The organism is Salipiger bermudensis (assembly GCF_020171625.1).
GTDB lineage: Bacteria > Pseudomonadota > Alphaproteobacteria > Rhodobacterales > Rhodobacteraceae > Salipiger > Salipiger bermudensis_B.
Genome location: NZ_JAIUZY010000001.1, coordinates 671857 through 728111 on the forward strand (window position 1 = coordinate 671857; position 56255 = coordinate 728111).

The 56255-nt window shown below is 67.4% G+C and carries 52 protein-coding genes and 1 pseudogene (2 of these 53 only partly in view); 23 read left to right on the forward strand and 30 right to left on the reverse strand.

Going from position 1 to position 56255, the window contains the following annotated elements:
- From LCM15_RS03215 to LCM15_RS03240, 6 genes are all read left to right on the forward strand, one after another.
- On the forward strand, nt 1-550 hold the 3' portion of the coding sequence (locus LCM15_RS03215; RefSeq protein WP_224852929.1) for a hypothetical protein. It extends 143 nt beyond the left edge of the window; only the last 550 of its 693 coding nucleotides appear in the window; its start codon lies beyond the left edge, outside the window; its stop codon occupies nt 548-550.
- Nucleotides 550-723 (forward strand): hypothetical protein, encoded by a 174-nt coding sequence (locus LCM15_RS03220; RefSeq protein ID WP_224852931.1) that lies wholly within the window; start codon nt 550-552, stop codon nt 721-723. The genes LCM15_RS03215 and LCM15_RS03220 overlap by 1 nt, the downstream gene beginning before the upstream one ends.
- A complete protein-coding gene (locus tag LCM15_RS03225) occupies nt 723-1175 on the forward strand; it encodes a hypothetical protein (protein ID WP_224852933.1) in 453 nt (150 codons plus the stop codon). Before LCM15_RS03220 ends, LCM15_RS03225 begins: the two co-directional genes overlap by 1 nt.
- Nucleotides 1172-1573 (forward strand): hypothetical protein, encoded by a 402-nt coding sequence (locus tag LCM15_RS03230; protein ID WP_224852935.1) that lies wholly within the window; start codon nt 1172-1174, stop codon nt 1571-1573. The genes LCM15_RS03225 and LCM15_RS03230 overlap by 4 nt, the downstream gene beginning before the upstream one ends.
- Before the next feature lie 499 nt (nt 1574-2072).
- Entirely contained in the window at nt 2073-2243 is a 171-nt protein-coding gene (locus LCM15_RS03235; RefSeq protein WP_224852937.1) for a hypothetical protein, read from the forward strand.
- Nucleotides 2240-3247, forward strand: a complete 1008-nt coding sequence (locus LCM15_RS03240) for a tyrosine-type recombinase/integrase (protein ID WP_224852939.1) — start codon at nt 2240-2242, stop codon at nt 3245-3247. Before LCM15_RS03235 ends, LCM15_RS03240 begins: the two co-directional genes overlap by 4 nt.
- Before the next feature lie 54 nt (nt 3248-3301).
- Here LCM15_RS03240 and LCM15_RS03245 read toward each other — a convergent pair.
- Together LCM15_RS03245 and LCM15_RS03250 are read right to left on the reverse strand one after the other, a co-directional pair.
- Nucleotides 3302-3838 (reverse strand): annotated as a pseudogene (locus LCM15_RS03245) (response regulator transcription factor); the annotation flags it as partial.
- 125 nt (nt 3839-3963) lie between these two features.
- Complete coding sequence (locus tag LCM15_RS03250; protein ID WP_224852941.1) at nt 3964-4263, reverse strand: DUF1153 domain-containing protein; 300 nt, start codon at nt 4261-4263, stop codon at nt 3964-3966.
- A 143-nt stretch (nt 4264-4406) separates the two neighbouring features.
- On the opposite strand from LCM15_RS03250, the gene mnmA reads away from it, so the two are divergent.
- Entirely contained in the window at nt 4407-5549 is a 1143-nt protein-coding gene (gene mnmA / locus LCM15_RS03255) for a tRNA 2-thiouridine(34) synthase MnmA (protein WP_224852943.1), read from the forward strand.
- 340 nt (nt 5550-5889) lie between these two features.
- On the opposite strand, the gene LCM15_RS03260 is transcribed toward mnmA, so the two are convergent.
- The 4 genes from LCM15_RS03260 to LCM15_RS03275 all read right to left on the reverse strand — a co-directional run bounded on the left by LCM15_RS03260 (nt 5890) and on the right by LCM15_RS03275 (nt 10545).
- Complete coding sequence (locus LCM15_RS03260) at nt 5890-6765, reverse strand: ABC transporter permease (RefSeq protein WP_224852945.1); 876 nt, start codon at nt 6763-6765, stop codon at nt 5890-5892.
- Nucleotides 6762-8210: an ABC transporter permease gene (locus LCM15_RS03265; protein WP_224852947.1), complete on the reverse strand. Its 1449-nt coding sequence runs from the start codon at nt 8208-8210 to the stop codon at nt 6762-6764. Before LCM15_RS03265 ends, LCM15_RS03260 begins: the two co-directional genes overlap by 4 nt.
- A complete protein-coding gene (locus tag LCM15_RS03270; protein WP_224852949.1) occupies nt 8207-9310 on the reverse strand; it encodes an ABC transporter ATP-binding protein in 1104 nt (367 codons plus the stop codon). The genes LCM15_RS03265 and LCM15_RS03270 overlap by 4 nt, the downstream gene beginning before the upstream one ends.
- Nucleotides 9311-9420: 110 nt before the next feature.
- Nucleotides 9421-10545 carry an extracellular solute-binding protein gene (locus tag LCM15_RS03275; RefSeq protein ID WP_224852951.1) on the reverse strand — a complete coding sequence of 375 codons (1125 nt, stop codon included), beginning with the start codon at nt 10543-10545 and terminating at the stop codon, nt 9421-9423.
- 262 nt (nt 10546-10807) lie between these two features.
- On the opposite strand from LCM15_RS03275, the gene LCM15_RS03280 reads away from it, so the two are divergent.
- Together LCM15_RS03280 and typA are read left to right on the forward strand one after the other, a co-directional pair.
- Nucleotides 10808-11137 carry a DMT family transporter gene (locus LCM15_RS03280; protein WP_224852953.1) on the forward strand — a complete coding sequence of 110 codons (330 nt, stop codon included), beginning with the start codon at nt 10808-10810 and terminating at the stop codon, nt 11135-11137.
- Between the two features lie 521 nt (nt 11138-11658).
- Nucleotides 11659-13476 (forward strand): translational GTPase TypA, encoded by a 1818-nt coding sequence (typA, locus tag LCM15_RS03285; RefSeq protein WP_224852955.1) that lies wholly within the window; start codon nt 11659-11661, stop codon nt 13474-13476.
- A gap of 551 nt (nt 13477-14027) precedes the next feature.
- Here the strand turns inward: typA and LCM15_RS03290 are convergent.
- Both LCM15_RS03290 and LCM15_RS03295 read right to left on the reverse strand, forming a co-directional pair.
- Nucleotides 14028-14693 carry an alpha/beta hydrolase gene (locus tag LCM15_RS03290; protein ID WP_224852957.1) on the reverse strand — a complete coding sequence of 222 codons (666 nt, stop codon included), beginning with the start codon at nt 14691-14693 and terminating at the stop codon, nt 14028-14030.
- Nucleotides 14690-15319: a DNA-3-methyladenine glycosylase family protein gene (locus LCM15_RS03295; protein ID WP_224852959.1), complete on the reverse strand. Its 630-nt coding sequence runs from the start codon at nt 15317-15319 to the stop codon at nt 14690-14692. Before LCM15_RS03295 ends, LCM15_RS03290 begins: the two co-directional genes overlap by 4 nt.
- 179 nt (nt 15320-15498) lie before the next feature.
- Between LCM15_RS03295 and LCM15_RS03300 the strand changes: the two genes are divergently transcribed.
- Nucleotides 15499-16713 carry an MFS transporter gene (locus LCM15_RS03300; protein ID WP_224852961.1) on the forward strand — a complete coding sequence of 405 codons (1215 nt, stop codon included), beginning with the start codon at nt 15499-15501 and terminating at the stop codon, nt 16711-16713.
- Nucleotides 16714-16724: 11 nt separating this feature from the next.
- On the opposite strand, the gene LCM15_RS03305 is transcribed toward LCM15_RS03300, so the two are convergent.
- The 8 genes from LCM15_RS03305 to LCM15_RS03340 form a co-directional block, all read right to left on the reverse strand.
- Complete coding sequence (locus LCM15_RS03305; RefSeq protein ID WP_224852963.1) at nt 16725-17501, reverse strand: squalene/phytoene synthase family protein; 777 nt, start codon at nt 17499-17501, stop codon at nt 16725-16727.
- 38 nt (nt 17502-17539) lie between these two features.
- The gene (locus tag LCM15_RS03310; protein ID WP_224852965.1) at nt 17540-18256 is read right to left on the reverse strand and encodes a class I SAM-dependent methyltransferase; all 717 of its coding nucleotides are present in this window, start codon (nt 18254-18256) and stop codon (nt 17540-17542) included.
- Entirely contained in the window at nt 18240-19877 is a 1638-nt protein-coding gene (gene cimA, locus LCM15_RS03315; protein ID WP_224852967.1) for a citramalate synthase, read from the reverse strand. The genes LCM15_RS03310 and cimA overlap by 17 nt, the downstream gene beginning before the upstream one ends.
- Nucleotides 19878-19992: 115 nt before the next feature.
- Entirely contained in the window at nt 19993-21372 is a 1380-nt protein-coding gene (gene cysS, locus LCM15_RS03320; protein ID WP_224852969.1) for a cysteine--tRNA ligase, read from the reverse strand.
- Nucleotides 21373-21580: 208 nt separating this feature from the next.
- Nucleotides 21581-21961: a VOC family protein gene (locus tag LCM15_RS03325; RefSeq protein ID WP_224852971.1), complete on the reverse strand. Its 381-nt coding sequence runs from the start codon at nt 21959-21961 to the stop codon at nt 21581-21583.
- Nucleotides 21962-22590: 629 nt separating this feature from the next.
- Nucleotides 22591-23751: an endolytic transglycosylase MltG gene (gene mltG, locus LCM15_RS03330; protein WP_224852973.1), complete on the reverse strand. Its 1161-nt coding sequence runs from the start codon at nt 23749-23751 to the stop codon at nt 22591-22593.
- Between the two features lies 1 nt (nt 23752).
- Nucleotides 23753-25009 carry a beta-ketoacyl-ACP synthase II gene (gene fabF / locus LCM15_RS03335; RefSeq protein WP_224852975.1) on the reverse strand — a complete coding sequence of 419 codons (1257 nt, stop codon included), beginning with the start codon at nt 25007-25009 and terminating at the stop codon, nt 23753-23755.
- Nucleotides 25010-25091: 82 nt separating this feature from the next.
- Nucleotides 25092-25892: a glycosyl transferase gene (locus LCM15_RS03340; RefSeq protein ID WP_224852977.1), complete on the reverse strand. Its 801-nt coding sequence runs from the start codon at nt 25890-25892 to the stop codon at nt 25092-25094.
- A gap of 605 nt (nt 25893-26497) precedes the next feature.
- Between LCM15_RS03340 and LCM15_RS03345 the strand changes: the two genes are divergently transcribed.
- Nucleotides 26498-26704, forward strand: coding sequence for a cold-shock protein (locus tag LCM15_RS03345; RefSeq protein WP_224852979.1), 207 nt, complete (start codon nt 26498-26500; stop codon nt 26702-26704).
- Nucleotides 26705-26839: 135 nt separating this feature from the next.
- Here the strand turns inward: LCM15_RS03345 and LCM15_RS03350 are convergent, their stop codons facing one another.
- The 5 genes from LCM15_RS03350 to LCM15_RS03370 all read right to left on the reverse strand — a co-directional run bounded on the left by LCM15_RS03350 (nt 26840) and on the right by LCM15_RS03370 (nt 33636).
- Entirely contained in the window at nt 26840-28006 is a 1167-nt protein-coding gene (locus tag LCM15_RS03350; protein WP_224852981.1) for a M20 aminoacylase family protein, read from the reverse strand.
- A 208-nt stretch (nt 28007-28214) separates the two neighbouring features.
- Nucleotides 28215-29564 (reverse strand): NAD(P)/FAD-dependent oxidoreductase, encoded by a 1350-nt coding sequence (locus tag LCM15_RS03355; protein ID WP_224852983.1) that lies wholly within the window; start codon nt 29562-29564, stop codon nt 28215-28217.
- Nucleotides 29561-30727, reverse strand: a complete 1167-nt coding sequence (gene argE / locus LCM15_RS03360; protein WP_224852985.1) for an acetylornithine deacetylase — start codon at nt 30725-30727, stop codon at nt 29561-29563. Before argE ends, LCM15_RS03355 begins: the two co-directional genes overlap by 4 nt.
- A 214-nt stretch (nt 30728-30941) precedes the next feature.
- Nucleotides 30942-31736: an aldolase gene (locus tag LCM15_RS03365; protein ID WP_224852987.1), complete on the reverse strand. Its 795-nt coding sequence runs from the start codon at nt 31734-31736 to the stop codon at nt 30942-30944.
- A 79-nt stretch (nt 31737-31815) separates the two neighbouring features.
- Nucleotides 31816-33636: an ABC transporter ATP-binding protein gene (locus LCM15_RS03370; RefSeq protein ID WP_224852989.1), complete on the reverse strand. Its 1821-nt coding sequence runs from the start codon at nt 33634-33636 to the stop codon at nt 31816-31818.
- A 245-nt stretch (nt 33637-33881) separates the two neighbouring features.
- Between LCM15_RS03370 and LCM15_RS03375 the strand changes: the two genes are divergently transcribed.
- The 3 genes from LCM15_RS03375 to LCM15_RS03385 all read left to right on the forward strand — a co-directional run bounded on the left by LCM15_RS03375 (nt 33882) and on the right by LCM15_RS03385 (nt 37901).
- Complete coding sequence (locus LCM15_RS03375) at nt 33882-35588, forward strand: peptide ABC transporter substrate-binding protein (protein ID WP_224852991.1); 1707 nt, start codon at nt 33882-33884, stop codon at nt 35586-35588.
- Nucleotides 35589-35866: 278 nt separating this feature from the next.
- Nucleotides 35867-36904, forward strand: coding sequence for an ABC transporter permease (locus tag LCM15_RS03380; RefSeq protein WP_224852993.1), 1038 nt, complete (start codon nt 35867-35869; stop codon nt 36902-36904).
- On the forward strand, nt 36897-37901 hold the full coding sequence (locus tag LCM15_RS03385) for an ABC transporter permease (RefSeq protein WP_224852995.1): 1005 nt from the start codon (nt 36897-36899) through the stop codon (nt 37899-37901). Before LCM15_RS03380 ends, LCM15_RS03385 begins: the two co-directional genes overlap by 8 nt.
- A gap of 281 nt (nt 37902-38182) precedes the next feature.
- Here the strand turns inward: LCM15_RS03385 and LCM15_RS03390 are convergent, their stop codons facing one another.
- Entirely contained in the window at nt 38183-38881 is a 699-nt protein-coding gene (locus tag LCM15_RS03390; protein ID WP_224852997.1) for an anti-sigma factor domain-containing protein, read from the reverse strand.
- Nucleotides 38878-39435, reverse strand: coding sequence for a sigma-70 family RNA polymerase sigma factor (locus tag LCM15_RS03395; RefSeq protein WP_224852999.1), 558 nt, complete (start codon nt 39433-39435; stop codon nt 38878-38880). The genes LCM15_RS03390 and LCM15_RS03395 overlap by 4 nt, the downstream gene beginning before the upstream one ends.
- 158 nt (nt 39436-39593) lie before the next feature.
- Here LCM15_RS03395 and cobS point away from each other — a divergent pair, with 158 nt between their 5' ends.
- The 6 genes from cobS (at nt 39594) to LCM15_RS03425 (ending at nt 45969) form a co-directional block, all read left to right on the forward strand.
- Nucleotides 39594-40577 (forward strand): cobaltochelatase subunit CobS, encoded by a 984-nt coding sequence (gene cobS, locus LCM15_RS03400; protein ID WP_224853000.1) that lies wholly within the window; start codon nt 39594-39596, stop codon nt 40575-40577.
- Nucleotides 40578-40761: 184 nt separating this feature from the next.
- Nucleotides 40762-41169, forward strand: a complete 408-nt coding sequence (locus tag LCM15_RS03405) for a hypothetical protein (RefSeq protein ID WP_224853002.1) — start codon at nt 40762-40764, stop codon at nt 41167-41169.
- Between the two features lie 53 nt (nt 41170-41222).
- Nucleotides 41223-43100 carry a cobaltochelatase subunit CobT gene (gene cobT / locus LCM15_RS03410; RefSeq protein ID WP_224853004.1) on the forward strand — a complete coding sequence of 626 codons (1878 nt, stop codon included), beginning with the start codon at nt 41223-41225 and terminating at the stop codon, nt 43098-43100.
- A gap of 82 nt (nt 43101-43182) precedes the next feature.
- Nucleotides 43183-43506, forward strand: a complete 324-nt coding sequence (locus LCM15_RS03415) for an SH3 domain-containing protein (protein ID WP_224853006.1) — start codon at nt 43183-43185, stop codon at nt 43504-43506.
- Nucleotides 43507-43789: 283 nt separating this feature from the next.
- Nucleotides 43790-45565, forward strand: coding sequence for an aminopeptidase P family protein (locus tag LCM15_RS03420; protein ID WP_224853008.1), 1776 nt, complete (start codon nt 43790-43792; stop codon nt 45563-45565).
- A gap of 59 nt (nt 45566-45624) precedes the next feature.
- Nucleotides 45625-45969 (forward strand): DUF427 domain-containing protein, encoded by a 345-nt coding sequence (locus tag LCM15_RS03425; protein ID WP_224853010.1) that lies wholly within the window; start codon nt 45625-45627, stop codon nt 45967-45969.
- Between the two features lie 313 nt (nt 45970-46282).
- Here LCM15_RS03425 and LCM15_RS03430 read toward each other — a convergent pair whose 3' ends face one another.
- Together LCM15_RS03430 and LCM15_RS03435 are read right to left on the reverse strand one after the other, a co-directional pair.
- A complete protein-coding gene (locus LCM15_RS03430; protein WP_224853012.1) occupies nt 46283-46834 on the reverse strand; it encodes a CHAP domain-containing protein in 552 nt (183 codons plus the stop codon).
- Nucleotides 46835-47044: 210 nt separating this feature from the next.
- Nucleotides 47045-48721: a chloride channel protein gene (locus LCM15_RS03435; protein WP_224853014.1), complete on the reverse strand. Its 1677-nt coding sequence runs from the start codon at nt 48719-48721 to the stop codon at nt 47045-47047.
- 92 nt (nt 48722-48813) lie between these two features.
- Between LCM15_RS03435 and LCM15_RS03440 the strand changes: the two genes are divergently transcribed.
- The 3 genes from LCM15_RS03440 (at nt 48814) to LCM15_RS03450 (ending at nt 52519) form a co-directional block, all read left to right on the forward strand.
- On the forward strand, nt 48814-50187 hold the full coding sequence (locus LCM15_RS03440) for an FAD-binding oxidoreductase (protein ID WP_224853016.1): 1374 nt from the start codon (nt 48814-48816) through the stop codon (nt 50185-50187).
- Nucleotides 50188-50338: 151 nt separating this feature from the next.
- The gene (locus LCM15_RS03445; RefSeq protein ID WP_224853018.1) at nt 50339-51613 is read left to right on the forward strand and encodes an NAD(P)/FAD-dependent oxidoreductase; all 1275 of its coding nucleotides are present in this window, start codon (nt 50339-50341) and stop codon (nt 51611-51613) included.
- Nucleotides 51614-51619: 6 nt separating this feature from the next.
- Nucleotides 51620-52519, forward strand: a complete 900-nt coding sequence (locus LCM15_RS03450; RefSeq protein ID WP_224853019.1) for a LysR family transcriptional regulator — start codon at nt 51620-51622, stop codon at nt 52517-52519.
- A 7-nt stretch (nt 52520-52526) separates the two neighbouring features.
- Here the strand turns inward: LCM15_RS03450 and LCM15_RS03455 are convergent, their stop codons facing one another.
- From LCM15_RS03455 to trpB, 5 genes are all read right to left on the reverse strand, one after another.
- Entirely contained in the window at nt 52527-53807 is a 1281-nt protein-coding gene (locus LCM15_RS03455; protein WP_224853022.1) for a TRAP transporter large permease, read from the reverse strand.
- 4 nt (nt 53808-53811) lie between these two features.
- On the reverse strand, nt 53812-54321 hold the full coding sequence (locus tag LCM15_RS03460) for a TRAP transporter small permease (protein WP_224853024.1): 510 nt from the start codon (nt 54319-54321) through the stop codon (nt 53812-53814).
- The gene (locus tag LCM15_RS03465) at nt 54321-55331 is read right to left on the reverse strand and encodes a TRAP transporter substrate-binding protein (protein ID WP_224853025.1); all 1011 of its coding nucleotides are present in this window, start codon (nt 55329-55331) and stop codon (nt 54321-54323) included. Before LCM15_RS03465 ends, LCM15_RS03460 begins: the two co-directional genes overlap by 1 nt.
- Nucleotides 55332-55507: 176 nt before the next feature.
- Nucleotides 55508-55726: a hypothetical protein gene (locus tag LCM15_RS03470; RefSeq protein ID WP_224853027.1), complete on the reverse strand. Its 219-nt coding sequence runs from the start codon at nt 55724-55726 to the stop codon at nt 55508-55510.
- A gap of 76 nt (nt 55727-55802) precedes the next feature.
- A protein-coding gene (gene trpB, locus LCM15_RS03475) for a tryptophan synthase subunit beta (RefSeq protein WP_224853029.1) crosses the window boundary here: on the reverse strand, nt 55803-56255 show its 3' portion. 774 nt of this gene lie beyond the right edge of the window; only the last 453 of its 1227 coding nucleotides appear in the window; its start codon lies off the right edge, out of view — the gene reads right to left on this strand; its stop codon occupies nt 55803-55805.

Consider the following 56255-nt stretch of genomic DNA (forward strand, 5'->3'; position numbering starts at 1 on the left):
CGTTGACGATCTGGCGAAGCATATCAAGGCCGCAGAGAAGGCAGTGAAGACGGCAGAGGAAAGCGCCGCCAAGCCGCTCTATGACGCATGGAAGGCCGAGAAGGCCCGCTATGCGCCGACGCTGGACGACCTCGGGCGGCTCAAGAAAGGGCTCGCCTCCATCGTCAACGAATTCAAGCGCAAGCTCGCTGCCGAAAAGGCGGAGGCAGAGCACAAGGCGCGTGCGGAAGCTGAAAAGGCCCGTCGCGAGGCGGAGGCCAAGGCCAGAGCCGCGCAGGAAGCCGATATCGAGGCGCAGCGCGAAGCAGCCGCAGCGCAGGCAGAGGCTGAGCGGATGCAGGCCGAATCCGCGAAGGCCAGCAAGGGGCAAGTGAAGGGCCTTCGCACCGTCACCCGCTACGCGATCGATGATCACCGGGCAGCACTGCATGATATCGCCACGAATGACCGGGGCGCGATGACCGCCTTCATCGAGGAGTACGTGCGCCGCAACCACAAGGCCCGCGCCATCAATGGCGTGCGCGTGTGGCAGGAAAAAGAGGCGTTCTGATGACCCCCGCCACCATCTTCGAGACCTATCAAGAGCGCGTCTCTGCGGACAGGTCTCCGCAAGGGCCGGATCGTGACGCTATCGCCGAGGATCTGGCAGCCGAGAACGGCCTGACGAAAGCCGAGGTCGATGAGATCATCACCGGCTACCTGATCGGTGCGGGGGCGGGCTGATGCCGACGAAGGTTCTCCGCGATCCGGGGCACGTCGATGCGCTGGCTATCCTCCTAAAGGCTCGCAAGCTGCCGATCACGGTGACATGGGCGCAGGGCACTTCCCGCAGCTCATCGCAGAACCGGCTGGCGCAGCGGTGGTTCACCGATATCGCCTTGCAGCTTGGCGACCAGACCCACGAGGAGGTGCGCGCCGAATGCAAGCTCACCATCGGCGTGCCGATCCTCAGGGCCGAGAATGAGGCTTTCCGCCTCTCCTATGACCGGACGATGAAGCACCTGCCTTACGAGGAAAAGCTCGCAGCGGTGAAAGCCTTCGATCTTCCGGTGACGCGCCTGATGACCGTCAAGCAGATGACCGACTTCATGGATCAGATGCAGCGGCACTGGATCATGATGGGCGTGCGGCTGACCGATCCCGAGGCGCTCAAGTACGAGCAGGAATTCACATGACCCTCGCCCGCCGATCCCTGCTCAAGGCCAAGGCCCGCATCAAGCCCGTGTCGGACAAGCGCCGCAAGCACCGGGCCAGCGCCTCGGGTCAGGCTGACCTCGAATACATGCGCCGCGTCCGGGCTCTGCCCTGCTGCGCCTGCGGCAAGCACGGCCCGAGCGATGCGCACCACTGCCGCGACCTGCCCGACTTCAACGAGCGCGGCCTGTACGACCGCCTCCCCGGCGCCGGGTCCAAGTCCGGCGACCGCGACACCATCCCGCTCTGCGGTGGCCCCCACGGCTGTCACAGCCTGTTTCACGGCGACCGCGCTGAATTCCACCGGCTGCACGGCAAGGATTACGGCTTCATCGCCCCTACCCGCGCCACCCTGTCCAACATGGAGATTGATTTCTGATGCAGACCCCCGTTCTCACGCACTCCGCCACGCTGGCGAATATGACAGACCGCGAAATCCGCATCGGCCTGGACTTGGCCGGCGGTCGCACCAGCCTGCCCGACACCCTTCCCCCGATGGGCCCCGAGGTGGCCGCTTGGGCTATGGAGCGGAGGGCGGAAGGATGACCGCGCACTCCTTCCCGCCTCTCACCCCTCCCGACGAAACGCAGGAACCCGGCTCCCGGATCTGGGCGGAGTACCACGCCAACGAGGGTCTGCCGCCGGCTTCTGGTTCGCTCTCGGCGTTCTCGTGATCCTCGGAGTCGGCGTCGTCGGCACCGTCTGGGCGCTGTCCATGAGCGTCACCGAGTGGGGTCCGGCGCTGATCATGTCTGCGGGGTGGAGCGGGTGACACAGCAGCTTCCCAAATGGACCAACAAAGGCTGCCTGATGCCCATGTCAGCGCCCCAGAGATGGGGCGTTGCGATGGACACCAGACCGAGCGCGGAGACTCTCGCATGACCACACACGCCGCACATCCACTCAAAGGAGCAGAACTTCGCAAGGCGGTAGCTGAGTGGGCTGGCCTTGGTTGTGCAGTCAAGATCGGCTCGGATGGCACGATCGAAGTGATCCCGCCCACGCGCGATAGCGCCGAGCCAGATCTCGTGAACTGGAGCCGCAAATGAAACGTAACCTTCCCGCCTACGTCTATGCCCGGGGAAAGCGCGGCTATCTCTACTTCATCCGCTCCGGCGTCTGCCAGCGCATCCACAGCGAGCCGGGAACACCGGAATTTGCGGCCGATTACGCGCTGTTGATGAGGGGCCGACCTGTCACGCCCAAGCGCAACATTGGCAAGCTCATCGAGCTTTTCATGTGCTCTCCGAAATGGGCCAGCTATGCCCACAACACGCGGCGAGGATATGAACGTCACCTCACCTACCTGCGCGACACGGCGGGGAATATCGATCCGGCCAAGCTGCGCACCGTCCACGTCTACGAGATGCGGGACGCGCTGGCCGATAAGCCGACCGACGCCAACCGGAAGATCGACACGCTTGTAGCGCTGCTGAACTACGGGATTCAGATCGGATGGTTCGACCGAAACCCGGCGCACGGCGTCGAGCGCCTGAAGGCGACGGGACGGAAGCGAAAGCCGTGGCCGGTCGATCTAATCGAAGCATTCCGGGCCGAGGCGGATGGCCGAACGCTGCTCATTTTTGAAATGCTGCTCGGCACCGGCCAGCGCATCAATGACGTGCTGTCTCTTCGCTGGTCCGACCTAGACGGCGACGGCTTCACCCTCACGCAAGGCAAGACCAAGACCGAACTCTACATCCCTCTGACAGACCGCCTGCGCTCCGTGCTGGCGTCTCAGAAGCGGCGCGGCCTGTTCATCATCTGTCACGAGGACGGCACCAAGATCAGCTACCAGCTTGCCCACAAGGACGTGATGGCTGTGCGGAAGAAGATTGGCGCGGATGAGTACGACATTCACGCGCTGCGCTACGCCGCGGCGTCCGAGATCGCCGCGATCCCCGGCATGACCCGCGACCACATCCAAGCAATCACCGGCCACGCCGATGCCGCCATGATCCGCCGCTATGCCGGTGCTGCCGTACAGAAGATCCGGGCAACAGAGGCGCAGAAGGCTCGCACGGACAGAACGAATACGAAACGAGAACGTTGAAACGGTTTCTGAAACGCTGAGACGCACATAATGTTTTCAGCACCTTACAGACCGATATAGATGCTTGAGAAACATCTCCTTGGTGAGGGTGGTGCCCTTGCGCAGCGAGAGCAGCTCGAGCATCTGGTACTCCTTGCCGGTGAGATGCACCGACTTGCCGTCAACCTCGACGGTCTTGGCGTCGAGATTGACCGAGATCTTCCCGGTGCGGATCACCGACTGCGAATGCCCCTTCGAGCGGCGAATGATGGCATGGATCCGCGCCACCAGTTCGTCACGGTGGAACGGCTTGGTGAGGTAATCGTCGGCGCCGAAGCCGAACCCCTTGATCTTGCTCTCGGTATCGTCGGCCCCCGACAGGATCAGGATCGGCGTGCTGATCCGCGCCATGCGCAGCTGTCGCAGCACCTCGTGCCCATTGATGTCGGGCAGATTGAGATCGAGCAGGATCAGGTCGTAATCATAGAGCTTGGCCAGATCGATCCCCTCTTCTCCGAGATCGGTGGCGTAGACGTTCAGATTGGCATGGGTCAGCATCAGCTCGATGCTTTTCGAGGTGGTCGGATCATCTTCCACAAGGAGGATTCGCATAGAAAGTTCTCCGCTTGTTCTGTCCTGTCGGTCCGACCCTGAGGCAAATAAGTTAACGCTTCTTTACTGTAGACATCCGGATTTTCATTTCAATCTTCGGTTGGCCGTGCGGCGGAACGCGCCGGTCAGACATCGGACGGGTCCGCCCCGGGCGCGCGAAAACGCTGGACCAGCGTTGCCTTCAGCGCCTCCTCGCCATGATTGCTGACTGCGCGCACCCATTCCCCAAGCTCCTCGACGCTGAGACCGTAGCGCTCCATCGCCTGATTTTCGGAGAGCAGACCGTAGGTTACCGCCTTGACCACCGCGGCCTTGCGCGAGGCCACCCAGCGGCACGTCTCGGCCGGGGGCAGATCGGCGCGGGTCATGATCGTGCCGTCCGGGAGCGTCACCGCGCGCGGGCCTTTGATTTTCTTGAGGTACATCCCGTTTCCGTTCCGCTCTGTTCTGTCCCGTTTTTTCCGGCTGGAGGCCATTTGAGCGCGGTGGATTTAACGCGGCCTAAAAACCGCCCCTTGAGAGTACGAAGCATTTTCCTATATTCGCGACCTGTTCCCAGGAGACCGCCATGCCCCTCGACGCCCCGATCCTCAATTCGCTCGGCCTGCCCAAGCCGCCGTCCGAGACGCGCGTCGTTGTCGCCATGTCCGGCGGCGTGGATAGCTCGGTCGTCGCCGCGATGCTGGCCGAGGAAGGCTACGACGTCGTCGGCGTCACGCTGCAGCTCTACGATCACGGCGCCGCGCTGGCCAAGAAAGGCGCCTGCTGCGCCGGCGTCGACATCCACGATGCCCGCCGCGTCGCCGAGCAGATGGGCTTTCCGCATTACGTGCTCGATTACGAGAACATCTTCCGCGACGCGGTCATCGACGAGTTCGCCGAGAGCTATCTCGGCGGCGCGACGCCAGTGCCCTGCATCCGCTGCAACGAGCGGGTGAAGTTCAAGGATCTGCTGGAAACCGCCAAGGATCTCGACGCCGATTGCATGGCGACCGGGCATTACATCCAGCGCATGGTCGGCGATCATGGCGCCGAGTTGCACTCGGCAGCCGATGCCAACCGCGACCAGAGCTATTTCCTGTTCTCGACCACGCCCGAACAGCTCGACTACCTGCGCTTTCCGCTGGGCCACCTCAAGAGCAAGGCCGAGACCCGCGCGCTGGCGGCGAAGTACGGGCTGAGCGTGGCCGACAAGCCCGACAGCCAGGACATCTGCTTCGTGCCCGACGGCAACTATGCCAGCGTGATCGAGAAGCTGCGCCCGGGCGCTGCCGAGCCGGGCGAGATCGTGCACACAGATGGCCGGGTGATGGGCACGCATCGCGGCGTGATCCACTACACCATCGGCCAGCGCCGGGGCCTCGGGATCGGCGGCCTCGCGGAGCCGCTCTACGTGGTCAAGCTCGACGTCGACAGGAAACAGGTGATCGTCGGGCCGAAAGAGATGCTTGCGACCCGTAAGGTACCGGTGCGCGAGATCAACTGGCTGGGCGATGCCCCCTTCACCTCGCGCGAGGAATGGCATCTCTCGGTCAAGGTGCGCTCCACGCGCCCGCCGCGCGAGGCCATCGTGCGGCCGATCTCCGAGACCGAGGCCGAGGTCGAACTGGTGGTCGCCGAGGAAGGCGTCTCGCCGGGTCAGGCCTGCGTGTTCTACGATCCCGACAGCAGCCGGATCTTCGGCGGCGGCTGGATCTGGCGCGGTTACTGAGGGCTTGGGGGACGGCTGCATTCGCCTCCCTGCTGACCTGACCGATGATCGAGACATTTTCATGTGCCACACGCGTGGGGCGCCGCCGCGCCATCGACGGCCCTCGGGATGGCGATCCGACAGACGAGCCTCTCGATTTATCCGTGCCAAGTTCGAAAGACCTCAACACGCGGCACAGACGTTAGCAAATCGCCAGCCCGTCCGGGCGGGTCATCCCGGAGGCTTGCTTTCAGCATGACCGATGGCGCGGCGGCTTCGCCTTGTTTCCGCGCATGGGACTTCGCGCACGGATCGCCGCGTGGGGTCCAACTCACCGTCACGAGCGTGAACGGCCCGCCCGCTACCGCCCCTGCTCCCGCCGGCTGAGGAACGTATGCAGCAACGCCCCCGCCACGGTCAGCGCGATGATCACCGTGCCCACCGCGTTGATCACCGGCGGATGGCCGTTGGGGTTGCGCGCCATGGCGCCGATCTCGGTGGCGAAGGTGCAGGCGCCGCCCTTGGCGAACATCGTGGTGTTGTAGTTCTCCATGCTCGCCATCAGCGCGATCACCGCCGCCGAGGCCAGCGCGGGGGCGAGATAGGGCAGCGTCAGGCGGCGGAAGACGCGGAACGGCGTGGCGCCGAGATCCAGCGCCGCCTCTTCGAGTTCGACCGGCTGGCGCTGCAGCCGCGCCATCAGGATCAGCATCGGGTAGCCGGCGATAAAAGTGGTCTGCGCCATCACGATGGTGAAGAGCCCGGCATCCACACCCAGACGGCTCCAGAACACCAGCGCCGAGAGGCCCAGCACGATGCCCGGCGCCAGCATGGGCGACAGCAGCACCCACCAGAGCGCGCTGTTGGCGCGCGAGCGCCAGCGGGTCAGCAGCACCGCGCCCGCCAGCCCCAGAAGCAGCGACAGCGGCACCACCATGGCGGCGACGTAGAGCGAATTGCCGAAGCAGCTCACGAAGCGGTCGCGGTCGAGCGACCGCAGCACCGGATCGGCCCGCAGCGTCTCCTCGGGCATCCAGAAAAACGTGTACCACTTGGTCGTGAAGCCCTGCCACTCGGTCACCGAAGGCGGCGAGGTGTCGTTGAAGGACGACAGGATCATCAGCAGCAGCGGCAGGAACATGAACACGAGAAAGGCCCATGTGTAGGCGCTGAGGAGACCATCGGCGGTCAGCAGCCGCAGGCGGCGGCGCGGCGGGGTGTGGGAAAGATCGGTCATTGCACCCTCGCGAAATCCTTGAGCCGCGTCCGCATCAGCCACATGAAGAGCGCCACCAGCAGGAAGCATACAATCGTGTATGCAAAGCTGTATGCAGCGCCCACGTTGGCATTGGGGCTCTCGAAGAACTTGTTGTAGATCGTCTGGCTGAACCACTCGGCCTGCAACCCGCGGCTGATGATGCGCGGCACCGAGAAGGCGCCCGCGGCAAGCATGAATGTGGCGATGGTGCCGACCGCAATGCCCGGCTTGGAATGCGGGATGATGATGCGCAGGTGCACCCGCCACGGGCTCGCCCCGAGATCGCGCGCCGCCTCGATCTGGTTGCGGTCGAGCGTGCTCATGACGTTGTAGATCGGGAACACCATGAACAGCACGTAGGTGTAGACGATGACGAGGAACACGGTGCCCGGGAAGCGCTTGAACTGGATCGGCACGTCGATCACCCCCAGCCAGTGCAGCAGCCCGTTGATCAGCCCCGAATTGTCGATGATCGTGGTCCAGGCATAGATCCGCATCAGCTCGACGATGGCGTAGGGGATGATGAGTCCGAGAAACAGCCAGACCGCCTGCTTCGGCCGGCTGGCCAGCGCCACCTTGTAGGCGATGGGATAGCATAGCAGCAGCGCCAGCGCCGTGGCGATCACCGCCTGCAGCAACGTCCGCGTCAGCGTCACGAGGCCGATGCGGCTGTAGGTCTCGCCATCGCGCTCGAAGCGCAGGCCGGTGAGGCTCATGAGTTTGTTCGAGATCTTGGCGTTCTCGACGGCGCGCTGCGCATCGGATTGCGGGATCAGACGGGCCTCGAACAACGTGGCGAAGTTCGACAGCGTGTAAGGTGAGGCGCCGGCCTCGGCCTCGCGGATGCGCAGCGAGGCCTCGCGGGCCAGCGTTTCGATCTCTTCGGCAGAGGCGATCTGGTCCGCGATCGGGTCGGTGTCGGAGACGCCGAGCCACGGCAGGTCGTAGACCTCGTCAAGCCAGCTTGCGCCGCCGCTTAGCGGCTTGTGGGTGGTCGCGCGGTCGCATTGCAGAATGTAGGGGCGCGTTGGCGCGGCGCTCTCGGCGCCGCCTGCCCCGCCTGTCATCGACGGGATCGCAAGCCCGCCGGAGGGTGCGGGGTCCGGCGCGCGGCCGGTCATCGAGGGAATGGCCATGCCGCCCGAGGAGGGCGCGCCGCCCGACATCGACGGGACCGCGAGTCCACCGGACGGCGCCGCCGGGGCCTCGTCGGTCACGTAGGTCTGCAGCACCGAGATGCAGGTGCGCGCATCCCGCGCCAGCCCCTGCGCCACCGAGCTGTCGAGCGCGCGCGACGGCGCGGTCAGAGCGCGCTCCACCATCGTCAGCTGCGGCAGCACGATCAGCATCAGCCCCCAGACCGCGGCGGCGAGAAAGAACACCAGCGTCAGGCCCCGGCCATAGCCCTGCAGCAGCCCGCTCATTGCGCCGCCAGCTCCTGCCCGGTGCGGGCCAGCGCGCCGCGCGGCAGGATCACCGCCTGCGCGGCGGCGAAGCCGAGCGGCATCGGCGCCGCGTCGTGCAGCTCGGGCGCGTGGCCGTCATTGGTCACGTGCACGGCGATCTCGGTGCCCCTGGCATCGAAGAAGAGGTTGAGAAAGGCCCCCTCGAGATCGCGCCGCACCAGATGCGCCTCGAACCGGTTCTCGTCACCCCCGATCCGCATTGCCTCGGGGCGCACGAAGAGCATCGCCTCGGAGCCGGGCTCCAGTTGGTCGGGGTTGCGGGCGCGGAAGCGGCCCAGCGGCGTCTCGATCTGCGCCATGCCCGCCTCGACATCGGCAATCCGGCCTTCGAAGCGGTTGGTCTCGCCGACAAAGCTCGCGGCAAAGGCGGTGCGGGGATGGGAATAGATCTCGTCCCCGGTGCCGACCTGCTCGATCACACCGTTGTTCATCACGGCGATGCGGTCGGACATGGTCAGCGCCTCGCCCTGATCGTGGGTGATGTAGATGAAGGTGACGCCGGTCTTCTTCTGGATCGCGCGCAGCTCGGCGCGCATGTGCTGGCGCAGCTTGAGGTCGAGCGCCGAGAGCGGCTCGTCGAGCAGCAGCACCGCCGGCTCCACCGCGAGGGCGCGGGCGATGGCGACGCGCTGGCGCTGGCCGCCCGAGAGCTCGGAGGGCAGCTTGTCGCCCTGATCGCCAAGCGCCACCAGATCGAGCAGCTCCTGCGCCTTTTCGCGGCGCGCCTTCTTGCCGATGCCACGGGCCTCGAGCCCGAAGGCCACGTTCTCCCAGACCGGCATCAGCGGGAACAGCGCGAGGTTCTGGAAGATCAGCGCCGTGGGCCGCGCGTTGGGGCCGCTGCCGGCCATGTCCTCGCCGCCGATCAGTACCCGTCCGGCGCTTGGCTCGATAAAACCCGAGACCGCGCGCAGGATCGTCGTCTTGCCGCAGCCGGAGGGTCCGAGGATCGAGAAGAACTCGCCCGCCTCGACCACAAGGTCGGTGGGTTCGACGGCGGTGAAGCCGTTGGGATAGGTGATAGAGACGCTGTCGAGCGTCACGTCCTTGCCGCGCATGGCCTGCTCCGTGGGGTCTTTCGCCGGGCGCCTCGAACGGCACCCCGATGCGTGCGAAGAGCGGGCCGCGCGGCCCGCCCTTGCTTGTCGGACTGGATCACGAAGGCCGGTCAGGCGTTGGTGATGATCTCGACATACTCGTTGCGGATCGGGTCGAAGAACGGCGTCGAGGCCTGCCACCACCACATGTTGCCCAGCACCTCGTCGGTGTAGACCTCGTTGAACTGGCGCTTGAATTCCTCGCTGGCATAATCCGCCGCGCCGATCACCGCAGAGTTGTAGCCGGTGTTGTTGGCGAACATGCCGCCGACTTCCGGCTGCAGCATGAAGTTCATGAAGGCCACCGCCTGCTCCGGGTTGGGCGCATTGCGCAACATGCCCATGGTGTCCATCCAGGTGATGATGCCTTCCTTGGGTGCGCGGTAGACGTAATCGGGGTTCTCGCGGTTGAGCAGCAGGCCGGTGGTGTCCCAGGTCTGGCCGATGACGCAGCCGGCATCCTTGAAGGCGGCGGTCGCCTCGGTTGCGTTGTTCCAGAACGCGCCAAAGTTCTCCTTATTGGAGAGGATCCACTCGGTCACGGCCTTCCAGACGCGGTGCGCGTCCTCCTCCGATTTGTAGACGTCGAGCATCCGGTTCGAGGGCACCTCGCCGGTGGCATCGAGGTAGAGACCGGCGCCGACGATCACCGACTTCTGGCGGAAGGCGGCAGCGCCCTTCGCGGCCTCCTGCAGGAACAGGTCGCCATAGGACAGATCGGCATCCGAGATCGGCAGCGCGGCGCGGTTGAGGGTGATGCCCTCGGTGCCCCAATCATGCGGCAGCAGGATCTGCTTGCCATTGTGCGACGCGCCAAGCGCCACGCTGTCGCGCATGAAGGTGGGATAGATCGCATCGACGTTCACGTCTGCGGGCACCGGCGCGAAATAGCTCTCGCCGTTTTCGTCGAGATAGTTCACCGCGGTGTCGATCGTGGGGAAGACCACGTCGAAATCGCCGCCATTGGAGGCACGCACGATCGATTGCGCCTCGTCGTTGGAACCGAAGGTGGTGATCTCGAGCGCGATGCCGGTGTCGGCCTCGAACTTCTCGGCGATGTCGGGGGTGATGTATTCCTGCCAGACCAGCACCTTGACGGTGCCCGACTGCGCCAGAGCGTCATGCGCGCGCAGCACGACCGGCGCGGCCACCGCGGTGGCGGTCATCTTCATCGCGGAACGACGGGTGATCTTCATATCTCTATCCCTTTTATTGGCATCTCGGGCGCTTCGCCTTCGGTGGATCGCCGGGTTACCCGGTTCGTTGTCATAGCTGTGCCGAAGTTGTAACAAGTGGATGACAGCTGGCAATGGGCTGTTCCGCCTGAAGCTGATCTTTACCCGACGTCGCTCCGGCTTCAATCCCCGACTGCACCGCCGCGATCCGGCCGCCTCCGACAGGTCTGGCCCTCGGTCGCAATCCGGTCCAAGAGGGAGACGTCATCCCCGGAGTGTTGCCATGACCTATGTGATCCTTGCCTTTGCCGTGCTGGCGGAAACCATCGGGACCGCCGCGTTGCAGGCCAGCCAGCAGTTCACCCGGCCCCTGCCCTCGGTGCTGGTGGTGATCTCCTACGCGCTGGCGTTCTGGCTGTTGTCGATCGTGCTGCGCAGTTTCCCGGTGGGGATCGCCTACGCGCTGTGGTCGGGGCTCGGCATCGTGTTCATCGCGATCATCGGCCTGGTGGTCTTCGGGCAGCGCCTCGACTGGCCGGCGATCATCGGCATCGCGCTGATCCTTGCGGGGATCGTGGTGATCAACCTGTTCTCCGCGACGACGGGGCACTGAGGGGGCGACGCGCCTCCGGCTTGGTACGGCGGAACGAGGCCTCGGGTGGTCGATCCCCGATGGCCTGCGATGTTGCCCGACGACGCAGCGATCGTGCCCTCACTCCGAAAAACGCCTTCAGCACCCTCAAGCGGCTTTTCGGAGGCGTCGCCGCGCCGTCGCCGGCCAGCGGGGTGACAATCCGAGAGACGAACCTCGTGTCGTACGCCCGCCAAATCCGAAACTCCTCGACACCTGGTGCCCGGCCCGACCAAATCGCCCGCCGGAGACACGCTGTCAGCAGGACGATGGCGCAGCGGCCTGCGGCCTTGAGCCCGCGCTCAGGGCCTGTTCGCTCCTCCGCCCTGGCGGCCCCGGGACGCAACGTTCACCAGCCAACCCGACCGTCCGCGCCCCCTGCCCGGACACGTATCGATAGGAAACGCATCGCCAGTATATGAAGGCGCAGCGGGCAAGCGGCTTGCCTTTTGCAGGGTTCCCCGTTAGGGGGCGCGCAACCCTCCCCTTTAAAGGCTCTCCTTATGGACCTGCGCAATATCGCAATCATCGCTCACGTGGACCACGGCAAGACCACGCTTGTCGACGAATTGCTGAAACAATCCGGCGCATTCCGCGAAAACCAGGCCGTCGCCGAGCGCGCGATGGACAGCAACGACCTCGAGCGCGAGCGCGGCATCACGATCTTTGCCAAGCCGACCTCGGTCGAGTGGAAGAACACCCGCATCAACATCGTCGACACCCCGGGCCACGCCGATTTCGGCGGCGAGGTGGAGCGCATCCTGAGCATGGTCGACGGTGTCGTCCTGCTGGTCGATGCCGCCGAAGGCCCGATGCCGCAGACCAAGTTCGTGACCTCCAAGGCGCTGGCGCTCGGCCTGCGTCCGATCGTGGTGCTCAACAAGGTCGACAAGCCCGACGCCGAGCCCGACCGCGCGCTCGACGAGTGCTTCGACCTCTTCGCCTCGCTCGATGCCGACGAAGACCAGCTCGACTTCCCGCACATGTACGCCTCGGGCCGCAACGGCTGGGCCGACAGCGAGCTCGACGGCCCGCGCAAGGATCTCTCGGCGCTGTTCAGCCTGATCGTCAACCACGTGCCCGCGCCGAAGCAGATCAAGCATTACGACGACGACTTCCGGATGCTGGCCACCACGCTGGGCTCCGACCCGTTCGTCGGCCGCCTGCTGACCGGTCGGATCGAGACCGGCCGCGTCAAGGTGGGCCAGACGGTGCAGGCGATCAGCCGCATCGGCCAGAAGATCGAGCAGTTCCGCGTCACCCGCGTGCAGGCCTTCCGCGGCCTGGCGCAGGCCGACATCGAAGAGGGCCTCGCGGGCGATATCGTCAGCCTCGCCGGCATGTCGAAGGCCACCGTGGCCGACACGATCTGCGCGCTGGCGGTGGACGAGCCGCTCGACGCCCAGCCGATCGACCCGCCGACCATCACCGTGACCTTCGGCATCAACGACAGCCCGCTCGCCGGGCGTGACGGCAAGAAGGTGCAGTCGCGCGTAATCCGCGAGCGCCTGATGAAGGAAGCCGAGGGCAACGTGGCGATCAAGATCGCCGACACCCCCGGCGGCGAGGCGTTCGAGGTCTCGGGCCGCGGCGAACTGCAGATGGGCGTCCTGATCGAGAACATGCGCCGCGAGGGCTTCGAGCTCAGCATCTCGCGCCCGCAGGTCATCATGAAGGAAGAGGACGGCCAGCTCATGGAGCCGGTCGAGGAAGCCACCATCGACGTCGACGACGAGTATTCGGGCGCGGTGATCGAGAAGCTGACCGGCAACCGCAAGGGCGAGTTGGTCGAGATGCGCCCCGCCGGCGCCGGCAAGACGCGGATCATCGCGCATGTGCCCTCGCGCGGCCTGATCGGCTATCACGGCGAGTTCCTGACCGACACCCGCGGCACCGGCGTCCTGAACCGCGTGTTCCACGGCTGGACCCCGCACAAGGGCTCGATCCCGGGCCGTCGTGCCGGCGTGCTGATCTCGATGGAGAACGGCGAGGCGGTGGCCTACGCGCTGTGGAACCTCGAGGACCGCGGCAAGATGTTCCTCGGGGCGCAGGCGCCGGTCTATCAGGGCATGATCATCGGCGAGCATTCCCGCGACAACGACCTCGAGGTGAACCCGCTCAAGGGCAAGAAGCTCACCAACGTGCGCGCCTCGGGCACGGATGAGGCGGTGCGCCTGACCACCCCGGTGACGCTGAGCCTCGAAGAGGCGATCGCCTATATCAACGACGACGAACTGGTCGAGGTGACGCCGAGCGCCATCCGCCTGCGCAAGCGCTTCCTCGATCCGCACGAGCGCAAGCGCATGTCGAAGGGCCAATAAGCCTCCGGCATCTTTCCGGGACACAAACGTCGGGGCGGGCCATCGCGGCCCGCCCCTTTTCTTTCGCAAGCCGAAGCAGCTAAGCCTTGGCGCTCATGTCCCGTACTCCCTGAGGGTCAGGCCTTACGCGACTCCGGCTCCGGCCCGCCTCCATAAGCGCGTGGAAACGTCCACCCAGACCAGCACGCCGAGATCTCCAAGGCCACGCCTTCCACCCATGCCAACACCGGGACGCCACAAGCCTGCTGCACGCGCAGATGCCGCGCCAAACCCGCAGCCCGCTCCACGCCGACCACCCCAACCGGCACGCCGATGTCGACACCCATCCCGCCAATGCAGACACCGTTTCGCCGCGTATCCGCTGCAACCCACCATGACACACAAGGCACCGCACCCTCAGCCCCCGCGATACCGCACTACGGCAACCGCCTCGCGCCACGCCCTGCTCTTCTCTGGTTTCAAAATACCTCGGGGAGCGCGAGGGGCAGCGCCCCTCGCATCGGGCGACGGCCCGAAGGGCCGGCGCAATCCCTCAGGTCACAGGCGCGGCTTCAGAACCCGCACTTGTCGCGCAGAAAGGCCAGCGCCACCGATAGCCCGTCCGGCGCGATGCCGTGGGCAGTCCCCTTCTGGACATGGGCGAAGACCTCTTTCCACCCGGCACCCTGCAGCGCCTCGGCGGCAGCGGGCAGCGACTCGGGCGGCACCACGTCGTCCTGATCCCCATGCACCAGCAGCACCGGCGGGCGCGAGACCACCTCGTCCTCGAGCAGCTCGGGCTGCAGCAGCCGGCCCGAGAAGGCCACGACGCCCGCGACCTCGTCCTCGCGGCGCGGCGCCACGTGCAGCGCCATCATGGTGCCCTGCGAAAACCCGAACAGCGCCACCTGCTCCGGCAGCAGATCCTCGTCGACCATCAGCGCGTCGAGAAAGGCGTCGAGATCGGCAACCGCGCGGCTCATGCCCTGCATCGCCTCCTCCTCGGAGGAGGCGTCGATCCACGGGATCGGGAACCACTGGAAGCCCATCGGCGCGCCGGCACAGGCCTCGGGGGCGTCGGGCGCCACGAAGAGCGTGTCGGGCAGATGCTCGGCCAGCGGATCGGCCAGCCCCAGAAGGTCGGCCCCGTTGGCGCCGTAGCCGTGCAGGAACACCACGCAGGAGCGTGTCTCGCCCGAGACGGGCTCCTTGCGGCCGGTTTGCAGAACGCGCGTCATACGATCCCCTCTCGCTGTTTTGCCACATGGTAGTAGGCCCAGAGCGCCCGCGCCGCAACCGATCTCCACGGGCTCCAGGCCTCGGCCATGCGGCGCAGTTCCCGCTCCTTCGGACGCGCCTCGAGCCCGAACAGCAGCCGGGCCGCCTCCTGCAGCGCGAGATCGCCCGGCGCGAAGACATCCGCGCGCCCGAGCGAGAACATCGCGTAGATCTCCGCGGTCCAGATGCCGATGCCCTTCACCGCCACCAGCGTGCTCACCACCTCGTCGGTGGGCGCGCTCCGAAGGGCCTCGAAATCGATCCCCGCCTCGGCCAGCGCGCGCGCGTAGCCCGCCTTCTGCCGCGACAGGCCGAGCGCCCGCAGCCCGGCCTCGTCGGTGGCGCGGATCGCGTCGGGCGTGGTCATGCCCGCCGCCTCGAGCCGGGCCCAGATCGCCCGCGCCGAGGCGACGCTGACCTGCTGGCTGACGATGGCCGAAAGGAGCTGCGCGAAGCCGTCCGGGCGGCGCCGCAGCGGCAGCGGCCCGGTCAGCGCCACGGCCTCGGCAAAGCGCGGCTCGACAGCGCAGAGCCAGTCGACCCCCTCGGCCACGCAGGCCTCCGTCTCGATGATGCGTCCGACCATGTCGTCCTCCCTGTGGTTTGGCCTGCGATCCGACCGGTAATCAGTGCGGACGCCGGCCCTCTGCTTTGCGCTGACTCTAGGCCCGCGGTCCTGCGGCCCTGGTCCGCGCGACACAGCGCCAACCTGCCACACCGCCTGCCTCTTGCCCTACCAGCCATCTCCGCCTACCGCTATGGCCCATGGAGACCACGCAAGATAGCCGCGCCAAGCGCAACGTGATCGTGCTGGTGATGGCGCAGGCCATCCTGGGCGCGCAGATGCCGATGATTTTCACCATCGGCGGGCTGGCCGGCCAGTCGCTGGCCCTCAATGCCTGCTTCGCCACCCTGCCGATCTCGCTGATCGTGCTCGGCTCGATGTGCGCCGCCACCCCGGTCTCGGCCTTCATGCAGCGCTTCGGACGGCGCGCGGGCTTCGCGCTCGGCGCCCTTGGCGGCGCGCTCGGCGGCGCGGTGGGCGCCTACGGCCTCTACATCGCCTCCTTCCCGGTGTTCCTCGCCGGCAGCTTCCTCACCGGCATCTACATGTCGGCGCAGGGCTTCTACCGGTTTGCCGCCGCCGACACCGCCTCCGAGGCGTTCCGCCCCAAGGCGATCTCCTACGTCATGGCGGGCGGCCTGCTGGCGGCGGTGCTGGGCCCGCAGCTGGTCAAGTGGACCGCGGATGCCTTCGTGATCCCGTTCCTCGGCACCTATGCCGCGGTCATCGCGCTCAACCTCTTGGGCGCGCTGGTGTTCCTGTTCCTCGACATCCCGAAGCCCCCCGTTCCGTCCGAAGACGCCCCCAAGGGCCGCAGCCGGCGCGAGCTTCTGGCCACCCCGCGCATCGCCGTCGCGGTGATCTGCGCCGCCGTCAGCTACGCGCTGATGAACCTCGTGATGACCTCGACACCGCTGGCCGTGGTCGGCTGCGGCTTCGAGACCGCAGATGCCGCCAATATCGTCACCGCCCACGTTCTGGCGATGTATGTGCCGTCCTTCTTCACCGGCCACATGATCGCGCGCTTCGGCGTCGAGAAGATCGTGGCGCTCGGCCTCGTGATCCTCGCCGGCGCCGGCGGCGTGGCGCTCACAGGGGTGGAGCTCGAGCGGTTCTTCGTGGCGCTGGTGCTGCTGGGCGTGGGCTGGAATTTCGGCTTCATCGGCGCCACCACCATGCTCGCCGCCGCCCACGCGCCGCATGAGCGCGGACGGATGCAGGGGCTGAACGACCTGCTGGTCTTCGGCGCGGTCACCAGCGCCTCGCTGGCCTCGGGCGGGCTGATGAATTGTTCCGGCGGCAGCGCGCAGGAGGGCTGGACCGCGGTCAACATGGCGATGGCGCCGTTCCTGATGCTGGCGGGCGGCGCGCTGATCTGGCTGATCCTCAGCCCGCGCGCGCAACCGGCCGAGTAACGCGCGCCGGCTCAGACCCGCCCGGTCAGCGCCGCGCGCATGAGGCCGGTGCGTCGGCGGAACTCCGACAGCTGGAGCGTGCCCTCGGCCACCCGCTGCGGCTCCTGTGCGGCCTGCTTCAGCAGCGGCCCGGCCTGCCAGCCCGCGAGCAGCGCAGCCCGCGCGGGCCGGTCGACCTCGCCAAGCCGCGTCCGGGCGCGCTCCAGCCGCTCGAGACCGCCCTGCGCCAGCGCGACGACCGCCTCAGGGCGCCCGTCGACCAGCGGCACCCGCCCCTTCGCTTCGAGCTCCGGCACGGCGCGCAGGAACTGCGCCAGCCCCGCCGCGTAGCCCAGATCGAGCGCCACCGCCTCGGGCATCGCCCCGAGCGCGCGCCCCGCCGCCAGCACCAGCTCGCCCGAGGTCTCCTCGAGATAGCGGGTGAAATGGGCCTCATCCTCGAAGGCATCGCGGTAGATATCCCAGCGCCGCGCCCCCACCAGCCGGTCGAGCCGCGCAGCACTCTCGGGGTCCAGCACCCGGGCCAGCGGCGTCACCACCTCGTGGCGCCGCACCGTGCCGGCCTTGCGGATTTCCTCGAGCGCGTCGCGCCACCACTGCAGGCGCATCTCCGCGATCATGCTCTCCTGCGTGACCCACGGCGCGCGCGCCACCTCGAGATTGAAGGCATAGAGCGGGAACAGCACGGCCCGCGCCCCGACCGGTGCCGCCATCGCGGCGGCGAAGCGGTCGGGGTCGCCGCGCTCGACGAGCCGGGCGCAGGCGGTGAGATCGTCATCGAAGTCCATGCCGCTCACCTAGGCCGCACGGGCCGGAAAGGAAAGGCTCAGTCGGGCCGCGCCAGCACCAGCTCGTAGGCGATGCGCTCCGGCGCCTGCCGCCAGAGCGCGACCTCCTGCGCGCAGGCGTCGAGCACCGCCGTCATCGCCGGGGTGGCGTCGTCGCGCAGGGCCGCGATCTCGCGCGTCAGCCCCTCGTAATAGGCCTGCCACGGCGCGCCGATGAGCAGCCGCGTGTCGAGCACCTCGAAGCCGGCCTCGGCCACCTGAGCCCGCAGCCCCTCACGATCGGGAAGCGCCGGTTCGGCGATCCAGAAGTCCCGCACCGCCTGCGGCTCGTCATCCCCGAGGAACACGCCCTGCGAGAAGGCCACGACCCCGCCCGGAGCCAGCGCGCCGCGCCAGGCCTGCAGCCCCTCGGTCACGCCGAGGAAATAGATCGCGCCCGCCGACCAGATCAGGTCGTACGGCCCCTCGAGCTCGGCCATGTCGCCCACCTGCAGGCTGGCATTGGGCAGATCCCCCAGCCGCGCCTGCCCGGCCTCGATGAAGGCCGGCACCGCGTCGATCCCGACGACCTGCGCCTCGGGCAGCGCCCGCGCCAGCGTCACCGTGTCCGCCCCGGTGCCGCAGCCCGCATCGCAGACCCGCAGCTCCCCCGAGAGGCCAAGCCGGCCAAGCGCCCAGAGCACATCTTCGGGCGTGCCGGGGCCCTGCCGGTCGAGCCGGCTGTAAAGCGTCAGAAACTCAGGCGGCAGTTCCATCGCGCCCGTCCTCCCCACAATCGCGGATGAGCTTCCAGCGCACCGCGTCGAGCAGCGCCTCGAAGGACGCGTCCACTATGTTGGCGCTGACCCCAACGGTCTGCCAGCGCCGCCCCGAGCCGTCCTGGCTGTCGATGATGACCCGCGTCACCGCCTCGGTGCCGCCCTGTGTGATGCGCACCTTGAAATCCACCAGCCGCATGTCGTCGATCACCGCCTGGTACGGCCCCAGATCCTTGGCCAGCGCCTTGGCCAGCGCGTTGACGGGACCGCGGTCGAAGCCGGCATTGTCGAGGCTGTCCGAGACCGAGAGCTTCTTCTCGCCGTCGACCTTCACGACCACCACCGCTTCCGAGAGCGACACCATCTGGTCGTACTTGTTCTTGCGCCGCTCGATGGTGACCCGGTAGCGCTTGACCTCGAAGAAATCCGGGCACCGGCCCAGCTCTTCGCGCGCGAGCATCTCGAAGCTCGCCTGCGCGGTGTCGTAGGTGTAGCCCTCGGCCTCCTGCGTCTTGATCCGCTCGAGGATGCGGGCCAGCGCCGGATCGCCCTTCTCGACCTCGAGCCCGGCCTCGGCCAGGCGCCGGCGCAGGTTCGACTGCCCGGCCTGGTTCGACATCGGGATCACCCGGCGATTGCCGACCTGCCCGGGCTCGATATGCTCGTAGGTCGAGGGGTCCTTCAGGATCGCGCTGGCGTGCAACCCCGCCTTATGGGCAAAGGCCGAGGAGCCGACGTAGGGCGCCTGCCGCATCGGCACGCGGTTGAGGATTTCGTCCAGCATCCGGCTGGTCTGGGTCAGCCGTTCCAGCCCCTCGCGGCTGACGCCGATCTGATAGGCGCTGGCATAGGGCTCTTTCAGCAGCAGAGTCGGGATGAGCGAGGTGAGGTTGGCATTGCCGCAGCGCTCGCCGAGGCCGTTGAGCGTGCCCTGGATCTGGCGCACCCCGGCATCTACCGCCGCCAGCGTCGTGGCCACAGCGGTCTCGGTGTCGTTGTGGGTGTGGATCCCCAGCCGGTCGCCGGGGATGCCGCCTTCGATCACCGCGCGCACGATGCCATGCGCCTCGTGCGGCAGCGTGCCGCCATTGGTGTCGCAGAGCACGATCCAGCGCGCCCCGGCCTCGAGCGCCGCGCGCAGGCACGAGAGCGCATAGTCCGGGTTGGCCTTCCAGCCGTCGAAGAAATGCTCCGCGTCGAACAGCGCTTCGCGGCCCTGCCGGACGATATGCGCCACCGAGGCGCGGATGTTCTCGACATTCTCGTCGAGGCCGATCCCCAGCGCCGCGGTGACGTGGTAATCATGCGTCTTGCCGACAAGGCAGACCGACTGCGTGCCGGCGTTCAGCACCGCCGCCAGAACGTCGTCATTCTCCGCCGAGCGCCCGGCCCGCTTGGTCATGCCGAAGGCGGTCAGCACCGCCCGCGTCGCGCCGACCTCGTCGAAGAAGGCCGAATCCGTCGGGTTCGCCCCGGGCCAGCCGCCCTCGATGTAGTCCACGCCCAGATCATCCAGCGCCGCAGCGATGCGCAGCTTCTCGGCGGTCGAGAACTGCACGCCCTGCGTCTGCTGCCCGTCGCGCAGCGTGGTGTCGTAAAGATACAGCTTCTCCGCCATCACCGCGCCCCTGCTTCTTCTGGCTCGAAATATCCTCGGGGGGGCTCGGCTTGCCCGAGCGGGGGGCAGACAGCCCCCCTCCCGCGCCTTTCACAGGCCCATGCATCAGAGGTCATCACAGCCCCTCCAGCTTGGCCGCATCGAACCCGGCCCCGGGCAGAAGCTCCACCCCGGCCTTCGACATGCGGACCTCGACCCCGGCCTCGACGAGCGCCGCCTTCATCCGGTCGACCTCGGAGAAATCCTTGCTCTCCATCGCCGCGGCCCGCACCGCCGCGAGCCTGTCGGCCAGCGCCGAGAGATCCACCGAGACCTCGGCCCAGCCCCCCATTTCGGGCGTCAGCAGTCCCAGCAGCCCGGCCCCGGCCTTCAGCCCGGCCAGATCGCCACCAGAGGCCAGCTTGTGCAGCTCCGCGATGGCCCCCGCGGTGTTGAGGTCATCCGCCAGCACCGCCAGCACGCTCTCCGGCACCGCGCCCGGCTCGACATCCGCGACCATGCCGCGCCACTTGCGCAGCGTGGCCTCAGCCTCGCGGGCCTTCTCAGAGGTCCAGTCCATCGGCTTGCGGTAATGCGTCGAGAGCATCACGAAGCGGATCACCTCGCCCGGCACGCCGGCCTGCCCGTCATGGCCCTCGAGCAGGTCATGCACGGTGAAGAAGTTGCCCAGGGACTTGGACATCTTCTTGCCCTCGACCTGCAGCATCTCGTTGTGCAGCCAGACCTTGGCGAAGCCGCCCTCGGGATGGGCGCAGCAGCTCTGGGCGATCTCGTTCTCGTGGTGCGGGAACATCAGGTCGTTGCCGCCGCCGTGGATGTCGAAGCTCGCGCCCAGAAGCTCATAGCTCATCGCCGAGCACTCGATATGCCAGCCCGGACGGCCCCGGCCCCACGGGCTGTCCCAGCCCGGCAGTTCGGGCTCGGAGGGCTTCCACAGCACGAAATCCATCGGGTTGCGCTTGTAGGGCGCGACCTCGACCCGGGCACCGGCGATCATGTCGTCGACCGAGCGGCCCGAGAGCCCACCATAGGCCTTGTAGCTCTCGACCGCGAACAGCACGTGGCCCTCCGCCTCGTAGGCGTGGCCCTTGTCGATCAGGTCGGCGATCATCGCGATCATCTGGCCGATGAACTCGGTGGCGCGTGGCATGTGGGTGGGCTCCATCACGCCCACCGCCGCCATGTCGTCGAGATACCACTGCGTGGTCTCGGCGGTGATCTCGCCGATGCTGCGCCCGCTGGCCTTGGCGCGGGCGTTGATCTTGTCGTCCACGTCCGTGAAGTTGCGCACGTAGGTCACCTGCTCCGCCCCGTAGACCTGCCGCATCAGCCGGAACAGCACGTCGAAGACGATGGCCGGGCGCGCGTTGCCAAGATGCGCGCGGTCATAGACCGTCGGGCCGCAGACATAGATCCGCACGTTGTCCGGGTCGATGGGCTCGAAGAGCTCCTTCTTCCGGGTCCGGGAATTGGTCAGCCAGATAGGGACGTCCATGGCGCGCTCCTTCGCACGAAGATCGCGGCGGGAGTAGCAACTTCATTTCTGGATTGGAATAGAAGACCGGCCCGCCGAAGATATCAGCAGGTAATGCAGCAGATCCGAATGAGGTGTGCTTGCTTGGTCATGGCCCGGTGATACGCCGAAGCGCGGCGCGCGTCCAGCCTTTCCGCCGGACGCGCGCCTTGGCTGCTACAGGCCGGGCTCAGGCGTAGCTCACCACCTCGTATTCCACCCCGTCGGGGCCGTCGAAATAGAAGCGCCGTCCGGGCTCGTAATCGGCATGGCTGTGCGGCGCGAAGCCCGCCGCCTTCACCCGCGACTCGGTGGCGTCGAGATCGTCGACCACCAACCCGATATGGTTGAGCCCACCCTGCCGCACGTAGCGCTCGGGGTCGGTGAGGCGCGTGTCGGCGGGGCGATAGAGCGCGAGGTAGTCGTCCTCGCCGCCCACATGCACCGACCAGCCGTCGCCGATGGCAGGCCCCTGCCAGCGAATGTGCCAGCCGAACAGCTGGCAGAGCAGCCCGGCGGTGGCGTCGGGGTCGGGGACGGCGATGTTCACGTGTTCAAGTCGGGCGGTCATGTCGGGCTCCTTGCTGCCTCTTGATCTGATGGCAGGCAGGATCCGACCTCGAGTGCGGTTGAGGTCAAACGGAAAGTTTCTTTCAGCTGCGCGCACTTGCGTGCCCCGAGGCTCCTCCAGCCCCGACACCCGAACGCCGCCGCAGCGCGCGCCGCACCGGCCAGAGTTCAAGACGCGCCGCCGATGCTCTGCAGCATGACCAGATGCTCGCCCGACAGAGCCGCCCACGATGCGCTCGCTCTGCATCAGTATCCTGACCCGCGCCGGATCTCGCCGCGCGTAGGCCCACGCCAGCGCCGCCAGAGACAGCTCCCACCTGTGCCCCGGTTTCCAGCGGGCGGACCCGCAGACCTAATCCGTCGCCGTGGCCAGCACCATGCCCCGCGCTCACGGCGGCCCGTGATCGACCATCGCCCGCGCCGGCACCCAGCAAAAACCCCAGAGCCGCCCGAAGTCGGCCAGCACCAGCGTGGCGATTGCGGTGCTGCGATCCCGTGTCATGTGCGCAGTCTCGCAAGCCCGGCCCCGCCGCCAGCCGTACCATGTGAAAACGGGCGGGACCGATGCTTCGGCCCCGCCCGCTTGGGTGTCGTGTGGTGAGGCTCCGGGCAGATCCGCCCAGCCCTACCTTACTGGTTGGCGCGCTCCGCCTCGAGGCGGCGATAGGCCGCCACGTTGGCGTTGTGCTCGTCCAGCGTGGTTGCGAAATTATGCCCGTCCGCCGGATCGAGGGTCTTTGCCACGAAGTAGAGGTAATCGCTCTCTTCCGGGTTCAGCGCCGCCTCGATGCTGGCGCGGCCCGGGTTGGCGATCGGCGTCGGCGGCAAACCCGCGATCACGTAGGTGTTGTAGGGCGTATCGGCGCGCAGCTCGGACTGGCGGATGCCACGGCCCAGCACACCCTGACCGTTGGTGATGCCGTAGATCACCGTGGGGTCGGTCTGCAGGCGCATCCCGCGTTCGAGCCGGTTGACGAAGACGCTTGCCACCAAGGGACGCTCTTCGGCGCCGCCGGTCTCCTTCTCGACGATCGATGCCATGGTCAGAGCTTCGATCGGATCGTCGTAGGGAAGGTCGTCGGCCCGGTTCTGCCAGGCCGCCTCGAGGATCAGCTCCTGCGCTTCCTCCATGCGCTGCAGCAGCGCCGCGCGGCTGTCGCCCTTGGAGATCTCGTAGCTGTCCGGTGCAAGGCTGCCCTCGCTCGGGACCTCGGCCACCTCGCCCTCGAGAATGTCGACCTGCCCAAGCTCCTGGACCACCTGCCAGCTCGTCACACCCTCGGCCAGTGCGACACGGAAGCGGGTGCCGACATCGTCGCGGAAGGCGGCATATTCGACGGGGGCATCCTCGGCCGGATCGAACTCGAGCACTGCCTCGTAGCGGCCCGCTTCCGGGTCGAGCTCGCGCACCTGCACCTCGGCGCTGTTGACGCCGATGCGGTAGACCACCTCGGTGCCGCAGGTCGACGCCCCGCCACGGGTGACGATGTCGACGATCTCGGTCATCGAGGCGTGCTCGGGCACGAGGAACGAGCCGGCCTTCAGCTGGCTCGTCTTGTCGGTGTACTGGGCCCCGAGCCGGAAGATCGTGCCCGACGAAATCGCCCCCTGCGTCTCGAGATCGCCCGAGACACGGGTGAAATTGCTGCCGCTGCGGACCTGCAGGCAGATCGGCGCGTCAAGCGGCCCCTCGGCGGCGTACTCGTTCTGCGCCCAGAGCAGCACGCCGCCCATGAGGAAGACGAGCACGACCAGGAAGGTCAACGCGTTGGAGGCGATGTTTCGCCACATGTCAGTCGACCTTTCCGAAGATCACGCTCGCGTTGGTGCCGCCGAAGCCGAAGGAGTTCGACAGCGCGTAGCTCACCTTGCGCGCGCGCTTGGCATTGGGGGCGAGGTCGATCGGGGTCTCGACCGCCGGGTTGTCGAGGTTGATGGTCGGCGGTGCGACCTGATCGCGGATCGCGAGGATCGAGAAGATCGCCTCGATGGCCCCGGCGGCGCCCAGCAGGTGGCCGGTGGCCGACTTGGTCGACGACATGGTCACGTTGGAGGCGTGCTCGCCCAGCAGCTTCTCGACCGCGCCAAGCTCGATCGTGTCGGCCATGGTCGAGGTGCCGTGGGCGTTGATGTAGTCGATCTGGCTCGGCTCGAGGCCCGCCGATTTCAGCGCCGCGCCCATCGAGCGCAGCGCGCCGTCGCCATCCTCGGAGGGCGCGGTGATGTGGTAGGCGTCGCCCGACAGGCCGTAGCCCAGCACCTCGGCATAGATCTTGGCGCCGCGGGCCTTGGCGTGCTCGTATTCCTCGAGCACCACGATGCCCGCGCCCTCGCCCATGACAAAGCCGTCGCGGTCGGCATCATAGGGGCGCGAAGCCTTCTGCGGATCGTCGGCGCGCTTGGTCGAGAGCGCCTTGCAGGCGTTGAAGCCCGCGATGCCGATCTTGCAGATCGCCGCCTCGGCGCCGCCGGCGACCATCACGTCGGCATCGCCGTACTTGATCAGGCGCATCGCGTCGCCGATGGCGTGGGCGCCGGTCGAGCAGGCCGTGACGACCGAGTGGTTCGGGCCCTTGAAACCGTACTTGATCGACACCTGACCCGAGATCAGGTTGATCAGCGCGCCGGGCACGAAGAACGGCGACACGCGGCGCGGGCCCTTCTGCTCCATCATCACGGCGGTGTTGGCGATCGAGTTGAGGCCACCGATGCCCGAGCCGATCAGAACGCCGGTGCGCTCGAGATCTTCCTTCTCGGTCGGGGTCCAGCCGGAATCCTCGACCGCCTGCTGGGCGGCTGCGAGACCGAAGAGGATGAAGGTGTCGACCTTGCGCTGTTCCTTCGGCTCCATGTAGGTGTTGGCGTTGAACTCACCCTCACCCTCGCCCAGCGGCACTTCGCAGGCATAGGTGGTTGCCAGCCCCTCGGGATCGAACCCGGTGATCGGCCCGGCGCCCGACTGACCGTCGAGAATCCGTTCCCAGCTCTTTTCGACACCATCGGCCAGCGGCGTCACAAGCCCCAGCCCGGTAACCACAACGCGACGCATTGCTTGCCCCTTCCTCAGAATTCTTTTCGTGGCCACGCTCTTACCCCGCCCGCCGGGGCGTCGGCAAGGGCATGAGGCCGGTTCAGGCCCAGTCCGGGCCGAGATCCGCCTTCGCCCGCTCGATCCAGTGCTCGCGCAGCCAGTCGCAGGGCTTGGAGTGCCGGATGAAACTGCCGGTCCAGCCCTCGAGCGCGTCGGTCATCTTGGGCCGACCGTGAAAGCAGACGACGCGGGCCTCCTCGGGCAGCCGCGGCGCGTGCAGCCAATTGCCCGGGAAGGGATTGCAGTCATACTTGAACGACACCACCCAAGGCTCTGGAATGTATTTGAAACAGTCGCGCTCCATCGCCTTGTGGCTGGTGTAGCGCTGCTCCGATCCGCGCGCAGCCTCGACCTCGCGATAGGCGTTCGCGGCGATGTCTTCGTAGAGGAATCCGTGCAACGCCGGGTCGAAGCGGAAGACCGAGCCATGCCCGGTGGGACGCCCCTTGCGCTTCTCGGTCCAGTCATGGCGCATCGCCACCATGCCGGGGGCCATGTCGTGAATTTCGTCAAGGCTGCCGGTGATGACCACATCGATATCGAAGCCGAGGACCGGCCCCTCGAGATCCGGCACCAGCCCCGGCCGGAACAGGGAGACCTTGCGCATCGCGCCCTGACGGTTGGCGACGGCGAGCGCCGAGGCCATGCGGTCGGCGAAGGGCTCCACCGGCAGCGGCAGCACCTCGATATCCGGGTGCAGCCCCTCGGCGTGTTCGGTCATGCACATGAAGCGGACCGGACGCGACATGTTGCGGCGCACGCCGGAATACAGCCGGTTGACGTATTCCGGGCCGTAGAGCGTGCCCCACTTGATACAGATGATATTGGCGCGATCGGTCACGGACCCCTCCTGTACGGGTTTGCCCGCGCTTTAGCCGAAACCTCGCGCCGGTGCCATCCCGTTGCGCCCAAGACCGAGCAGAACACCGCCGGACGGGTGGCGCGTCTTTCTTGACCGCGTTTGTCAGGTCGACCGTTCCCTGACGTTCGTTGGCGCGCTGCCACAAGAATGAGAAGGCAGGCGGCAGCGATGACGGCCACGTGGACCGTCAAGGCGACCGCGCCCGACACTGCCCCAGCCCCTACGTGTAGACTCTCGGCCGCTCCGGCAAGGCTGCAGAGCGCTCGAGGGCCGCGTCGGGGCCCTATCGCAGAACGCAAGCGCGCGACGGAGGCGACAGGGCGAAGACCGCGTGAAGATCGGCGATGCCAGCCGCCAGCCGGGCCACCGCGCTAACCGAGGCCGCCGACCCCGCATCCCGGCAAGATCATGCCGGCGTCGAATAAAGCATTGGCATTGGCGCGAAAGCAGTCTAAGAAAAGGAGGCTTACGTTTTTCTATGTCGACCACTGTCTCCCTTACACGGCGTTCAGTCTATCGATCCGGACAAGACATTGCCGCGCTACCGCATCCTGCGGGTAGAATTCTTAGAGGAGACCACGGATATGGCTACTGGCACCGTGAAATGGTTCAACACCACCAAAGGCTTCGGCTTCATCGCACCTGACGCAGGCGGCAAAGATGTGTTCGTGCACATCTCGGCTGTCGAGCGCGCTGGCCTCACCGGCCTGTCGGACGATCAGAAAGTGACCTACGACGTCGAAGCTGGCCGTGACGGCCGCGAGTCGGCGACGAACCTCGCCCTCGCCTAATCGGCGCAGCGACGCGAAAAAAGAACGCGGTCCTCTTCGGAGGGCCGCGTTTTTTTTGTGCCTGAGGTTTGCGCCCCGCAGAGCACGGCGCCGGGTCAGACGCGCCCTGCCGTGGGCAAGGCGCATCGATAAAGATCAGGCGGCCGGCATCCGGCGCTCGACAATCTCCGCCCACCAGGAGCAGCCCGCCGGGATCACCTCGTCGTTGAAATTGTATTCCGGGTTGTGAACATCGGCGCTGTCACCATTGCCCACGAGGATATAGGCGCCGGGGCGCTCCTCGAGCATGTAGGCGAAATCCTCGCCGCCCATGGTGATCGGCGCCTCGCGGTCGCAGGCGCCCGAGACCGCCTCGGCCACGTCGGCGGCAAATTCCGTCTGTGCCTCGCTGTTGACCATCGCCGGGTAGCCCGGAAGCCACTTGATCTCGGCCTCGCAGCCAAAGGCCGTCGCGGTGGCGGAGACCAGCGCCTTGAACCGCTCTTCGCCGAGCGCACGGTTGGTTTTCGACATGGTGCGCATGGTGCCGCGGAACATCACCGACGCCGGAATCACGTTGAACGCCTTCGACGAGCTCTCGATGCCGGTGACCGAGATCACCATCTGGTCGTCGGGATCGGAGTTGCGGCTGACGATGCTCTGCAGCGCGGTGACGATGTGCGACGCGGTCACCAGCGGGTCGATGGCCTGATGCGGCTTGGCGCCGTGGCCGCCCTTGCCTTTGACGTTGACCTCGAACTGGTCGGTGGCGGCGAAGAACGCGCCCGGACGAATGCCGAAGCTGCCCGCGGGCATCCCCGGCCAGTTGTGCATCCCATAGACCTCCTGGATGTTCCAGCGCGCCATCATGCCGTCTTCGCACATCTCTCGACCGCCGCCGCCGCCCTCTTCCGCGGGTTGAAAGATCACCACAACAGTGCCGTCGAAGTTACGGGTTTCGCTCAGATATTGCGCCGCCCCCAGCAGCATCGCGGTGTGGCCGTCATGCCCACAGGCGTGCATGGCGCCGGGCGTCTTGGAGGCATAGTCGAGCCCGGTCACCTCGTGGATCGGCAGCGCGTCCATGTCGGCACGCAGGCCGATAACCTTGCCCGAGCTGTCACTCTTGCCCTTGATGATGCCCACCACGCCAGTGCGGCCGATGCCCTCGACGACCTCGTCGCAGCCGAACGCGCGCAGCTTCTCGGCCACGATGCCCGAGGTGCGGTGGGTGTCGAACAGGATCTCGGGGTGCTCGTGCAGGTCACGGCGCCAGGCGGTGATGTCCTGATGCAGTTCGGCAAAGCGGTTCTTGACGGGCATTCTTGGGAAGCTCCCTGTTATTTGATCATTTTCCAAGACCCTGCCACCACGCGGCGTGCCCTGCAAGCGGGCTGCGGCAGAGGGGCGGAGCCTCGGGCGGTTCGGCGTCGAAGACGACGGCTGAATTAAGCGAAACTACCTAATTACGCCAAATGGTTATACAACACTCCTTACGTTCCGCCTGAGGTACATCCGCAGTCCGACCTGCTCAGAGATTGGGCCCGGTGACCAGTTTCGAGCCGTCCGAGAACCGCGACAGCCGGAAGCGGCCGAGGTCATGGCCGGGGTCGGTGCCCTGCACAAGCGCCACCGCGATGCGTCCGAAGGCCGGGCCGATGCCGAAGCCGTGGCCGCACATGCCGGTCACCACGGTCAGGCCCGGCAGCGCCGCGCAGCGGTCGACCACCGGCACCACGTCGGGCAACACGTCGATCATGCCGGCCCACGCCGCCTGTAGGGGCGCCTCGCCCATCTGCGGGAAATGCTGGCCGAAGCGGGCGCGGCACTCGGCCACCTTGGCGGCGTTCGGTTCAGGCGAGAGGATGCGCATCCGCTCGAACGGGGTCTCCTCGTCGTCGGACCAGCGCCGCGGCGTGCCCCACGCGTCCGGATAGCCCGCCGGCGCGAGGGTCCTGAGCCGGACGTCGAACTCGCCGGAGACCGCCAGAGGCAGGTAGGTCGGGAGCGCGCGAAACGCGTCGGGTCCGATGAAGAGCTCGGAAAATCCCGCCGGCGCAAGGGTATAGCCGCCATCTGCGCGCGGCCGGAAGGCCAGGTTGTCGTCGACGGCGGCGCTGTTCACGCCCTGCGGCAGGCGCTCGGTGGCCATCGCGGTCGAGCGCACCGAAAGCTGCGGGATCTTCACCCCGTGGCGACGCAGGAAGAGCGAGGACCATGCGCCGCCCGCCAGCACCACACGGTCGCAGCGGATGCGGCCGGTTTCGGTGACGACGCCAGCCACCTCGCCGCCCTGCAGGTCGAGGCCGCGCACTGCGCAGCGCTCGCGGATCACCGCGCCGCTCGCCACGGCGAGCCGCGCCAGCTCCGGCACCGCGACCCACGGCTCGCCCTTCATGTCGGTCGGCGTGTGAAGCGCTCCCACCCACGGGCTGTCCTCGGCGCCCAAGAGCGCCTTGGTGGCCGCCGCGTCGAGCAGTTCCGAGGACACGCCAAGCGGTCTGGCCTCGTCGAGCCAACCGGCGAATCCCTTCATGTCTTTCTCGGAGCGCGCAAGGTAGCTGACACCGACCGTCCGCACCCCCAGCTTGCCGCCGCATTCCTGATCCAGCCCCCGCCAGAGACGTTGTGCCTCGAGGGCGATCGGAATCTCGGCCAGATCGCGGCCCTGCACCCGGATCCAGCCCCAGTTGCGCGAGCTCTGTTCGGCCGCAACGCGGCCCTTTTCGAGCAGTACGACCGACAGCCCGGCACGGGCCGCATACAATGCTGTCGACACGCCGATGACCCCGCCGCCGATCACCACCAGATCGCAGGCGTCGGGCAGCGGGCCGTCATGCTCGACCGGGCCCTCATCGCGGAACGGAAACACCGCGCTCATGCCAGCCGCTCCAGCAGACGCTCCATGAAGGCCTGCCCCGCGTCGAGCTGGGCGATCTCGATATACTCGTCGGGCTTGTGGGCGATGGCGATGTCCGAGGGGCCGCAGACCACGGCATCATAGCCCGCCGCCTGAAAGTGGCTGGCCTCGGTGCCGTAGCTGACCTGCATGACACCGTTGTCGCCGGTCACCTGCCGCACCAGTTCCTCGGCGCTGTTGCTCTCGACGGGCACCAGCGGCGGCAGTTCGAAGAGCGTTTCGACCTCGATCCGCGCCTCGGGGCAGACGGCCTGCATCTGCGCCTCGATCTCGGCCACCTTATCCATCATCCGCCGCTCCCAGTGCTTGGGGTCTTCGCCCGGCACCACACGGAAGCCGAAGCCGAACGCGCAATCCTTGGCGGTGATGTTGTGCGCCGTGCCGCCCTGGATCTGGCCGACATGCAGGTTGGTGTAGGGCGGCTCGAACAGGGCCGCGATCTTGCCGGGGGTGGCAGCGGCGTTCTCGGCGTTCACCTCGTTGGCCCAGGCGATCAGCTTGGCGCCATACATGATTGCCGACACGCCTGTATGCAAAATCGAGCTGTGCACCTCGACGCCATGCACGTGCACCCAGTAGGTCATCCCGCCCTTGTGGCCGGTGACCGCCTTCATCCCCGTCGGCTCACCGACGATCACCGAGGCGGCCTTGGGCAGCGCCGCACGCATCGCCTCGGCCACATCCTTGCCGCCCATGCAGCCGATCTCCTCGTCATAGCTCAGGGCGATCTGCAGCGGCGTCGTGACCCCGCGATGCTTTGCCTCGACCATGGCCCAGATCGCCAGCGCGTCGAAGCCCTTCATGTCGGTCGAGCCGCGCCCGTAAAGCTTGCCCTCGCGCTCGGTGAGCACCCACGGGTCCGAGGTCCACGCCTGCCCGTCCACCGGCACCACGTCGGTATGGCCCGAGAGGATCACGCCGCCCTCCACCTCGGGGCCCACATGGGCGAAAAGCGCCGCCTTGAGGTCCGGCTCGGCAGGTTTGGCGTGGCGGTGGCTGTCGATGCCGTGACTGGCAAGGTAGTCCGCCACCCAGTCGATCAGCGGCAGATTGGTGTCGCGGCTGACGGTGGGAAAGCTCACCAGCGTCTCGAGGATCTCGCGGGGCGAAAGACGGGTCGGCATCGGGACTCCTTCGTTTGTCTGCAAATGGCCTACGCTGACCGGGAGGCCCGGGCAAGTGGGACGCGGGCGAGGCCAGACCCGCCGCGGGCGCCCTGCCCGCTTTCACGGCGCTCGAGGCGGCGCGAGGCCGAACATCCCGGGAGAAACGCCCGGGGCCGGACGCATCCGCCCGTAACGGACGGGTGCGGCCAGCCCACACCACCGCGTGCCGAGGTCAGTGCCGGTACTGCGGCTCTTCGGCGTCGAGCTGACGGCGGATCGAAGCGAGGTGGAGGCGCGCGGAGTCCTCGTCGCCCTCGCGCATCTGCTCGTAGGCGGCCTGCGCCACGTCATGCGGCACCGGCAGCACCTTGCGGCCCGTGGACATCGCCAGCGTCTGCACCTCGGCGGCGCGTTCGAGGTAATAGAGATCGTCCCACGCCTCGGCGATGCTCGGGGCGAGAACCATGACGCCGTGATGCTTCATGAAGACGATATCGGCATCGCCCACGGCAGCCGCGATGCGCGCGCCTTCGGCACTGTCGAGCGCGAGGCCGTTGTAATTCTCGTCCACCGCGGTCCGACCATAGAACTTGAGCGCGGTCTGCCCGGCCCAGATCAGCGGGTCGCCCTCGGTCATCGACAGCGCCGTGGCGTAGGGCATGTGGGTGTGGAAAGCGACCTTGGCGCGCGGCAGGCGGCGGTGCATCTCGGCATGGATGTAGAAGGCGGTGGCCTCGGGCTCGCCCGCGCCCTCGACCACGTTGCCCTCGAAATCGCAGATCAGCAGCGACGAGGCGGTGATCTCGCGGAAGGCAAAGCCGTAGGGGTTCACGAGGAACAGGTCGTCATGCCCCGGCACCACGGCGGAGAAGTGGTTGCAGATGCCTTCCTCGAAACCGTAGCGCGCCGCCATGCGGAAACAGGCGGCAAGATCCTCGCGCGCCGTGCGGATCGCGTCGGTGGCGAGGTCGGGCCGGTTGCTGAGCGCGGGGGCGGCGCGGGGCGCGGTGCCGAGGCTGTGGGCCATGGATCGTCCTGTCAGTTCAGTGTGCCGTCGCGCCGGACCACGGGCCCCGCTGCCGCGAGGCCGCGCCGGCGCGACCGGGTCAGTAGCCGCTGTCGGAGGTGAGCACGAGGTGCCCGGGCGACACCTCGCGATAGGTGTTGGGCTCGGGCTCGTAGCCGACCGGGTGGATGGGCGACGGGATCGGCTTGAAATTGAGGTCCTTCTCGGACTTGCGCCGGTGCGGATCGGCCACCGGGACCGCCTTCATCAGGGCCTGCGTGTAGGGGTGCTGCGGGTTCTCGAACACCGCCGCGCGCGGCCCGATCTCGACGATGCGGCCAAGATACATGACCCCGACATTGTGACTCACGCGCTCGACCACCGCCATGTCGTGGCTGATGAAGAGATAGGACAGGCCCAGCTCGGCCTGCAGCTCCATCATCAGGTTGACCACCTGCGCCTGCACCGAGACGTCGAGCGCCGAGACCGCCTCGTCGGCGACGATGAGCTTGGGGTTGAGCGCCAAGGCGCGGGCGATGGCGATGCGCTGCCGCTGGCCCCCCGAAAGCTCGTGCGGGTAGCGGCGCATGAAGCTGCGCGGCAGCTCGACGCGATCGAACAGCATCTCGACGCGATCCATGATCTCGGCGCCGGCGTGGCTACCAAAGTTGCGCATCGGCTCGGCGACCTGCTCGGCCAGCTGCATCTGCGGGTTCAGAGAGGCGAAGGGATCCTGAAAGATCATCTGCATCTGGCGGCGCTCGTCGCGCAGCTTGTTGGGGCCGAGCCCCATCACATCGACCCCGTCGAGCGAGATCCGACCGCGCAGCGGCTCGACCAGTCGCAGGATCGAGCGCCCCGCCGTCGACTTGCCGCAGCCCGATTCGCCCACGAGGCTGAGCGTCTGCCCCTTGTTCAGGGTGAAGCTAAGGTCCTCGACTGCATGTACATTTGCCACAGTCCGGCGGAAAAACCCGCCCTTCACCGCGAACCGCGTCGTGAGGTTTTCAACCTTGAGAAGAGGCTGATCGGTGCCGGCGATGGGTTTGATCTCGTCCTGTTCGTGGCCGAGCAGTTTCATCGGCTCGGGCAGCGGCTTGCCCGTCATCTCGCCCAGCTTCGGCACGGCGGCGAGCAGCGCCTTGGTATAGGGGTGCTGCGGGGTCTCGAAGATCTCTTCGACGGTGCCTTCCTCGACCTTCCTGCCGCGGAACATCACCACCACGCGGTCAGCCATCTGCGCGACTACCGCCATGTCGTGGGTGATGAACATCACCGCGGTGCCGGTTTCGCGCTTTAGCCGGTCCATAAGGGCAAGAATCTCGGCCTGGATGGTCACGTCGAGCGCGGTGGTGGGCTCGTCCGCGATCAGCAGGCGCGGCTTGCAGGCCAGCGCCATGGCGATCACCACGCGCTGACGCATCCCCCCCGAAAGCTCGTGCGGATACTGCTTGAGCCGGCGTTCCGGCTCGGGGATGCGCACCTGCTGCATCAGCTCGAGCGCCCGCGCCTGCGCCTGTTCCTTGTTCATGTCGCGGTGAACGCGCAGCCCTTCGGTGAGCTGGCGCTCGATGGTGAAGACCGGGTTCAGCGCGGTCATCGGCTCCTGGAAGATCATGCCGATCTCGTTGCCGCGGATGTCGCGCATCAGATCCTGATCGGCCGCGGCCAAATCGAGCTCGCCCCCGTCCTTGCGATCAAAAATTAGGCGACCGTTGGCAATTTCGCCGCCACCAAACTCGATCAGACGCATCAAAGAGAGCGACGAAACCGATTTTCCCGAGCCCGACTCGCCGACGATGCAGACGGTTTCGCCCGGTCCGATGTCGAAACTCACGTCCTCGACGCCCGCAACAGTGCCGTCTTTTGTCTCAAATTCGACCCGAAGTTTCTCGATCCGGGCGATGGCGTTGTCGAGCATCCAAATTCTCCTGAGATGGCGGATGCCAAAGCTAAGGGCAGGTTTTGGACGGTGTCAAACCCTGCGCACAGGTTCCGCCAAGGCAGTGCTTGCATTTTTGCGTCGTTCTGTTTTCGATACCGGGCATGATCGGGATGGACGCGACCTCCAGCGACCGGCGACGGACGTTGGTGTCGAAACGGACTCCGCTTTCAGAAAAAACCAAAAAGCCGGCCAAAGCGCCGGCGTCCAACGAGGAGAAGACAATGACGCTCAAGACCCTATTGCTAGGGGCTGTCGCCACCGGTGCGCTTGCCCCCGCAGCCTTCGCCGAGCGCGGCGAGGACGGTCACGTCAACATCATCTATTGGCAGGCGCCGTCGATCATGACGCCCTACCTGTCGAGCGGCACCAAGGACATCGAAGCCTCGTCGCTCGTGCTCGAGCCGCTGGGCCGCTACACCGAAACCGGCGAGCTGGTGCCCTACCTTGCCGAAGAGATCCCCACCGTCGAGAACGGCGGCGTTTCCGAGGATCTCAAGTCGATCACCTGGAAGCTGAAGGAAGGCCTGGTGTGGTCCGACGGCACCCCGGTGACCTCGGCCGACGTGAAGTTCACCGCCGATTACTGCATGGATCCCGAAGGCGGCTGCGCGCAGCTTGCCAAGTTCGACCATATCTCCTCGATCGACACCCCCGACGATCTGACCGTCGTGGTGAACTTCGACGAGCCGATGCCGAACCCCTACGGCCCCTTCATGGGTGGCCAGTCCCCGATCCTGCAGAAGGCGCAGTTCGAGAACTGCACCGGCGCTGCCGCGTCGACCTGCACCGAGGCCAACTTCAACCCGATCGGCACCGGCCCCTTCGTGGTCGACGAGTTCAAGCCGAACGACGTGATCTCGCTCTCGGCCAACCCCAACTACCGTGACCCGGCAAAGCCCGCCTTCGCGACCGCGACGCTGAAAGGCGGCGGCGACGCAGAGGCGGCCGCACGCGCCGTCCTGCAGACCGGCGAGTACGACTACGCCTGGAACCTGCAGCTTGCCCCCGACGTCCTCGCCTCGATGGCCGAAGGCGGTCAGGGCACCCCGGTCTCGGCCTTCGGCACCCTTGTCGAGCGCCTCGAGATGAACATGACCGATCCGTCGCCGGACCTGCCGGAAGGCGAGCGCTCGACCGTCGCGCATCCGCACCCGATCCTGTCCGACTTCAACGTGCGCAAGGCGCTGTCGATGGCCATCGACCGTAACCTGCTGACCGAGATCGGCTATGGTCAGGCCGGCCGCGCGACCTGCAACCTCGTGCCCGCGCCCGAGCTTTACGCCTCGGACAACACCGAGTGCCTGACGCAGGACCTCGAAGGCGCCAAGGCGCTGCTCGAGGAAGCCGGCTGGACCGACAGCGATGGTGACGGCATCCGCGAGAAGGACGGCATGAAGCTGTCGCTGCTCTACCAGTCGTCGACCAACGCCGTGCGTCAGGACTTCCAGGCCCTGATCAAGGACTGGTGGAACCAGATCGGCGTCGAGACCGAGCTGCGCAACGTCGACTCGTCGGTGTTCTTCGGCGGTGACCCGGGCTCGCCCGACACCTTCCAGAAGTTCTATGCGGACGTCGAGATGTACGCCAACAACTTCGACGGCACCGACCCGCAGTCCTACCTACAGATGTACCGCTGCGGCAACGAGCCGAAGCCGTCCTCGCAGTGGCAGGGCGAGAACATCAACCGCTTCTGCAACGAAGAGTACGACGCCCTCCTCGACGAGCTGGCCAAGACCGGCGAGCTGAGCAAGCGCGGCGAGATCGCCAAGAAGCTCAACGACATCATCACCAAGGAAACGATGACCATCGTTCCCCTGGTCGATCGTGGTCGTGTGTCGGCGCACTCCAACACGCTTGGCGGCGTGGTGCTGAACACCTGGGACAGCGAGCTTTGGAACGCGGCCGACTGGTACCGCATCGACGGCTGATCGTGTGATCCGCACGCCCCCGCCCCGCGCGGGGGCGTGCCCTTTCTGGAAGGTCTGCTCGTGACCTCACCTCTCGGGAGCCCCGATCTCGGCCTGCGCGGCCGGTTCCCCTTCCCGGCCGCTGTCGCTACATGGTGCCAGCCGTCGCCGCTGCACGGGCCCAACAACAAAGACACGGAATTCATGACGCATACAGTTCGCATCCATGACCGGTGCCGGACGCTGCCGCTGCTATCGCAGCGCCGCCGCGCCAGCGCCCCCGCCTGCGAGGTCCGCCCATGCTGACCTATGCGATCCGCCGCCTCGTCCTTTCGGTTCCCACGCTGCTGTTCATCAGCTTCGTGATCTTCATGCTGCTGCAGCTCGCGCCGGGGGACCCCATGGCGCAGGTGCCGCTGACGGTGCCGCCCGAGGTCAAGCAGAAGATGCGCGAGGCGCTCGGCGTCGGAGAGCCCGCGCTGGTGCAATACTGGAAATGGCTGGTGCAGGTGTTCTGGACCGAGCCCAAGGTCTTCATCGACTGGCTGACCCGCGACAGCTTCCTGCTGGGCTGGCTGCCCGACACCAACCTCTACCAGGGGGAACTGCGGGTGATCTCGTGGCAGACCCGCTCGCCGGTGATGGACATCGTGCTGCAGCGCATCCCGCAGACGCTGTGGGTGGTGGGCCTGTCCTACGTGGTGGGCGTGCTGATCGCGCTGCCGATCGGGATCTACTCGGCCTACCGGCAGTATTCGACCTTCGATCAGGCCGGGACCTTCGTGACCATGGTCGGCTTCTCGATCCCGCCCTTCTTCACCGGCCCGCTGCTGATCGTGATCTTCTCGGTCTATCTCGGCTGGTTCCCGTCGATCTACGACACCACCCACGTCGTGAACGACTGGGAGAGCTTCAAGTACCAGCTCAGCCAGATGATCATGCCGGTGATGGTGCTGGCGCTGCAGACCACGGCCCAGCTCAGCCGCTACATGCGCGCCTCGATGCTCGACAACCTCAACCAGGACTACGTGCGCACCGCGCGCGCGAAGGGCCTGAGCGAAGCGGTCGTCGTAATGGTGCACGTGCTGCGCAACTCGATGATCCCGGTGATCACGGTGATTGCGCTCGGCGTCCCGGCGATCTTCGGCGGCGCCATCATCACCGAGAACGTGTTCAAGGTGAACGGCATCGGCCAGCTGCTGATCACGGCGCTCTTCGCCAACGACCTTCCCATGGTCATGACGCTGACCTTCATCTTCGCGTTCCTGATCGTGATGTTTAACCTGATCGCCGACATCCTCTACGGCCTTCTCGACCCGAGGATCCGCTATGACTGACAGCCCGCAAGACGACCTGATCCTCGCCGAAGGCGCACGGGTGGCGCCCATCGAGGCGCTGAAGGACAAGGGCCCGATGGCCCCGCCGCGCTCCAAGTGGCGCGACGTGTGGGAGCAATTCCGCAAGCACAAGGGCGCGATGATGGGGGCGTTCTTCCTCTTCTTCATCACCTTCGGCGTGCTCATCGGCCCCTACCTCTGGACCCTCGATCCTCAGGCGCTCGACATCCGCAACAAGGACATGCGCCCGATCTATACCGCGCTGTGGAACAGCGAGGCCAAGGTCGGCTGGAACCACCCGCTGGGGTCCGACCAGCTTGGCCGCGACAACCTCTCGCAGCTGATCGCCGGCGGCCGCGCCTCAATGGCGGTGGGCTGGGCGGCGATGCTGCTGTCGCTGCTAATCGGCACCGGCGTGGGCGTGATGGCGGGGTATTTCAAGAAGCTCGACGGCCCGCTGATGCGCCTGACCGACCTGTTCCTGTCGCTGCCGATCCTGCCGCTGCTGCTGGTCGCGGTGACGCTGTTCCGGCAGCCACTGCGCGCCAATTTCGGCCCCGAGGGCGGCATGTTCATCCTGATCGTGACGGTGGTCGGCATCACCTCGTGGATGCCCACGGCGCGCATCGTGCGCGGCGACGTGCTCGCCATCAAGGAGCGCGAGTTCGTGCTCGCGGCGCGCTCGATCGGCACCCAGCCGTTCAAGATCATCAAGCGGCACCTGCTGCCGAACGTGCTGTCCCCGATCATGGTCTCGGCCACTCTGGGCCTTGCCACCGCGATCATCACGGAATCGGCGCTGAGCTTCCTCGGCGTGGGCTTCCCATCGGACTTCCCGACCTGGGGCAAGATGCTGGCCGATGCGGTGGCGCGGATGGAGGATTTCCCCGAGCGCGTTCTGCTGCCCGGCGTGGCGATCTCGCTGACGGTGCTGGGGGTGAACTATCTCGGCGACGGCCTGCGCGACGCGCTCGACCCGCGCATCCGCGGTCGCTGAGCCAGCACATCACAAACGCGCAAAGGGGCGGGAGATCATCTCCCGCCCCTTTTGCATGCGCTCTGCCCCTTCGGAACCGGGGTCGCCTGGGCGGGTCTCGCTCTGGAGCGGGCGAAGCTGAACCGACACCCGAGGCCGACAGCCCGGCGATAAGCTCGCGGTGAGAGGATCGCCGTCCCGCCCCACGCGGACGCATGAACCTGACCGGTCTCTCTGAACTTCTAGGAACTTCGGCAGATCGAGGGAGGCGATGCGCCCCGCCACGATCGTGGCGGCATCGCTTAAAGCTCGTCGCGTGGCTCGAGTTGTCCCGCAGACAGTACCGGCCCGGTCGCCACGCCGGTCGGAGACCCTCCGAGCGGCTCTTCCGAAATCGCGACGGTGGCGCCCGGAAGCTGGGCGGCGATCTCGTCGGAGAGCCAGATCTCGGTCAGCTGCTCGCGATCCACCAGACCGATCGAGACCGGCGCGCTCTCTGGATCGGCGATCAGCCAGATCTCGAAGGACCGGTCGTCGGGGTACTCGCCCGCATCGCGGCGCACCATGAAGGTCTGGCTCTCGGGGGCGTAATGCGCCAGCATCACCAGACCGCGCTCCGGCGTCTCGAGATCGGCCCAGAGATCGGGCGCGTCGCTCGATTGCAGCAGCCCGCCGAACATCGCCATCCAGGCGATTGCCGCGGCGGCCACCGCGCCGAGGAAATAGGGCAGGATCTGCTGCCAGAGCGGCGCACGCGGCTTGCCGAAGAGCTGCGCCTCGGTGCGGCTCAGCACCTGCGGCGGCGGCGCGACCTCCTCGATATCGTCGGTGAAGGCGGCGAAATACGCCTCCCACGCCTCGACGTCCTGCTGCAGCGCCGGATCCTGATTAAGCTGCGTCTCGAAGGCGCGCAGCTCGTCCTTCGGCAGCAGCCCAAGGACATACTCCGCCGCCGCGGCTTCCCAGCCGCCCGGTAGATCCGTATCCTCAGGCCCGCTCATCGGCTCAGGCACTCCCTCAGTTGCATCAGGCTGCGGCGCAGCCAGGTTCGTACGGTGTTGAGCTTGACGCCGGTGGCATCGGAGAGCTCGTTATAGGTTACGCCCTCGAGATAGGCGCGTCGCACCATCTCAGCACGCTCGGGCGGCAGCTCGGCCATGCAGCCGAACAGGGCCTCGGCCTCGGCCCGCGACTGCAATTGCTGCGCCGGCCCGGGACCCGGATCGGCGATCATCTCGGCCGTATCGATCGGATCCTGCTTGCGCCGCTCGCCGGCATCGCGCTTGCGGCGGCGATCGATCGCAGCATTGCGCGCCAGCGTGATCAGCCAGGTCATCGGGGAGAACCCGTTGACCCGGTACTGGCCAGCCCGCGCCCAGATCTTGCAATACACGTCCTGCAGCGCTTCCTCGGCAAGCGCCCTGTCATTCAAGACACGCAGGCAGACGCCAAAGAGTTTCGCCGCTGTCCGGTCATAAAGCGATCGGAACGCCGCGCGGTCGCCCATGGCGATCCGGGCGATCAGGTCTTCAATCTCGGCTTGCGGGGTGGTCACGTGCTGCGGCGCCTGGCTTGGGTCGTTTCGTTGCCGGCAGCGTAACGAGATGGCGCGGCGTTGCAATCCCTATCCACGCCGCGCCCCCGCTCTTGCCACTGCCAGAGATATGGGGCACCACGGGGCAAAGCGTTTTACAGATCCGACAGAGGCCCGCCATGAGCAGTGATATCGACGTCAATGCGAAACCGACCGAGGAAATCGAGGTCCGTGAAGTCTTCGGCATCGACACCGACATGGTGGTGCACGGCTTCCCCGAGCGCACCGACCGGGTGCCGGACATCGACAGCACCTACAAGTTCGACCCCGACACCACGATGGCCATCCTTGCGGGTTTCCGCAACAACCGCCGGGTGATGATCCAGGGCTACCACGGCACCGGCAAGTCGACCCATATCGAACAGGTGGCAGCGCGGCTCAACTGGCCCTGCGTGCGGGTCAACCTCGACAGCCACATCTCCCGGATCGACCTGATCGGCAAGGATGCGATCAAGCTGGTGGACGGCAAGCAGGTCACCCAGTTCCAGGAAGGCATCCTGCCCTGGGCGCTGCGCAACCCCACCGCCATCGTGTTCGACGAGTACGATGCAGGCCGCGCCGACGTGATGTTCGTAATCCAGCGCGTGCTTGAGACCGACGGCAAGCTGACCCTGCTCGACCAGAATCAGGTCATCACGCCGCACAAGCATTTCCGCATCTTCGCCACGGCCAACACCGTCGGCCTTGGCGACACCACGGGGCTTTATCACGGCACCCAGCAGATCAACCAAGGCCAGATGGACCGCTGGTCGCTGGTGGCGACGCTGAACTATCTCAGCATCGACGCCGAAACCAACATCGTCCTCAGCAAGGCGCCGCATTACAACACCGAGAAAGGCCGCAAGACCGTGCGCCAGATGGTGACTGTGGCCGATTTCACCCGCCGCGCCTTCATGAACGGTGAGCTGTCGACGGTGATGTCGCCGCGCACGGTGATCGCCTGGGCCACCAATGCCGAGATCTTCCGCAACATCGGCTACGCCTTCCGCCTGTCCTTCCTCAACAAGTGCGACGAGCTCGAGCGCCAGACCGTGGCCGAGTTCTACCAGCGCTGCTTCGACGAGGAACTGCCGGAAAGCGCTGCGAACCTCAGCCTCGCCTGATGCGGCTCTCCAGGACCTGAAAGGGCCGCGCCTCTGACAGGAGGCGCGGCCTTTTTGCTGCGCAGGGGGTGGCGCGGTGCAGAGCGCGCGTTCAAGCCAAACGCCTGACGCTTGGATCGGTCCTAGGGTCGGGAATCGGCACGCGCCCATGTCCGATTAATCAATGCGCGCTAAAGTCTATGACATGGGCGCTTTGAAACCATGTCTCAGCGGCGCTCTCGTCGCCCTTCTGACGGCGTCCGCATCGGGCGCCGCCCCGGCGCAGACGGCTGAACGCGTCCGCCTCTTCGCAGGCTGCGCCGGGCGCCTCTCGGCTACCATCGAACACGGCTGGCTCACCAACCGCGGCGACAGCCGCGCAGAACAGCGCCAGCGGCGCGGGTTCGAGGATCTGCTCGCCGCCATCCTGCCCGACGCGCGGGCGGCGGGCCTCGACGGGCCGCGCATCCTGCACCAGCGCATCGCCGCCAAACGCGCGCAGGCGCAGCTGCTGCAGACCGCCAGCTTCCACCGCGACACGCATCGCGCCGCCCGCGCCCGTTTGCTGGCCGAACGGGCGCTGGCCCGCTGCACCTCCCTCCTGCCCGGCTGAGCCGCGATATTTGCCCCTTGCCAATCGCGCCGCAGGGCGCGAAACCTGTCGCCATGGCGCGCAATGACGACAACCCCGCAGATCCGTTCAAGAAGGCCCTGGCCGAAGCAACCAAGGTCATGGCCGACGATTCCGACCTCACGGTGAACTACACCGTCGACCCGTCCGGGGTCTCGGGCGACATCATGCGCCTGCCGCAGGTCAGCCGCCGCATGACCCGCGACGAGGTGCTGCTGGCCCGCGGCACCGCCGACGCGCTGGCGCTGCACCGCCGCTACCACGACGCCGGCACCCACGCCCGCTACGCCCCGCCGGGTGACATCGCGCGCGAGCTCTACGAGGCGATGGAGACCGCCCGCTGCGAGGCCATGGGCGCCCGCGACATGCCCGGCACCGCCGGCAATATCGACGCCAAGATCGGCCACGAGGCGGCCCGTCGCGGCTATGGCCAGATCACCCAGCCCTCCGAGGCGCCGCTGCCGGTGGCCGCAGGCTACCTGATCCGCCACCTCGCCACCGGGCGAGACCTGCCGAAGGATGCCGACCACGTCATGCAGCTGTGGCGCGGCTTCATCGAGGAGCAGGCCGGCGGCACGCTGGAAGGGCTCGAGGAGACGCTCGCCGACCAGACCGCCTTTGCCCGCTTCGCGCGCAAGATGATCACCGATCTCGGCTATGGCGACCAGCTTGGCGAGGACCCTGACCAGATCGACGACGAGGACGAGGCCGAGGCCGAACCCGAGGGCGCCGACGAGGAACAGCCCGACAGCAACGGCCAGGACGAGGACCAGCAGGACGAGGCCGACGCCTCGCCCGAGCAGAGCCAGGACGAGACGCAGGACGCCTCTCAGGCGCAGGTCTCTGCCGACGACATGGCCGATCAGGAGATGGGCGAGGAAACCGAGATGCCCGAGGGCGAGGCGCCGATGGAGCCGCCTGCCCCCGCGCCCGCCTCGGAGGCCGACCCGCAATACCGCGTCTTCGACACCACCCATGACGAAGAGATCGCCGCCGAGGAGCTGGCCGAGGCGCAGGAGCTTGAACGGCTGCGCGCCTATCTCGACCAGCAGCTCGAGCCGCTCAAGGGCGCCGTCTCGCGGCTGGCCAACAAGCTTCAGCGCCGGCTGCAGGCGCAGCAGAACCGCAGCTGGGAGTTCGACCTCGAGGAAGGCATCCTCGATGCCGGCCGCCTCGCCCGCGTGGTCGCCAACCCGACCACCCCGCTCAGCTTCAAGGTCGAGAAGGACACCGAGTTCCGCGACACCGTGGTGACGCTTCTGCTCGACAATTCCGGCTCCATGCGCGGGCGCCCGATCTCGATTGCGGCGATCTGCGCCGACGTGCTGGCGCGCACGCTTGAGCGCTGCAACGTCAAGGTCGAGATCCTCGGCTTCACCACCCGCGCGTGGAAGGGCGGGCTGGCCCGCGAGAAGTGGCTCAACGAAGGCCGCGAGCAGCAGCCCGGCCGCCTCAACGACCTGCGCCACATCATCTACAAGCGCGCCGATGCGCCGTGGCGCCGGGTGCGCGACAATCTGGGCCTGATGATGAAAGAGGGCCTTCTGAAGGAGAACATCGACGGCGAGGCGCTGGAATGGGCGCATCGCCGGATGGCCGCCCGTCCCGAGGCACGCAAGATCCTCATGGTGATCTCCGATGGCGCGCCGGTCGACGACTCGACACTCTCGGTGAACCCTGCGAACTACCTCGAAAAGCACCTGCGCGACGTGATCGCCATGGTCGAGCGCAAGAAACAGGTGGAACTGCTGGCCATCGGCATCGGCCACGACGTCACCCGCTACTACGAGCGCGCGGTGACGATCACCGATGTCGAGCAACTCGCCGGGGCGATGACCGAGCAACTGGCGGCGCTGTTCGACAGCGACCCGCGCGCCCGCGCCCGGTTCATGGGCATCAAGCGCGCCAGCTAGGCCCAATCCGCGCCCGCGCCGCTAGGGGATGCGGGCGCGCTCTGCTATGCTGATCCGGCATTTCGAGATCAGGAGCATTGTCATGAAATTTCGTTTCGCGCTCGCGCTCGCCCTGTGCGGCGCAACCGCCCTGCACGCCCAGACCATGGTGCCGCCACGGGGCGAGATCATCACCGACACCGGCTGCCTTGTCACGGGGCTCGACCCGAACGGCGACGGCTTTCTCGCCCTGCGCGCCGGGCCCGGCTCGGGCTACGCCGAGATCGGCCGCCTGCACAATGGCGACGCCGCCTACCTGCGCGCCTGCGAGGGCAAGTGGTGCTTCGTGCAGAACGGCGCCCTGAACGGCCGCGAGGCCCAGTTCAAGGGCTGGATCCACACCGCGTGGTGCGAGTTCTACCCCTGAGCCGCCGGACCTCCGCGCCTGCGCCGTCGCCTGACAGAGCCGGACGTGTCGCGCCGCCCTCCCCGCCGCTGTCGTTTGCGAAAGCGTGCGGCAGCAGCGGATCGCGTAGACCGACGCCGCACGGCAGGATCCGTGAACCGTGACCACCTGCGCGCCCCACGCCCTGACGATGGCCCGCCACATCCCCGCACCCTCCGGGACCTACCTCACGCGCCCGCCTGAAGCAGTTGCCTCTGGCACCCGGGCGCAGGCCTGATAGGGTCCGCGAAAAAGGAGCCGCGCCATGTTTCAGACCTTCCAGGAGACCGCCCGCCCCGAGCAGGGCCCGCCGCGGCTGGCCCGCCTGCGCGAGGAGCTTTCCCGCGAAGAGCTCGACGGTTTCATCGTGCCGCGAGCCGATGCCCATCAGGGCGAGTATGTCGCCCCGCGCGACGACCGGCTGGCCTGGCTCACCGGCTTCACCGGCTCGGCCGGGTTCTGTGTGGCGCTGACCGACGCGGCCGGCGTGTTCGTCGACAGCCGCTACCGCGTGCAGGTCAAGGCGCAGGTGGCGCCGGAGTTCACCCCCGTCGACTGGCCCGAGACCAGCCTTGCGGACTGGATTGCCGCCAAGTTGCCCGAGGGCGGCCGGATCGGCATCGATCCGTGGCTGTTCACGGTCGACCAGCTGCGCGGGCTCGAGGCAAAGCTCGAAAGCCACGGCTTCATCCGCACCGACAACCTCGTCGACCGGATCTGGCCCGACCAGCCCGCCCCGCCGCAGGGCGCGGTCTTCGCCCAGCCCCTGGAGCTCACCGGCGAGGCGCACTCCGACAAGATCGACCGGCTGGCGCAGGATCTGAAAGCCCCGACCTGCGTGATCACCCTGCCCGACAGCATCGCCTGGCTGCTCAACATCCGCGGCTCCGACATCCCGCGCAACCCCGTGCCGCACGGCTTCGCGCTGCTTAACGAAGACGGCACCGTCGAGCTTTTCATTGATGACTCCAAGCTCGAAGGTCTGGGCGACCATCTCGGGCCCAAGGTCAAGGTGCTGCCGCCCGACGGCTTCCTCGCCGCGGTGGCCACGCTGGGCGGCCGGGTGCAGATCGATCCGGCGAGCTGCCCGGTGGCGGTGGCCGATGCGCTCGCCACCGCCAAGATCGTCGAGGCCCCCGATCCCTGCCTGCTGCCCAAAGCGCGCAAGACCGAGGCCGAGCTCGAGGGCGCCCGCGCCGCTCACCTGCGCGACGGCGCCGCGATGGTGCGCTTCCTCGCCTGGCTCGACCGCCAGCCGCCCGACAGTCTCACCGAAATCGACGTGGTCACCGCGCTCGAGGCCGAGCGCCGCGCCACCAACGCGCTGCGCGACATCTCCTTCGAGACCATCGCCGGCGCCGGCCCCAACGGCGCCATCGTGCATTACCGCGTCACCGAGGCCACCGACCGGCACGTCGGTGCGGGCGAACTGCTGCTGGTCGACAGCGGCGGGCAATACGTGGACGGCACCACCGACATCACCCGCACCATTGCCATGGGCGACGTGGGCGAGGAGGAATGCGCCAATTTCACTCGCGTGCTCAAAGGCATGATCGCGCTGTCGCGGCTGCGCTTCCCGGCCGGACTCGCCGGGCGCGACATCGATGCGCTCGCCCGCGCCGCGCTCTGGGAAGAAGGCCTCGATTACGGTCACGGCACCGGCCACGGCGTCGGCGCCTATCTCAGCGTGCACGAGGGCCCGGCGCGCATCGCCCGCACCGGCACGGTGCCGCTCGAGCCGGGGATGATCCTGTCGAACGAGCCGGGCTTTTACCGCGAAGGCGCCTATGGTATCCGGATCGAGAACCTCATCGCCGTGGAAGCCGCCGCCGCCCTGCCGGGCCAGACGGTGGCACGGATGTTGCGCTTCGAGACCCTGACATGGGTGCCAATCGACCGGCGGCTGGTGGTGCCGGCCCTGCTGACGCAGGCCGAGCGCGACTGGCTCGACGCCTATCACGACGAGGTGCTGGCCCGCATCGGACCGCTTGTGGAGGGCGCCGATGCGGACTGGCTGGCAGCGGCCTGCGCGCCGCTCTGACACAGGACTGTCGCAAGACGGCCGATATATAATAAACGACAAAACGGGGAGACACCGACATGATGAACCACATCACCATCCGCCCGACCGCGGGCACCTGGGTGATCCGCGCCGGCGGCGCGGTTCTGGGCGAGAGCAATCGCGCGCTGGAACTGACCGAAGGCGACATGCCCGGCGTGATCTTCTTCCCGCGCGAGGACATCGCCATGGCGTTCCTCGAGCCGTCCGACTACCGCACCATCAACCAGCATATCGGCGAGGCTACGCATTTCACCATCGCCTCGAAAAGCCGCAGCTACGAGAACGCGGTGCTGTCCTATGAAAGCCCCAAGGACGAAGCGGCGCCGCTGGCCGGCTACCTCGCCTTCCAGGTCCAGGACGGCGTCGCGGTCGAACAGGTCTGACCCCGCGCACAGGCGAAAACCAAAAAAGGCAGGCCCCGCGCCTGCCTTTTCTCATCTCTGGCACGGTCTCCGGATGCCCCGGCGACCGCCCGGCCCCGTTGCCCCGGCGGCGCAAGAGCACACCGCCCCGCGCAGCCCCTGTCTTCTCTTCGTCGAAAATACTCCCGCCGGAGGCAGGCCGTCCCGTCCAACCGGCGTCACGCCGCATAAAGGCGTCAGCCCACCACCCACGCCCACGAGATCGCGGCCCAAAGGGCCGCGGGCGAGACGATCAGCGCGCGCCCCCGGCGCGCACCGCCTTGCAGAGAAAGACTTACTGCACCCGGCTGGGATAGATGAAGCCGTTGATCGGGTAGACCTTGCCGAAGCTGCCGGGGTTGCTCTCGACGCGCACCTCTGACCAATCGTTGGCCGCCGAGACGTCCTGCACCGTCATGCCCAGCGTCACCTTGTTGCGCTTCCAGTTGGCATGGTCGATGCGGACCTCGCGCGGCGAGACCACGTCGGAGACCACCGCCACGTGCCCCATCGGCATCCCGCCGGTGGCCGCGAACGCCATCACCGCGCCCTCGACGGGCTGGACGCCGCGGTCGTAAAGGCCCTGCGCCTTGCCCCACCAGGTGTTCGCATTGCCGCGGATCTCGACGCCGCTGGCGTTGCGCGCGAAGGGCACGCACCAGACGCGCTGTCCGGCATTCTGCAGCTCTTTCACCTCGCGCAGCGCCATGGCGCGGCGGTCGAGGTCGATGCCGCTCGCGCTGTAGGCGATGTCGGGCGCCTTGGTCGAACAGGCCGCGGTGGCCAGAAGCATTGCACATAGGATGGGCAGGCCAAATCTGGCCTTGCGGGCGCCGGTCACGCTCATTCGTCCCTCGAACGGTTGTTTCTGCTCGGCCACCTGTTCCCGGCGGCTCGCGAATATCTTTTTACCAACCGTAAACTTTTGCAAAGAGCGGTGATGTGGGTTCGGCAGAAATCCGCGCATATACGGGCAAATCCCCGCGCCCCCGCCCTGCATCGACCGAGCGGCGACGCGGAGTGCCTACGACACGCGCAGCGCAGCGTCGATGCGCACTCAGGAATGCTCTTCCGCGGCGGTGGCGGCGAGCGCGCGGTTGTAGGCCTTGAGCGCGTCGACATGGAACAGCGCGCCTTGCAGAACCGGGGTCTGCGCCTCGCCCTCGAGCGTCACCACCGGCAGGTAGGCAACGCCGGACTTCTCGAACCGCGGCAGCGCGGTCTCGAGCGTTGCGCCCTGCTGGACGTAAAGCCCCTGCTCGATCATCCGCAGGCAGGCCTCCTCGTCCGCCGCGCCGGGATCGCCCGGCTTGCGCATCACGCCCGCCACGCGGAACATCGCCAGAAGGTAGGCCTGCGGTCCGGCGGCGAGGTGCACGTTGCGGCGCTCGAGCTGGCTGAGGAAGAAGCTGCGATCGACCAGCCGCGAGGCCACCGCCGTGGACATCGAGACCGAAACCATCACCGCCAGCCCGGTCTGCCAGTCGCCCGTCAGTTCGAACACGATCAGCGTGGTCGAGATCGGCGCACCGAGCACCGCCGCCGCGACCGCCCCCATGCCCGCGAGCGCATAGAGCGTGAAGGCCGAGCTCTGCTCGGGAAACAGCCCCGTCGCGATATGGGCGAAAGTCAGGCCGGTCAGTGCGCCGACCATCAGCGAGGGCGAGAACACGCCGCCGCCCATGCGCCCGGCCATGGTGACCGACACCGCCGCCACCTTGACGATGGTGAACAGCACCGCCTCGCGCAGGCCAAGACCGCCGGTCAGCGCCAGCGAGGTGGTCTCGTAGCCCACCCCGATGATATGCGGGAACTCGATGGCGATGGCCCCGAGCAGCAGCCCCGTCACCGCCGGGCGCAGCCAGATCGGCAGTCCCATGCGCCTTTGCAGGCGGTTGCCGAGATCGTCGGACCAGAAGATCGCCCGCATCATCACCACCGCGACCAGCCCGCAGACCAGCCCCATCAAGAAGAAGGCGGGCAGCTCGAGGTAGAACTCGACCGTGGTGGTGCCGGGCAGCAGGAACTCGGTGACATCGCCAAAGGCCAGCCGGTTGATCACCGTGCCGGCGGCGCTGGCCACCACGATGGGCGCAAAGGCGTGCAGGGCGAAGTGGCGCAGCACCACCTCGAGCCCGAACAGCGCCCCGGCGATCGGGGCGTTGAAGCTGGCCGAGACCGCCGCCGCCACCGCGCAGCCCAGAAGGTCGCGCCCGGTGATTCCGTCGACCCGCAACAGGTTCGACACCCAGGACGAGATCATCGCCGCGATGTGCACCACCGGCCCCTCGCGCCCGGTCGAGCCGCCGGTCGAGAGCGTGATCCACGAACACAGCGCCGAGGCGATGCCAGCCTTCTTCTCGACCCGGCCATCGTTCAGCGCCGCGCCCTCGATCACGTCCGAGACCGAGCGCACGCGGCCATCCGGGGTCAGGAACTGGATGATGAGCCCGACCACGATGCCCCCGCCCAGCGGGATCAGCAGCACCCAGAGCCAGTGCAGCTCGCTGGCGAAGCTGGCCAGCGTGTTGACGTCCTCGGTGCCGTAGAGCCCGGCCTGAAGGCGCTGGATCGCAAAGCGGAACAGGATGGCGGCGAAGCCCGAGGCGGCGCCGACCACCAGCGCGATGAGCCAGAAGGTCACCTGCCCCGGTGCCTTGTGCCTCAGCGTGTCCCAGCCGCGCCCGCAGGTGACGCGCATTTCATGCCACTGGCGGGCGACCTCGCGCAACATTTCCTATCCCCTTTGGCGCGTGCCGGGCGCCTTTGGCTTTCGCCGGGCGGGCGGCGTCGCTATGGTCCCCGCGATTTCCCCGGAGGTTACCGATGCCCAACGACGCCGCCCTTGATGCTCTTGCCTCACTCCTAGGCGAACGGCTCAGCCGGTCCAAGCCCGATCTGGCCGAACATGGCCGCTCGGAGTCCCATTTCCCGACCACACCGCCCGACGCGGTGGCCTATCCCGAGACCACCGAGGAGGTGCAGGCGCTGGTGAAGATCTGCGCCGCGCAGGACTGCCCGGTGATCGGCTGGGGCGCAGGCACCTCGCTCGAGGGTCACGGGCTCGCGGTGCGGGGCGGCGTGGTGGTGGATTTCTCGCGCATGAACAAGGTGCTCGAGATCCGCATGGGCGACATGGACGTCACCGTGCAGCCCGGCGTCACCCGCGAGGCGCTGAACGAGGAGCTGCGCGCCACGGGGCTGTTCTTCCCGGTCGATCCCGGCGCCAATGCCAGTCTCGGCGGCATGGCGATGACCCGCGCCTCGGGCACCACCACGGTGCGCTACGGCTCGATGCGAGACAACGTGCTCGGGATGACCGTGGTGCTGGCCGACGGCCGGGTGATCCGCACCGGCACCCGCGCCCGCAAGAGCGCCGCGGGCTTCGACTTGACGGCCCTGATGGTGGGCTCGGAGGGCACGCTTGGCCTTGTCACCGAACTGACCCTGCGACTGCACGGCATCCCCGAGGCCACGAGCGCCGGGATCTGCGCCTTCCCCGACATGGGATCGGCCGTGACGGCGGTGATGGAGACCATCCAGATGGGCATTCCGATGGCCCGGATCGAGTTCGTCGACGCCGCCACCGCCCGGGCCTTCACCGCCTATTCCGGCATCGAGATGTCCGAGGCGCCGCACCTGCTCGTCGAGTTCCACGGCGCGCCCGAGAGCGTGGCGCAGGATGCCGAGCGCTTTGGCGAGATCGTCGCCGATCACGGGGCCTCGCCGTTCCAGTGGTCGTCCCGGGAAGAGGAGCGCCGGGCGCTCTGGGCGCTCCGCCACAACGGCTATTACGCCATTCTCGCCTCGCGCAAGGGCGCGCGGGCGGTGGTGACCGACATGTGCGTGCCGATCTCCCAGCTCGCCACCGCGGTGGAAGAGACCCAGGCCGACATCGCGCAAAGCGGCGTGCCGGGTCCGATCCTCGGCCACGTGGGCGACGGCAACTTCCACGCCATCCTGCTGATCGACCCCGACAAGCCGGAGGAACTCGAGGAGGCCAAGCGCCTGTCGCACCGGATGGCCGAGCGCGCGCTGGCGCTTGGCGGCACCTGCACCGGCGAGCATGGCGTGGGCCTTGGCAAGATGGCCTACATGGAGGCCGAGCACGGCGACGGCTGGCAGGTGATGGGCGAGATCAAGCGCGCGCTCGACCCCAAGGGCATCATGAACCCCGGCAAGCTGGTGCCGCAGGGCTGAGTCTTTCGGCCCTCCGGGCGCCGGGCTCTGCAGGTGCCCGGCTTGCGTGCGCAGGCTCTTCCATCCGCGCCGGACGCTGTTACACCTTTGTCATGGGGAAGATTGCAGGGCCGCCCACAAGGGCGGCTCCTGCGAACCTAGGACAGGCAGAATGACAGCTTCGCACCACGACAATCTCTGGCGCGTCTCCAGCGACGAGGCGGTTTCGGCCGGCCCGCTGGAGCGCGACCTGACCGTCGATCTGGCGGTGATCGGCGGCGGCTTCAGCGGCAGTTCCGCCGCGCTTCAGGCGGCGCGAAGCGGCGCCTCGGTGGCGCTGCTCGAGGCCCGGACCATCGGGCACGGCGGCTCGGGGCGCAACGTGGGACTCGCCAATGCCGGGCTGTGGCTGAAACCCGACGAGATCCTCACCGAGCTGGGCGAAGACGCGGGCCGCGCACTGATCGCGCGGCTCGGCGCGGCGCCCGACATGGTCTACGGCATCATCGAGCGCGAGGAGATCTCCTGCGAAGCCACCCGGAACGGCACCCTGCACTGCGCCCATGCTCCGTCCGGCATGGAGGACCTGCTCGCCCGCTTCCGGCAGGGCAATGCCCACGGCGCGCCGCTGCAACTGCTCGACGCCGAAGAGGCGCAGGAGCGGGTCGGCAGCGCGTCGGTGCATGGCGCGCTCTTCGATCCGCGCGCGGGAACGGTGCAGCCGCTGAGCTATTGCCGCGGGCTGGCGCGTGCCGCGCAACGCGCCGGGGCGCAGATCTTCGAGGACAGCCCCGTTACCGAAATCGCCCGCGACGGCGACGGCTGGCGTGTCACCTGCAACAGCCAGACCGTGCAGGCGGGCGCGCTTCTGATGGCCACCAACGCCTATCACGCGCCGCTGTCGGGCGCGCAGCCGCCAGCCTACACGCCGGTGCATTTCGGACAGTTCGCCACCGCCCCGATGCCGGCGGAGGCGCGGGCGCGCATCCTCGCCCGCGGCGAGGGCTGCTGGGACACCGCGCTGGTCATGTCGTCCTTCCGCACCGATCGGGCCGGGCGGATCATCCTCGGCGCGATGGGCAATCTCGACGGCCCCGGCGGCGGCATCCATGCCGGATGGGCCCGGCGCAAGCTGCGCCAGCTGTTCCCCGAGCTCGCGGATCTGCCCTTCGAACACAGTTGGTGCGGCCGCATCGCCATGACCTCGGACCACATCCCGAAGATCGTCTCGCTCGGCCCAAATGCCCTGTCGTGCTTCGGCTATTCCGGGCGCGGCATCGGCCCCGGCACGGTGTTCGGCACCGCCGCCGCCGAGGCGCTGCTGACGGGCGACCTCTCCGGACTGCCACTGGCGCCGGTGAAGGCCCACGACGAAAGCCTGACGGCGCTCAGGGGCAGCTACTACGAGTTCGGAGCGACCCTGATGCACGCGGCCGGGGCGCGCTGAGAGCCGATGAGCCTGCAGCGCCGCCACCTGCCCGACCTGCGCGTGCTCCAGACCTTCGAGCAGGCGGCCCGGCACGGCAACTTCACCCGCGCTGCCGAGGAACTGGCCCTGACCCAGAGCGCCGTCAGCCGCCAGATCCGCGAGCTCGAGGAGCAGATCGGCACGCCACTCTTCGAACGCGCGCCGGGCCGCGTGGTGCTCACCCGCGCCGGCGAAGACCTGCTGCCAGAGGCGCACCGCCTGCTGCGGCTGGCCGAGCGCGCCCTGCGCCATGCCGGGGCCGGCGCGGCGCAGGAATCGGTGCTCTCGATCAACGCGCTGCCGACCTTTGCCGCGCGCTGGCTGATGCCCCGCCTGCCCGGCTACCTCGCGCAGCATCCCGGTCTGCGCATCGATCTCAGCACCCGCAAGGGCGTGTTCGATTTCGATGACAGCCCCTGCGACCTTGCGATCCATTACGGTCAGCCCAACTGGCCGGGCGGGATCTGCAGCTACCTGTGCTCGGAGATCATGGTGCCGGTGATCGGTGACACCGCTGCGGAATGTCCCGCGACCCCGGCCAAGCTTGCCCCTCTGCCGCGCATCCACCTCGCCGAGCGCCCCGGCCTCTGGCCCGACTGGTTCGCCCATCACGGCGTCGCCGTCGAGCGCGCCGGCGAGGGCCACTGGGTCGACCAGATCTCGCTCGCCATCGAGGCGGTGAAGGCGGGCATGGGCTGCGCCCTGCTGCCGCGCTACCTGATCGAACGCGAGCTTGCCGATGGTCGGCTGCGGGTGGCGCTCGATGCGCCCTACTCGACCGAAAAGGCCTACTACCTAGTCACGCCAGAGGGGCGCTCCGAACGGGTGGCCGCGTTTCGCGACTGGCTGATCGGCGAGGTCTCGTTCCGGCCGCTTGCGGACTGAGCCGCGCTCAGGTCAGCAGCAGCACCAGCCCCGGAAACGCGGTCAGCAGCGCCACCCGCAGCACGTCCATCGCCACGAAGGGCGCGAGCCCGCCGAAGATCGTGCCAAGCCGCACATCCGGCACCACCGAGCGCAGCACGAAGGCATTCATCCCCACCGGCGGCGTGATGTAGGAGATCTCGGTCACCATCACGACGAAGATGCCGAACCAGATCAGGTCGATGCCCTGCGCCGCCACGATGGGATAGAACACCGGCACGGTGAGCATGATCATCGACAGGCTCTCGAGCACGCAGCCCAGCACCAGATAGATGCAGAGCATCACGAGGATCGTCATCATCGGCGTGTCGCCGAACACGCTCAGCGCCGTCTGGATGTCGCGGGTCATCCCCGACATGTTGACGTAATTGGTGAAGGTCAGTGCGCCGAACAGGATGAAGAACATCATCGAGGTGGTCTTCATCGTGTCGTAGAGCACCGCGATCATCTTCTCGCGGCTGAAACGGCCCGAGAGCAGCACCAGAAGAAACGCCCCGCCCGCGCCCATGCCGGCGCTCTCGGTGGGGGTGAAGACGCCAAGATAGATGCCGCCCATCACGAAGACGAAGAGGAGCAGCGCCCCGGCGGTGCCCCTGAGCGCGCGGATGCGCTCGATCAGCGGCAGCTTGGGCTCGACCGGCAGGTCGATCTTCTGCGTCACCAGCGTGATGCGCACGGCAACGCTGTAGCCGATGATGCCGATGAGGCCGGGGATCAGCCCGGCGAGGAACAGCTTGCCGATGTCCTGCTGGGTCATGATGCCGTAGAACACGAGGATCACCGAGGGCGGGATCAGGATGCCCAGCGTGCCGCCAGCAGCGATCGAGGCGGTGGAGAGCCGGTCGGGATAGCCGTAGCACCGCATCGAGGGCAGCGCGATGCGGGTCATCGTGGCCGCCGTCGCCATCGACGAGCCGCAGACCGAGCTGAACGCGCCGCAGGCGATGACCGTGGCGGTGGCCAGCCCCCCCTTGCGATGGCGCAGCCAGGCATAGGCGGATTTGTAGAGCTCCTCGGCGATGCCGGACTGCACCACGAAGTTGCCCATCATCAGGAACAGCGGCAGCACCGAGAGCGAATAGTCGCGACCGTTGTCGAAGAAGGCCGAGCCCAGCAGCGACAGCGCCGGGGTCCAGCCGATGATCGCGGCCACGCCCACGAGGCCCACCCCTGCGAGCGCCATCGAGATCGGCACCCCCACCAGAAGCAGCGCGCCGAGAACGGCCATGCCGACAGGCCAGCTTTCCATGGTCTCAGTGTTCTTTGCGGTGCGCGATCAGAGCATGTGCCGGCACGAGCGCGGTCAGAAGCGAACCGAGGCCGGTGCAGACCGCGCAGAAATAACCCAGCGGGGCGATCGGGATCGCGAGCGTCGTCGTGGTGCCGCCATAGCCGCCGATCTGCGCCGCGTAGACCCAGACGCGCCACGCCACCACTGCCAGCACCACCGCCGAGAACAGCCCCGTCGCCGCCCCGCGCCACGGCTTTATCGCCGCCGGCATCCGGTCGGTCACCAGATCGACGGTCACGTGCTCATCGGCCAGCGCCACCGCCGGCAGTCCGAGAAAGACCACCGCGGCGAGCAGCAGCTCGGTGAGCTCGGTCGCGCCCCGGAGCGGTGCGTTGAAGACGTAGCGCCCGATCACGTCGGTCACCGTCATCCCCATCAACGCCATCAGCAGCACGCCGCCCAGCACGGCAAGCGCCGCGCGCAGCCCGAAAGCCCCGCGCGGACGCGTCGTCTCGGGCAGCGCCTCGGACATTACTCGCCGGCTTCCTTGGCGATCTCGGCCTGCAGCATCTCGTAGGCCGCCTGCGCATCGACGCCGGTCTCGGCGGCTTCTTCGAGCTTGGCCTGCACCAGCGGCGACAGCGCGCTTTCCCAGGCCGAGAGCTGCGCCTCGGTGGCCGGGGTGATGGCGATCTCGCCCTCCATCGCGGCCTTGCCCGCGGCGTCGGCCTCGTCCCACATCCGGCCCGCCATGCGCGCCAGCGCCTCGCCGGTGACGGTGTCGATGGCGTCCTGCTGCTCGGGGTCGAGGCTCTCCCACTTGGCCTTGTTCATCACGATGTAGAACGAGGTGTTGTAAAGCCCGCCCGGCACCGAGATCGCCTGTTCGAGCTGCGGGATCAGCTTGAAGAAGTTCACCGACTCGTAGGGGAACAGGATGCCGTCGGCCACGCCCTGGCTCAGCAACTCGTAGGCCTTGGACGACGGCCCCTCGACGGGCACCGCGCCAAGCGCCGAGACGACCTCGTGCACGATGCCGCCCCCGACCCGCAGCTTGACGCCCTGCAGCACGTCGGGCTCGGAGACCTCGCCGGACTTGAGGAAGATCTCGCCCGGGCCGTGGCTGAACACCGCCAGCACCTTCACGTCATCATATTCGCCCGCGTCGCGCAGCATCTCGTCGAACACGCGCCAATAGGCGACCGAGATGTTCTCGGCGCTGTCCCCGAGGAACGGCAGCTCGACGATATTTGTGGTCTTGAAGCGGCCCGGGTTGTAGCCCTGCACGCCGAAGGTGATGTCGGCCACGCCGTTGACGGCGAAGTCGAAATGCGCCTGCGGCGGCCCCAGCGGCGCGGGCAGGATGTTGGCGGTCACCTCGCCGCCGGTGGCCTCGCCGATCTGCTCGGTCATCGGCACGATCAGCTCGGAGACCAGCGGGTGCGACGGCGGCAGCCAGTTGGCCACGGTAAGCACGGTCTGGGCGGAGGCGGCGCCGGCAAGGCTGCAGACGAGCGCGGTGGCGGTCAGGAGATGTGTCATGGGCTGTCCCTGTTGCTGTCTTGCGGCCGATCCGACCGCCATGCGGGGCCCGTTGCCGTAGCGCTATCTGTTTCGCATGGGGCTGCGGCGCGCAAGAGGGACCGGGCAAAATATCCTGCCGCGTTCCGTCCGGAGCGTCGCGGCGCGCTTCGGTTCGGACCGAACCCCACCCATGCTCAAAACGCCAACCACGGGACTTGCGAAACGCGCGACGTGCCCCCCGCGCCTGTCTCGTGGGTCTCGCGGTTCTCGCGGCTCTCGCGGCTCTCGCGGCTCTCGCGGCTCTCGCGGCTCTCGCGGTTCTCGCGGTTCTCGCGGTTCTCGCGGTTCTCGCGGTTCTCGCGGTTCTCGCGGTTCTCGCGAACGGTGGCCCTACCGACGACACGGTGCAACACACAAAAAGAACGGCCGCCCGGGATCTCTCCCGCGCGGCCGTTCTGTTTCAGTCGTCTGCCCGAAGGCTTGCTAAGCTCAGCCCAGATCCTGACCCAGATGCTTGGCGACGGCAAAGATGTCCTTGTCGCCGCGCCCGCACATGTTCATCACGAGGATGTGGTCCTTGGGCAGAGTCGGCGCGATCTTCATCACATGCGCCAGCGCGTGGCTGGGCTCGAGCGCCGGAATGATGCCCTCGGTGCGGCAGGAGAACTGGAACGCCTCCAGCGCCTCCTTGTCGGTGATCGAGACATACTCGGCCCGGCCGGTGTCGTGAAGCCAGGCGTGCTCGGGGCCGATGCCGGGATAGTCGAGTCCCGCGGAGATCGAGAACCCCTCGAGGATCTGGCCGTCCTCGTCCTGCAGCAGGTAGGTGCGGTTGCCGTGCAGCACGCCGGGGCGCCCGCCGGTGAGCGAGGCGCAATGCTCCATCTTCTCGTTGACGCCCTTGCCGCCGGCCTCGACGCCGATGATCTTCACGGTCGGGTC

What these genes read in the sequence shown, in the direction of transcription:
- LCM15_RS03260 (WP_224852945.1), bottom strand. Translation starts at nt 6,765, where the DNA reads ATGACCGATCTTTCCCACACCCCGCCGCGCCGCCGCCTGCGGCTGCTG.
- LCM15_RS03380 (WP_224852993.1), top strand. Translation starts at nt 35,867, where the DNA reads ATGCTGACCTATGCGATCCGCCGCCTCGTCCTTTCGGTTCCCACGCTG.
- LCM15_RS03390 (WP_224852997.1), bottom strand. Translation starts at nt 38,881, where the DNA reads ATGAGCGGGCCTGAGGATACGGATCTACCGGGCGGCTGGGAAGCCGCG.
- LCM15_RS03290 (WP_224852957.1), bottom strand. Translation starts at nt 14,693, where the DNA reads ATGACGCGCGTTCTGCAAACCGGCCGCAAGGAGCCCGTCTCGGGCGAG.
- typA (WP_224852955.1), top strand. Translation starts at nt 11,659, where the DNA reads ATGGACCTGCGCAATATCGCAATCATCGCTCACGTGGACCACGGCAAG.
- LCM15_RS03300 (WP_224852961.1), top strand. Translation starts at nt 15,499, where the DNA reads ATGGAGACCACGCAAGATAGCCGCGCCAAGCGCAACGTGATCGTGCTG.
- LCM15_RS03270 (WP_224852949.1), bottom strand. Translation starts at nt 9,310, where the DNA reads ATGCGCGGCAAGGACGTGACGCTCGACAGCGTCTCTATCACCTATCCC.
- LCM15_RS03295 (WP_224852959.1), bottom strand. Translation starts at nt 15,319, where the DNA reads ATGGTCGGACGCATCATCGAGACGGAGGCCTGCGTGGCCGAGGGGGTC.
- LCM15_RS03220 (WP_224852931.1), top strand. Translation starts at nt 550, where the DNA reads ATGACCCCCGCCACCATCTTCGAGACCTATCAAGAGCGCGTCTCTGCG.
- LCM15_RS03240 (WP_224852939.1), top strand. Translation starts at nt 2,240, where the DNA reads ATGAAACGTAACCTTCCCGCCTACGTCTATGCCCGGGGAAAGCGCGGC.
- LCM15_RS03445 (WP_224853018.1), top strand. Translation starts at nt 50,339, where the DNA reads ATGACAGCTTCGCACCACGACAATCTCTGGCGCGTCTCCAGCGACGAG.
- argE (WP_224852985.1), bottom strand. Translation starts at nt 30,727, where the DNA reads ATGCCGACCCGTCTTTCGCCCCGCGAGATCCTCGAGACGCTGGTGAGC.
- LCM15_RS03415 (WP_224853006.1), top strand. Translation starts at nt 43,183, where the DNA reads ATGAAATTTCGTTTCGCGCTCGCGCTCGCCCTGTGCGGCGCAACCGCC.
- LCM15_RS03460 (WP_224853024.1), bottom strand. Translation starts at nt 54,321, where the DNA reads ATGTCCGAGGCGCTGCCCGAGACGACGCGTCCGCGCGGGGCTTTCGGG.
- LCM15_RS03435 (WP_224853014.1), bottom strand. Translation starts at nt 48,721, where the DNA reads ATGTTGCGCGAGGTCGCCCGCCAGTGGCATGAAATGCGCGTCACCTGC.
- LCM15_RS03440 (WP_224853016.1), top strand. Translation starts at nt 48,814, where the DNA reads ATGCCCAACGACGCCGCCCTTGATGCTCTTGCCTCACTCCTAGGCGAA.
- LCM15_RS03355 (WP_224852983.1), bottom strand. Translation starts at nt 29,564, where the DNA reads ATGAGCGCGGTGTTTCCGTTCCGCGATGAGGGCCCGGTCGAGCATGAC.
- LCM15_RS03405 (WP_224853002.1), top strand. Translation starts at nt 40,762, where the DNA reads ATGGGCGCTTTGAAACCATGTCTCAGCGGCGCTCTCGTCGCCCTTCTG.
- LCM15_RS03350 (WP_224852981.1), bottom strand. Translation starts at nt 28,006, where the DNA reads ATGCCCGTCAAGAACCGCTTTGCCGAACTGCATCAGGACATCACCGCC.
- LCM15_RS03230 (WP_224852935.1), top strand. Translation starts at nt 1,172, where the DNA reads ATGACCCTCGCCCGCCGATCCCTGCTCAAGGCCAAGGCCCGCATCAAG.
- LCM15_RS03455 (WP_224853022.1), bottom strand. Translation starts at nt 53,807, where the DNA reads ATGGAAAGCTGGCCTGTCGGCATGGCCGTTCTCGGCGCGCTGCTTCTG.
- LCM15_RS03430 (WP_224853012.1), bottom strand. Translation starts at nt 46,834, where the DNA reads ATGAGCGTGACCGGCGCCCGCAAGGCCAGATTTGGCCTGCCCATCCTA.
- cysS (WP_224852969.1), bottom strand. Translation starts at nt 21,372, where the DNA reads ATGGACGTCCCTATCTGGCTGACCAATTCCCGGACCCGGAAGAAGGAG.
- mnmA (WP_224852943.1), top strand. Translation starts at nt 4,407, where the DNA reads ATGCCCCTCGACGCCCCGATCCTCAATTCGCTCGGCCTGCCCAAGCCG.
- fabF (WP_224852975.1), bottom strand. Translation starts at nt 25,009, where the DNA reads ATGCGTCGCGTTGTGGTTACCGGGCTGGGGCTTGTGACGCCGCTGGCC.
- LCM15_RS03325 (WP_224852971.1), bottom strand. Translation starts at nt 21,961, where the DNA reads ATGACCGCCCGACTTGAACACGTGAACATCGCCGTCCCCGACCCCGAC.
- cimA (WP_224852967.1), bottom strand. Translation starts at nt 19,877, where the DNA reads ATGGCGGAGAAGCTGTATCTTTACGACACCACGCTGCGCGACGGGCAG.
- LCM15_RS03310 (WP_224852965.1), bottom strand. Translation starts at nt 18,256, where the DNA reads ATGGAACTGCCGCCTGAGTTTCTGACGCTTTACAGCCGGCTCGACCGG.
- LCM15_RS03420 (WP_224853008.1), top strand. Translation starts at nt 43,790, where the DNA reads ATGTTTCAGACCTTCCAGGAGACCGCCCGCCCCGAGCAGGGCCCGCCG.
- LCM15_RS03250 (WP_224852941.1), bottom strand. Translation starts at nt 4,263, where the DNA reads ATGTACCTCAAGAAAATCAAAGGCCCGCGCGCGGTGACGCTCCCGGAC.
- cobS (WP_224853000.1), top strand. Translation starts at nt 39,594, where the DNA reads ATGAGCAGTGATATCGACGTCAATGCGAAACCGACCGAGGAAATCGAG.
- LCM15_RS03225 (WP_224852933.1), top strand. Translation starts at nt 723, where the DNA reads ATGCCGACGAAGGTTCTCCGCGATCCGGGGCACGTCGATGCGCTGGCT.
- LCM15_RS03465 (WP_224853025.1), bottom strand. Translation starts at nt 55,331, where the DNA reads ATGACACATCTCCTGACCGCCACCGCGCTCGTCTGCAGCCTTGCCGGC.
- LCM15_RS03235 (WP_224852937.1), top strand. Translation starts at nt 2,073, where the DNA reads ATGACCACACACGCCGCACATCCACTCAAAGGAGCAGAACTTCGCAAG.
- mltG (WP_224852973.1), bottom strand. Translation starts at nt 23,751, where the DNA reads ATGTGGCGAAACATCGCCTCCAACGCGTTGACCTTCCTGGTCGTGCTC.
- cobT (WP_224853004.1), top strand. Translation starts at nt 41,223, where the DNA reads ATGGCGCGCAATGACGACAACCCCGCAGATCCGTTCAAGAAGGCCCTG.
- LCM15_RS03280 (WP_224852953.1), top strand. Translation starts at nt 10,808, where the DNA reads ATGACCTATGTGATCCTTGCCTTTGCCGTGCTGGCGGAAACCATCGGG.
- LCM15_RS03385 (WP_224852995.1), top strand. Translation starts at nt 36,897, where the DNA reads ATGACTGACAGCCCGCAAGACGACCTGATCCTCGCCGAAGGCGCACGG.
- LCM15_RS03365 (WP_224852987.1), bottom strand. Translation starts at nt 31,736, where the DNA reads ATGGCCCACAGCCTCGGCACCGCGCCCCGCGCCGCCCCCGCGCTCAGC.
- LCM15_RS03375 (WP_224852991.1), top strand. Translation starts at nt 33,882, where the DNA reads ATGACGCTCAAGACCCTATTGCTAGGGGCTGTCGCCACCGGTGCGCTT.
- LCM15_RS03425 (WP_224853010.1), top strand. Translation starts at nt 45,625, where the DNA reads ATGATGAACCACATCACCATCCGCCCGACCGCGGGCACCTGGGTGATC.
- LCM15_RS03450 (WP_224853019.1), top strand. Translation starts at nt 51,620, where the DNA reads ATGAGCCTGCAGCGCCGCCACCTGCCCGACCTGCGCGTGCTCCAGACC.
- LCM15_RS03370 (WP_224852989.1), bottom strand. Translation starts at nt 33,636, where the DNA reads ATGCTCGACAACGCCATCGCCCGGATCGAGAAACTTCGGGTCGAATTT.
- LCM15_RS03345 (WP_224852979.1), top strand. Translation starts at nt 26,498, where the DNA reads ATGGCTACTGGCACCGTGAAATGGTTCAACACCACCAAAGGCTTCGGC.
- LCM15_RS03265 (WP_224852947.1), bottom strand. Translation starts at nt 8,210, where the DNA reads ATGAGCGGGCTGCTGCAGGGCTATGGCCGGGGCCTGACGCTGGTGTTC.
- LCM15_RS03305 (WP_224852963.1), bottom strand. Translation starts at nt 17,501, where the DNA reads ATGGACTTCGATGACGATCTCACCGCCTGCGCCCGGCTCGTCGAGCGC.
- LCM15_RS03275 (WP_224852951.1), bottom strand. Translation starts at nt 10,545, where the DNA reads ATGAAGATCACCCGTCGTTCCGCGATGAAGATGACCGCCACCGCGGTG.